63 protein-coding genes and 1 pseudogene (2 of these 64 running past the window's edge) are annotated in these 57,038 nt (G+C 51.3%); 57 read left to right on the top strand and 7 right to left on the bottom strand.

Features of this window, described 5'->3' with window-relative positions:
• Positions 1-327 carry the 3' end of a hypothetical protein gene (locus ABXT50_RS03485; protein ID WP_415274777.1) on the top strand. Its footprint begins 648 nt before the window's first position, so 327 of the gene's 975 nt are visible here — the last part of the coding sequence; the start codon falls outside the window, past its left edge; it ends in the stop codon at positions 325-327.
• 325 nt (positions 328-652) lie between these two features.
• On the opposite strand, the gene ABXT50_RS03480 is transcribed toward ABXT50_RS03485, so the two are convergent.
• A complete protein-coding gene (locus tag ABXT50_RS03480) occupies positions 653-862 on the bottom strand; it encodes a hypothetical protein (protein ID WP_415274776.1) in 210 nt (69 codons plus the stop codon).
• A 320-nt stretch (positions 863-1,182) separates the two neighbouring features.
• Between ABXT50_RS03480 and ABXT50_RS03475 the strand changes: the two genes are divergently transcribed.
• The gene (locus tag ABXT50_RS03475; protein WP_415274775.1) at positions 1,183-1,617 is read left to right on the top strand and encodes a hypothetical protein; all 435 of its coding nucleotides are present in this window, start codon (positions 1,183-1,185) and stop codon (positions 1,615-1,617) included.
• Positions 1,618-1,655: 38 nt separating this feature from the next.
• On the opposite strand, the gene ABXT50_RS03470 is transcribed toward ABXT50_RS03475, so the two are convergent.
• Entirely contained in the window at positions 1,656-1,904 is a 249-nt protein-coding gene (locus ABXT50_RS03470) for a YrhK family protein (RefSeq protein WP_415274774.1), read from the bottom strand.
• Positions 1,905-2,067: 163 nt separating this feature from the next.
• Between ABXT50_RS03470 and ABXT50_RS03465 the strand changes: the two genes are divergently transcribed.
• The 11 genes from ABXT50_RS03465 to ABXT50_RS03415 all read left to right on the top strand — a co-directional run bounded on the left by ABXT50_RS03465 (position 2,068) and on the right by ABXT50_RS03415 (position 10,781).
• The gene (locus tag ABXT50_RS03465; protein ID WP_415274773.1) at positions 2,068-2,331 is read left to right on the top strand and encodes a PGPGW domain-containing protein; all 264 of its coding nucleotides are present in this window, start codon (positions 2,068-2,070) and stop codon (positions 2,329-2,331) included.
• Between the two features lie 71 nt (positions 2,332-2,402).
• Complete coding sequence (locus ABXT50_RS03460) at positions 2,403-3,338, top strand: VOC family protein (RefSeq protein ID WP_415274772.1); 936 nt, start codon at positions 2,403-2,405, stop codon at positions 3,336-3,338.
• 4 nt (positions 3,339-3,342) lie between these two features.
• Positions 3,343-3,951 (top strand): alpha/beta hydrolase, encoded by a 609-nt coding sequence (locus ABXT50_RS03455; RefSeq protein ID WP_415274771.1) that lies wholly within the window; start codon positions 3,343-3,345, stop codon positions 3,949-3,951.
• 327 nt (positions 3,952-4,278) lie between these two features.
• A complete protein-coding gene (locus ABXT50_RS03450; RefSeq protein WP_415274770.1) occupies positions 4,279-5,034 on the top strand; it encodes an ABC transporter ATP-binding protein in 756 nt (251 codons plus the stop codon).
• Between the two features lie 19 nt (positions 5,035-5,053).
• Entirely contained in the window at positions 5,054-6,037 is a 984-nt protein-coding gene (locus tag ABXT50_RS03445; protein ID WP_415274769.1) for an aliphatic sulfonate ABC transporter substrate-binding protein, read from the top strand.
• A 1-nt stretch (position 6,038) separates the two neighbouring features.
• A complete protein-coding gene (locus ABXT50_RS03440) occupies positions 6,039-6,590 on the top strand; it encodes an ABC transporter permease (RefSeq protein ID WP_415274768.1) in 552 nt (183 codons plus the stop codon).
• A gap of 44 nt (positions 6,591-6,634) precedes the next feature.
• On the top strand, positions 6,635-6,844 hold the full coding sequence (locus tag ABXT50_RS03435) for an ABC transporter permease subunit (protein WP_415274767.1): 210 nt from the start codon (positions 6,635-6,637) through the stop codon (positions 6,842-6,844).
• 27 nt (positions 6,845-6,871) lie between these two features.
• Positions 6,872-8,167 (top strand): O-acetylhomoserine aminocarboxypropyltransferase/cysteine synthase family protein, encoded by a 1,296-nt coding sequence (locus ABXT50_RS03430; RefSeq protein WP_415274766.1) that lies wholly within the window; start codon positions 6,872-6,874, stop codon positions 8,165-8,167.
• A complete protein-coding gene (locus tag ABXT50_RS03425) occupies positions 8,164-8,640 on the top strand; it encodes a CoA-binding protein (protein ID WP_415274765.1) in 477 nt (158 codons plus the stop codon). Before ABXT50_RS03430 ends, ABXT50_RS03425 begins: the two co-directional genes overlap by 4 nt.
• Complete coding sequence (locus tag ABXT50_RS03420; RefSeq protein WP_415274764.1) at positions 8,640-10,457, top strand: thioredoxin-like domain-containing protein; 1,818 nt, start codon at positions 8,640-8,642, stop codon at positions 10,455-10,457. Before ABXT50_RS03425 ends, ABXT50_RS03420 begins: the two co-directional genes overlap by 1 nt.
• A gap of 186 nt (positions 10,458-10,643) precedes the next feature.
• A complete protein-coding gene (locus ABXT50_RS03415; protein WP_415274763.1) occupies positions 10,644-10,781 on the top strand; it encodes a hypothetical protein in 138 nt (45 codons plus the stop codon).
• Positions 10,782-10,837: 56 nt separating this feature from the next.
• Here the strand turns inward: ABXT50_RS03415 and ABXT50_RS03410 are convergent, their stop codons facing one another.
• Genes ABXT50_RS03410 through ABXT50_RS03400 form a run of 3 tightly spaced genes read right to left on the bottom strand, consistent with a single transcriptional unit; the run spans position 10,838 to position 13,173 of the window.
• Positions 10,838-11,125: a putative quinol monooxygenase gene (locus ABXT50_RS03410; protein ID WP_415274762.1), complete on the bottom strand. Its 288-nt coding sequence runs from the start codon at positions 11,123-11,125 to the stop codon at positions 10,838-10,840.
• A 26-nt stretch (positions 11,126-11,151) separates the two neighbouring features.
• Positions 11,152-12,618 carry a malate dehydrogenase (quinone) gene (gene mqo / locus ABXT50_RS03405; RefSeq protein ID WP_415274761.1) on the bottom strand — a complete coding sequence of 489 codons (1,467 nt, stop codon included), beginning with the start codon at positions 12,616-12,618 and terminating at the stop codon, positions 11,152-11,154.
• Positions 12,619-12,636: 18 nt separating this feature from the next.
• A complete protein-coding gene (locus ABXT50_RS03400; RefSeq protein ID WP_415274760.1) occupies positions 12,637-13,173 on the bottom strand; it encodes a VIT1/CCC1 transporter family protein in 537 nt (178 codons plus the stop codon).
• A gap of 86 nt (positions 13,174-13,259) precedes the next feature.
• Here ABXT50_RS03400 and thrS point away from each other — a divergent pair, with 86 nt between their 5' ends.
• The 12 genes from thrS to ABXT50_RS03340 are packed head-to-tail and all read left to right on the top strand — an operon-like array spanning position 13,260 to position 25,313.
• The gene (thrS, locus tag ABXT50_RS03395; RefSeq protein ID WP_415274759.1) at positions 13,260-15,245 is read left to right on the top strand and encodes a threonine--tRNA ligase; all 1,986 of its coding nucleotides are present in this window, start codon (positions 13,260-13,262) and stop codon (positions 15,243-15,245) included.
• Positions 15,245-15,778 (top strand): HIT family protein, encoded by a 534-nt coding sequence (locus ABXT50_RS03390; RefSeq protein ID WP_415274758.1) that lies wholly within the window; start codon positions 15,245-15,247, stop codon positions 15,776-15,778. Before thrS ends, ABXT50_RS03390 begins: the two co-directional genes overlap by 1 nt.
• Before the next feature lie 9 nt (positions 15,779-15,787).
• Positions 15,788-16,681 carry a pyridoxal 5'-phosphate synthase lyase subunit PdxS gene (gene pdxS, locus ABXT50_RS03385; protein ID WP_415274757.1) on the top strand — a complete coding sequence of 298 codons (894 nt, stop codon included), beginning with the start codon at positions 15,788-15,790 and terminating at the stop codon, positions 16,679-16,681.
• Positions 16,682-17,254, top strand: a complete 573-nt coding sequence (pdxT, locus tag ABXT50_RS03380) for a pyridoxal 5'-phosphate synthase glutaminase subunit PdxT (RefSeq protein WP_415274756.1) — start codon at positions 16,682-16,684, stop codon at positions 17,252-17,254.
• 15 nt (positions 17,255-17,269) lie between these two features.
• Positions 17,270-18,025, top strand: coding sequence for a YebC/PmpR family DNA-binding transcriptional regulator (locus ABXT50_RS03375; protein ID WP_415274755.1), 756 nt, complete (start codon positions 17,270-17,272; stop codon positions 18,023-18,025).
• Positions 18,025-18,552, top strand: coding sequence for a crossover junction endodeoxyribonuclease RuvC (ruvC, locus tag ABXT50_RS03370; RefSeq protein WP_415274754.1), 528 nt, complete (start codon positions 18,025-18,027; stop codon positions 18,550-18,552). Before ABXT50_RS03375 ends, ruvC begins: the two co-directional genes overlap by 1 nt.
• Positions 18,553-18,556: 4 nt before the next feature.
• Positions 18,557-19,123: a Holliday junction branch migration protein RuvA gene (gene ruvA / locus ABXT50_RS03365; protein ID WP_415274753.1), complete on the top strand. Its 567-nt coding sequence runs from the start codon at positions 18,557-18,559 to the stop codon at positions 19,121-19,123.
• On the top strand, positions 19,120-20,091 hold the full coding sequence (ruvB, locus tag ABXT50_RS03360) for a Holliday junction branch migration DNA helicase RuvB (RefSeq protein WP_415274752.1): 972 nt from the start codon (positions 19,120-19,122) through the stop codon (positions 20,089-20,091). Before ruvA ends, ruvB begins: the two co-directional genes overlap by 4 nt.
• A 56-nt stretch (positions 20,092-20,147) precedes the next feature.
• The gene (yajC, locus tag ABXT50_RS03355) at positions 20,148-20,402 is read left to right on the top strand and encodes a preprotein translocase subunit YajC (protein ID WP_415274751.1); all 255 of its coding nucleotides are present in this window, start codon (positions 20,148-20,150) and stop codon (positions 20,400-20,402) included.
• 2 nt (positions 20,403-20,404) lie between these two features.
• On the top strand, positions 20,405-22,090 hold the full coding sequence (gene secD / locus ABXT50_RS03350; RefSeq protein WP_415274750.1) for a protein translocase subunit SecD: 1,686 nt from the start codon (positions 20,405-20,407) through the stop codon (positions 22,088-22,090).
• Positions 22,083-23,057 (top strand): protein translocase subunit SecF, encoded by a 975-nt coding sequence (gene secF, locus ABXT50_RS03345; protein ID WP_415274749.1) that lies wholly within the window; start codon positions 22,083-22,085, stop codon positions 23,055-23,057. Before secD ends, secF begins: the two co-directional genes overlap by 8 nt.
• A 30-nt stretch (positions 23,058-23,087) precedes the next feature.
• The gene (locus tag ABXT50_RS03340; protein WP_415274748.1) at positions 23,088-25,313 is read left to right on the top strand and encodes a RelA/SpoT family protein; all 2,226 of its coding nucleotides are present in this window, start codon (positions 23,088-23,090) and stop codon (positions 25,311-25,313) included.
• 2 nt (positions 25,314-25,315) lie between these two features.
• Here ABXT50_RS03340 and ABXT50_RS03335 read toward each other — a convergent pair whose 3' ends face one another.
• Positions 25,316-26,530, bottom strand: coding sequence for a DUF349 domain-containing protein (locus ABXT50_RS03335; RefSeq protein WP_415274747.1), 1,215 nt, complete (start codon positions 26,528-26,530; stop codon positions 25,316-25,318).
• Between the two features lie 23 nt (positions 26,531-26,553).
• Entirely contained in the window at positions 26,554-27,318 is a 765-nt protein-coding gene (locus tag ABXT50_RS03330; protein ID WP_415274746.1) for a peptidylprolyl isomerase, read from the bottom strand.
• 52 nt (positions 27,319-27,370) lie between these two features.
• Here ABXT50_RS03330 and ABXT50_RS03325 point away from each other — a divergent pair, with 52 nt between their 5' ends.
• The 32 genes and pseudogenes from ABXT50_RS03325 to hisF all read left to right on the top strand — a co-directional run.
• The gene (locus ABXT50_RS03325; RefSeq protein ID WP_415274745.1) at positions 27,371-28,606 is read left to right on the top strand and encodes a replication-associated recombination protein A; all 1,236 of its coding nucleotides are present in this window, start codon (positions 27,371-27,373) and stop codon (positions 28,604-28,606) included.
• Between the two features lie 110 nt (positions 28,607-28,716).
• Positions 28,717-29,346: a 30S ribosomal protein S4 gene (gene rpsD, locus ABXT50_RS03320; RefSeq protein WP_040325194.1), complete on the top strand. Its 630-nt coding sequence runs from the start codon at positions 28,717-28,719 to the stop codon at positions 29,344-29,346.
• Positions 29,347-29,354: 8 nt separating this feature from the next.
• Positions 29,355-29,702 (top strand): DUF948 domain-containing protein, encoded by a 348-nt coding sequence (locus ABXT50_RS03315; RefSeq protein ID WP_415274744.1) that lies wholly within the window; start codon positions 29,355-29,357, stop codon positions 29,700-29,702.
• 2 nt (positions 29,703-29,704) lie between these two features.
• Positions 29,705-29,899: a hypothetical protein gene (locus ABXT50_RS03310; RefSeq protein WP_415274743.1), complete on the top strand. Its 195-nt coding sequence runs from the start codon at positions 29,705-29,707 to the stop codon at positions 29,897-29,899.
• Positions 29,900-29,902: 3 nt separating this feature from the next.
• Positions 29,903-32,536, top strand: coding sequence for an alanine--tRNA ligase (alaS, locus tag ABXT50_RS03305; RefSeq protein ID WP_415274742.1), 2,634 nt, complete (start codon positions 29,903-29,905; stop codon positions 32,534-32,536).
• Positions 32,536-32,973 (top strand): Holliday junction resolvase RuvX, encoded by a 438-nt coding sequence (gene ruvX, locus ABXT50_RS03300; protein ID WP_415274741.1) that lies wholly within the window; start codon positions 32,536-32,538, stop codon positions 32,971-32,973. The genes alaS and ruvX overlap by 1 nt, the downstream gene beginning before the upstream one ends.
• The gene (gene mltG / locus ABXT50_RS03295) at positions 32,966-34,039 is read left to right on the top strand and encodes an endolytic transglycosylase MltG (protein WP_415274740.1); all 1,074 of its coding nucleotides are present in this window, start codon (positions 32,966-32,968) and stop codon (positions 34,037-34,039) included. The genes ruvX and mltG overlap by 8 nt, the downstream gene beginning before the upstream one ends.
• Positions 34,032-34,799 carry a shikimate dehydrogenase family protein gene (locus tag ABXT50_RS03290; protein ID WP_415274739.1) on the top strand — a complete coding sequence of 256 codons (768 nt, stop codon included), beginning with the start codon at positions 34,032-34,034 and terminating at the stop codon, positions 34,797-34,799. Before mltG ends, ABXT50_RS03290 begins: the two co-directional genes overlap by 8 nt.
• A 4-nt stretch (positions 34,800-34,803) precedes the next feature.
• On the top strand, positions 34,804-36,000 hold the full coding sequence (aroC, locus tag ABXT50_RS03285; RefSeq protein ID WP_415274738.1) for a chorismate synthase: 1,197 nt from the start codon (positions 34,804-34,806) through the stop codon (positions 35,998-36,000).
• Positions 36,001-36,029: 29 nt separating this feature from the next.
• Positions 36,030-36,497 carry a shikimate kinase gene (locus tag ABXT50_RS03280; protein WP_415274737.1) on the top strand — a complete coding sequence of 156 codons (468 nt, stop codon included), beginning with the start codon at positions 36,030-36,032 and terminating at the stop codon, positions 36,495-36,497.
• Positions 36,490-37,524 carry a 3-dehydroquinate synthase gene (aroB, locus tag ABXT50_RS03275; protein ID WP_415274736.1) on the top strand — a complete coding sequence of 345 codons (1,035 nt, stop codon included), beginning with the start codon at positions 36,490-36,492 and terminating at the stop codon, positions 37,522-37,524. Before ABXT50_RS03280 ends, aroB begins: the two co-directional genes overlap by 8 nt.
• A gap of 10 nt (positions 37,525-37,534) precedes the next feature.
• Positions 37,535-37,971: pseudogene (gene aroQ, locus ABXT50_RS03270) on the top strand (type II 3-dehydroquinate dehydratase).
• 27 nt (positions 37,972-37,998) lie between these two features.
• Positions 37,999-38,562 carry an elongation factor P gene (gene efp, locus ABXT50_RS03265; protein ID WP_415274735.1) on the top strand — a complete coding sequence of 188 codons (564 nt, stop codon included), beginning with the start codon at positions 37,999-38,001 and terminating at the stop codon, positions 38,560-38,562.
• The gene (nusB, locus tag ABXT50_RS03260; protein WP_415274734.1) at positions 38,563-38,982 is read left to right on the top strand and encodes a transcription antitermination factor NusB; all 420 of its coding nucleotides are present in this window, start codon (positions 38,563-38,565) and stop codon (positions 38,980-38,982) included.
• Between the two features lie 64 nt (positions 38,983-39,046).
• Positions 39,047-39,577, top strand: coding sequence for a bifunctional pyr operon transcriptional regulator/uracil phosphoribosyltransferase PyrR (gene pyrR / locus ABXT50_RS03255; protein ID WP_415274733.1), 531 nt, complete (start codon positions 39,047-39,049; stop codon positions 39,575-39,577).
• On the top strand, positions 39,574-40,509 hold the full coding sequence (locus tag ABXT50_RS03250; RefSeq protein WP_415274732.1) for an aspartate carbamoyltransferase catalytic subunit: 936 nt from the start codon (positions 39,574-39,576) through the stop codon (positions 40,507-40,509). The genes pyrR and ABXT50_RS03250 overlap by 4 nt, the downstream gene beginning before the upstream one ends.
• Positions 40,506-41,777 (top strand): dihydroorotase, encoded by a 1,272-nt coding sequence (locus tag ABXT50_RS03245; protein ID WP_415274731.1) that lies wholly within the window; start codon positions 40,506-40,508, stop codon positions 41,775-41,777. The genes ABXT50_RS03250 and ABXT50_RS03245 overlap by 4 nt, the downstream gene beginning before the upstream one ends.
• Positions 41,774-42,262 (top strand): hypothetical protein, encoded by a 489-nt coding sequence (locus ABXT50_RS03240; RefSeq protein WP_415274730.1) that lies wholly within the window; start codon positions 41,774-41,776, stop codon positions 42,260-42,262. The genes ABXT50_RS03245 and ABXT50_RS03240 overlap by 4 nt, the downstream gene beginning before the upstream one ends.
• Positions 42,255-43,370, top strand: a complete 1,116-nt coding sequence (carA, locus tag ABXT50_RS03235; RefSeq protein ID WP_415274729.1) for a glutamine-hydrolyzing carbamoyl-phosphate synthase small subunit — start codon at positions 42,255-42,257, stop codon at positions 43,368-43,370. The genes ABXT50_RS03240 and carA overlap by 8 nt, the downstream gene beginning before the upstream one ends.
• A complete protein-coding gene (carB, locus tag ABXT50_RS03230; RefSeq protein WP_415274728.1) occupies positions 43,370-46,663 on the top strand; it encodes a carbamoyl-phosphate synthase large subunit in 3,294 nt (1,097 codons plus the stop codon). The genes carA and carB overlap by 1 nt, the downstream gene beginning before the upstream one ends.
• The gene (gene pyrF / locus ABXT50_RS03225; protein WP_415274727.1) at positions 46,656-47,462 is read left to right on the top strand and encodes an orotidine-5'-phosphate decarboxylase; all 807 of its coding nucleotides are present in this window, start codon (positions 46,656-46,658) and stop codon (positions 47,460-47,462) included. The genes carB and pyrF overlap by 8 nt, the downstream gene beginning before the upstream one ends.
• Positions 47,459-48,013, top strand: coding sequence for a guanylate kinase (gene gmk / locus ABXT50_RS03220; protein WP_415274726.1), 555 nt, complete (start codon positions 47,459-47,461; stop codon positions 48,011-48,013). The genes pyrF and gmk overlap by 4 nt, the downstream gene beginning before the upstream one ends.
• Positions 48,014-48,015: 2 nt before the next feature.
• A complete protein-coding gene (gene rpoZ / locus ABXT50_RS03215; protein ID WP_415274725.1) occupies positions 48,016-48,282 on the top strand; it encodes a DNA-directed RNA polymerase subunit omega in 267 nt (88 codons plus the stop codon).
• Positions 48,283-48,289: 7 nt separating this feature from the next.
• Positions 48,290-49,435, top strand: coding sequence for a bifunctional phosphopantothenoylcysteine decarboxylase/phosphopantothenate--cysteine ligase CoaBC (gene coaBC, locus ABXT50_RS03210; protein WP_415274724.1), 1,146 nt, complete (start codon positions 48,290-48,292; stop codon positions 49,433-49,435).
• Positions 49,436-49,448: 13 nt separating this feature from the next.
• Complete coding sequence (gene metK / locus ABXT50_RS03205; protein WP_415274723.1) at positions 49,449-50,630, top strand: methionine adenosyltransferase; 1,182 nt, start codon at positions 49,449-49,451, stop codon at positions 50,628-50,630.
• On the top strand, positions 50,631-52,469 hold the full coding sequence (locus ABXT50_RS03200) for a hypothetical protein (RefSeq protein WP_415274722.1): 1,839 nt from the start codon (positions 50,631-50,633) through the stop codon (positions 52,467-52,469).
• 11 nt (positions 52,470-52,480) lie between these two features.
• Entirely contained in the window at positions 52,481-53,389 is a 909-nt protein-coding gene (locus ABXT50_RS03195; RefSeq protein WP_415274721.1) for a methionyl-tRNA formyltransferase, read from the top strand.
• Complete coding sequence (locus ABXT50_RS03190; RefSeq protein ID WP_415274720.1) at positions 53,382-54,704, top strand: transcription antitermination factor NusB; 1,323 nt, start codon at positions 53,382-53,384, stop codon at positions 54,702-54,704. The genes ABXT50_RS03195 and ABXT50_RS03190 overlap by 8 nt, the downstream gene beginning before the upstream one ends.
• Positions 54,705-54,706: 2 nt before the next feature.
• Positions 54,707-55,369 carry a ribulose-phosphate 3-epimerase gene (gene rpe / locus ABXT50_RS03185; protein ID WP_415274719.1) on the top strand — a complete coding sequence of 221 codons (663 nt, stop codon included), beginning with the start codon at positions 54,707-54,709 and terminating at the stop codon, positions 55,367-55,369.
• A 19-nt stretch (positions 55,370-55,388) separates the two neighbouring features.
• Positions 55,389-55,652, top strand: coding sequence for a phosphoribosyl-ATP diphosphatase (gene hisE, locus ABXT50_RS03180; protein ID WP_415274718.1), 264 nt, complete (start codon positions 55,389-55,391; stop codon positions 55,650-55,652).
• Entirely contained in the window at positions 55,652-56,494 is an 843-nt protein-coding gene (hisG, locus tag ABXT50_RS03175) for an ATP phosphoribosyltransferase (RefSeq protein WP_415274717.1), read from the top strand. The genes hisE and hisG overlap by 1 nt, the downstream gene beginning before the upstream one ends.
• A protein-coding gene (hisF, locus tag ABXT50_RS03170; protein ID WP_415274800.1) for an imidazole glycerol phosphate synthase subunit HisF crosses the window boundary here: on the top strand, positions 56,491-57,038 show its 5' portion. The gene runs 211 nt beyond the window's last position; 548 of the gene's 759 nt are visible here — the first part of the coding sequence; the start codon lies at positions 56,491-56,493; its stop codon lies beyond the right edge, outside the window. Before hisG ends, hisF begins: the two co-directional genes overlap by 4 nt.

Here is a 57,038-nt window from a genome sequence, read left to right as displayed (position 1 = left end):
TCCATTGAAATCAAAAGTTGGACGGTAAACCAAAGAACATTGGCCGTGTTCGAAGACAGGGTTGCTACTCTAACCAGGATGCAAAGAAGCCAAGTCAGGGCTGCAGTAACTTCAAACCCGAGTGCCAAGAAGTTCATCTGCACGGGAATTCGCTACTACGACCAACCCACGAGTCTCAACATTATTTTGCGCAAACGCGCTAAGGCTGCCTGTGAGCTTGCGAAAGAGCTCAACCCGGCACTCTCTACCTGGTTTCAAAACAAGCGGACATGGGCGCCGAGCTACGTTGGCAAGGTGTTACTGACCATCAAGAGTCCTGCCAGCTAGTGACGGCCGCCTATCAGCGGTTCATTGACGGAGAGTGACTGCTAGCAGAGACTGTGCTTACTAGGCAGTGCTGGGATCAAGACATAGCAGTAACTAAATCAATTACCGACTCATTGGATCTGCTTGTGATTGATGACCGTCGGTTTAGAAAATCAGCAAAATTGCGGGACGCGCTTCAAGAGGGGATTCAAGTAACTCTTCTCAGTCATTTTATTGAGTCAAACCCTGAGATAGCTAAGAGCCTGAAGACTAAGAGGTCTTCAGGCTGGTTGAGCTTCCTGCCCTAGCCTCCAAGCGGTCATAAAATATCGGGTGGGACTGGGTGTTAGATACTGAAATCAGGCGGTGGTTGGGCTGGTTCGCTCGGCGGCGGGTCGAACTGGTTATTGTCCGTTGCCCCAACGGCTAACTCGTAGGCCATCACAGCAGCTCTATACGCGTTTGTTGCAATTTGGTGAGCCTCGGCTGCTCTTGTGTACGCCAGCGCCATTAGCTCATAGGTGTCAGCTAATTTATTTTCCATGTCTTCTGTCATCGATTCCTCCCCTAAATGCGTACCCGCGAAATGTTGACTTACTTCACACTATGCCTTCTTTTGTAAGTTGGCAAAGACCTCTTAAGAGATTTCTTAGCCCTGCCTGGCGATGAACTTGACTGGTCCTGTGAGGCTCTCCGACTTATAGGCTCGTGGACTCAAGGAAGAGTAAGCATTACCGGTGCTGTGGCTAAAGAGCCCTCACTAGGCAGTAGTTCTATGACCTCTCAGGCGACTGAGAATACCTTGAGTTTTTCTGTCTCTCCGTTTAATCCGAGCTATTCTTAGCATCTAGTTCGACAGCAGCTTGAGGAGTTTTCTTGACACGTAAGGTCGTTGTCGTAGTTCTGGCTGGGTTGGTCGTGTTTGGTGCTACTGGATGCAGCGCCCTTGAGGAAGTGCAGACTCGGGTTTCTATGGCGGGTACCTGTGCCAGTGCCGTGGGGATCATGACAGAGATGGGCGAGGTCGGTCAGCTAATCACTTCTAAACCTGAGGAAGCCGGCACCTATGCCGATCGCTTGGGTGAGCTTTCCGCCAACCTTGTGGCCCTAAGCTCTGGTGACTTTGAACTAGATACTGCGCTAAGCGATGTTTCTAGTGGCGTTGATATCATCGTAGAAAGCTTGCGTAACCCGAGAAGGGAATCGCTAGCGGCCATGCCGGAACAGATAGAGCAAACTAAACTCGATTTCATCCAAGTGGCCAACGTGTGCCAGGGGCTGTTGCGCCAAGAGAGAAGCCCCGGAGCTTGATCTCAAGGGTCTGAAGCTCTCAAGTTTTTTGAAAAGGTTTAATCTGCGGTAATAGCGGACTCTTTTTCGCGGCGCTCGTAGAGCCGACCCAAAGCGGTGCCGAGTGTACCTATTAGCATGCAGAACGAGCCTAGGACGAACATCCATATCCCGAACGTGTAGAACCGGTCGAACTCTTTGAAAAATAGAACGGAACCCACGACGAAGAGCACGTTTCCAGTGATGCCAACGATGGTATGGATGTGCCCATACTCTCCTACGAGGGTGCGTACATTTACGAGGCTCATTCGGTGCTCCATTCCTTGCGGTGCAGCAAGACTGTTTGCGCTGCACGTAAAACCAACCTACCAAACCGTGTTTGGAGTGCCTTTTACTCCAAGGTTGCTGAAAAAGCAGCATTATGGCCGTGTGGCCTGAAATAATGAGGTTGTGAATACGGATAGATTTTAAATGGACAAGCTAAAAAAGTTGTTAGCAAACCTGCCCCACCCTGTTCGATGGGCCCTGATCATGTTGATCGGTTTCGCGCTATTGATTCTCGGGCTGGTGATGTTGGTCACCCCGGGACCCGGACTGCTCTTCATCTTCTTTGGGCTTTCAATTTTGGCACTGGAAATCAAGTGGGCAAGGGAGTTAAACCAGCAGGGAGTGCAGGGGCTTGAGAAAATAGCAGCTCGCCTAAAAAAAGTCTTTGGGCGCAAACCTAAGAGTTAGAACGCCTTCTTAGCCTCGGGGAATTTCTACGTATCCGGGATGCTTTCCCCCCGTATGGATTGGAGATTCAAATGAGCGTAACCCCACACGGCATTCACCACGTAACGGCTATTGCAGGAGACCCACAGCGAAACGTCGATTTTTATACGAAGGTCTTCGGACTAAGGCTCGTAAAACAAACCGTAAATTTCGACGCGCCTCACATTTGGCATCTTTATTACGGGGATGAGCACGGCTCTCCAGCCTCAATTTTGACATTCTTCCCATGGCCTGGAGTATCCAAGGGTCGTGAAGGCTCGGGACTCACCACGGCCACCTCGTTCTCAGTGCCAGCGACATCGCTTAGTTTTTGGAGCAAGCACTTGGCCGGGCTCAAGATCGATTGGTCATGGGGCAAGGACTCATCTGGCCATGATTTAATCGAAGTGCGTGATTACGACGGCATGCGCCTGCAACTTGTTGGAACTGTGGGTGACACCAGAAGTGGATGGGACGGGGTGGCAAACATTCCAGCCGAACATGCTGTCCGCGGACTTCACTCCGTTGAGCTATCACAGATCCAGATCGATCCAACCGCAGGCATGCTTCAGAACCTTCTGGGCATGAGCCTTTCATCGGAGTCGTCCGGCAAGGCTAACTTCCAGATGGCCGAAGGGGCCTCCGGAACCAAGGTAGAAGTTCTCGGCGGAGTGGGCCACCGCGGTCTCCAAGCCGGTGGCACGGTTCACCACGTGGCGTTTAGGGCTCCTGATCTAACGACCATGGAGCTATGGCAGCAGGAGCTAATGAACCGCGGAGTAGCCGTCACTGAAATCAAGGACAGGCAGTACTTCAAAAGCATTTACTTTAGGGAGCCAGGGGGAGTGCTGTTTGAAATTGCAACGGATGATCCTGGCTTTGAGACTGATGAGCCGCTTCTGGAGCTTGGTAAGAAGCTAAAGCTCCCACCATGGTTGGAGCCGTCAAGAGATCAAATCCAGCAGTCCCTAACCGAGATCAACGTCTAGAAACATGACAAATAACGATATTGCAAGACCACATGTCTTCCAGAAAGGGAGTTCTTCTCGAACTTTGCTCCTTCTCCACGGCACAGGTGCTGACGAGCATGATCTTCTAGGACTAGCTAGAGCGCTTGATCCGGAAGCATCTGTCTTGTCGCCGAGGGGCATGCACTTAGAGTCCGGAATGAATCGCTTCTTCGAGCGCTATCCCGATGGCAGCTTCAACGAAGTTTCCATAGACCAGGGTGTCGCAGAACTGGCTGAGTTCCTTGAAGCCGCAATTTTCGAGTATGAGATTGATCGGACGAACATCTTTGGCACTGGTTTCAGTAACGGGGCGAACACGGCTGCAGCCTTGATGATCAAGCATCCGGCATTACTATCTGGAGCAGCTCTGTTTGGGTCGACCAAGCCATACCGTGAGGTTGAGAAAGTAGACCTCAAGGGAAAGCATGTTTGGCTGGCAAATGGTGATCAGGACCCTTACGCGCCAGTGCAAGTGAGCGAAGCTTGGGTTGAGCAACTACAAAGTTTTGGTGCCGAGGTCAAGTGGTTGCGCCATCCGGGAGGCCATCAAATCTCTCAATCGCACGTGGCTGAGATTGCGAACGCGCTCTAAATCTGCGTCGCGGAGAGCAGGTGAGCGGTTCTAAGCCGCTAGGCTCGCCTGCATCATCTCGTTTCCCAAATCGCAATTTATTCAATACCTTTCGCATGGCAAAACCCCAAGCGAAATTATTTGTAACAATCCCTCACGAGCAACAACTTTCGCGTAACTTCTTATCTATCAGTTGTTTTACACACGAAAGGGAGGCACTGGAATGACAATCATCCACGCCCCTTTCATGCTGAATCGAATGCGATAGGCACCAATAGTCTTCGCCGCCTTGCGATGGTGACTTTGGTGTCATGACCTAAAAACTCACCTAATTTTTAAGGCCGTCATTTGTCAATCACACTAAACCTCGGGGCATCGGTAAAAATAATCGATGTCCAAAAACACTTTGGTCGCTCTAGATCTCGAGTGGATGTCTTACGAGACATCAACTTAGAAATCAAACAGGGCGAGTTCGTCGCTCTGCTGGGCCCTTCTGGCTGCGGAAAATCAACACTATTGAGACTCATTTCGGGTCTTGATACGCCAAGTCTCGGCTCTGTCACGATCGACGAAACTGTCGTTTCTGGCGTGGACTCTCGATGTGGGGTTGTTTTTCAAGAGCCACGACTACTGCCGTGGCTTAGCCTGCGGGACAACGTGGAACTGGGCGCAAACTTAAATCCAGAAAAAGTTGATGTTGACGCACTTCTGGCAAGAGTTGGACTGGCTGGCTTTGAAAAGAGCTTGCCGCGCGAAGTTTCCGGGGGAATGGCGCAGCGTGCGTCATTAGCCCGTGGTTTGGCAGTGAATCCTAAGGTGCTTCTGCTTGATGAGCCATTCGCAGCATTAGATGCTTTGACTCGGCTCACCATGCAAGACCTACTACTGGAAGTTACCCGAGAATCAAAAACGACGGTGATTTTTGTTACCCACGACATCGACGAGGCTCTGCACTTGGCAGATCGCGTTGTGGTCTTGGCTCAGCGTGGCAATGGCATTGATGAAATTGTCCGCATTGGGGTTGAAAAACCTCGCGATCGCTCCCACGTAGATCTAGTTCCTTTCAGGAACGAACTATTTTCCAAATTTGGAATCCACCACTAGAAAAAGGAATCACTAAGAAATGAAATCAAAAATTATCGGAACACTGGCTGCCTCTTTGGTTGCCTTATTGGCTCTATCTGGATGCTCCTCTTCCAATACCACTGAGGAGACCAGGCTCAGGTTGGACTTTGCTTATTGGAACCCGCTGAGTCTTGTCATCAAGGATCAGGGCTGGCTCGAAGCTGAATTGGCCGATCAAGGCATTGAAGTTGAATGGATTCAGTCGCTTGGCTCATCAACAGCTCTCGAAAATCTAAACGCTGAAGCGATAGACATTGGGTCTTCTGCCGGTAGCGCAGTGTTTGCTGCACGTGCAAATGGAGCCCTAATAAATACGGTTGGAGTTTTCTCACAGCCGAACTGGGGAACGATTGTTGTCCCAGCAAATAGCCCAATACAGTCTGTGGCTGACCTGGCAGGGAAGACTATCGCTGCGGCAAGTGGTACTGATCCGTACTTCTTCTTACTTCAGGCTTTGGCGAGAGAGGGCCTATCTTCAGCAGATGTTGAGATCGTGAACCTAATCCACGCTGACGGGCAGAAAGCACTTGAGAACGGCGATGTTGATGCTTGGGCCGGCTTGGACCCATTGACGGCGACGAGTCAAAGGACGACCGGCTCAGTAATTCTGGTCAACGAGCCGAGTTTCAACACCTGGGGAGTGCTTAACACAACCGAGAAGTTCTTGAAGGCTAAGCCGGAATTGGTTGAGTTGGTTCTGGTGCAGTATGAAAGGGCAAGAGCTTGGATTTTGGACAATCCTGACGCCGCAGTTGATATTTTGGCCCGCGACGCAGGCTTGAATCTTGAGGATGCGACCAGGGTTTTGAATGAGCGAACAAACATCGCGGTTTCGTTGATTCCAGGCGAGGCTCAATTGGCCGTTTTCCGGACAATTCTTCCGGTCCTGGTTGCTGAAGACAAGGTCAAGAGCCAAGAGGCCGCCGAGTTGGCACTTCTGGAACTAATAGAGGACAGCATCGCACGCAAGGTAGCCGGCTAAATTGACAGAGTTCAAATCTGACCAGCAGGCCACAAGCAAGCAGCGATTGCTGAAGCGTCTAGCCAGTGTGCGGGCAGCTCTCCTGGGGTTGTTGTTACCAGGAGGAGTTTTAGCACTTTGGTTTTATCTCTCAAGCAATGGCAGCTTTTCGGCTACTCAGCTGCCCCCACCCGGCGAAGTGCTTGCGGCTGCTACGAGTCTGATCGGCAAGGGTACCCTCTGGGAACACTTGCTGATCAGCTTGCAGAGAGTGGGCCTAGGTTTTCTAATAGGCGCGATACTTGGAATCACTCTTGGCTCGCTGGTTGGTTTGAACAAATGGATAGCACAGCTACTAATGCCAACAATTGGTGCGCTTCGAGCAATTCCATCATTAGCGTGGGTCCCTTTGCTGCTGATATGGATGGGTATTTATGAGGAGCCAAAGGTAACGTTGATAGCGATTGGGGCATTTTTCCCAGTTTTCACAACCGTCGCTGCCGGACTTGCTGCTGTTGATCGAAATCTAATAGAGGTTGGTCGGGCCTACGGGCTTAAGGGGTCTCTCTCGTAAGAAAAGTCCTTCTCCCAGCCTCAGCGCCTACCATTTTTTCCGGTATGAGATTGGGGCTTGCCCAAGCGTGGCTGTTTCTGGTCGCAGCAGAATTGATCGCTAGCTCTAAGGGCCTCGGATTTTTATTATTGGATAGTCAAAACACCGCAAGAACGGACATTTTATTCATGACAATTGTGATTCTTGCAATCTTGGGTAAGTCCTCCGATGGTCTAATAGCAGTCGTAGAAAAAAGAGTTTTGCACTGGGTCTAATCCCGCTAAAAAAGGAAAGGTCAAACGTTGACTGATAAAGAGTTCGGATTCAAAACCCGGTCGCTGCATGCTGGTGCGGTTCCTGATGCCGCACATGGCGCTAGAGCCGTTCCAATTTATCAAACCACCTCATTCGTATTTGAAGACACTAAGGACGCCGCAAATCTATTTGCGCTAGAGAAGTATGGGAACGTTTATTCGCGCATTGGTAACCCAACAGTTGCTGCTTTCGAGGAGAGAATCGCGTCCCTGGAGGGCGGAATTGGAGCGGTTGCCACGGCTAGTGGCCAGTCGGCGGAATTCATTACCTTTGCAGCTCTTTGCGGATCTGGCGACCACATAGTTTCTTCGTCCAGACTCTACGGGGGAACAGTTACTCAGATGACCGTCACCTTGAAGCGATTTGGAATTGAAACCACCTTTGTTGACTCCAGCAATGTCGAAGACTTTGAGGCTGCAATTACCGATAACACAAAGCTGATATTCGTCGAAATGATTGCAAATCCGTCGACGGCTATCGCCGACGTGAAGGCGCTGTCAGACCTTGCTCATAAGCACGGAATCCCGCTTGTGGTCGATTCGACAACAGCCACGCCCTACATTGTGCGACCAATAGAACATGGGGCTGACCTGGTTATTCATTCGGCCACCAAATTTTTGGGTGGCCATGGAACTACCCTTGGTGGGGTTGTGGTGGACGCAGGCACATTCAATTGGGACAACGGTAAATTCCCAACAATGACCGAACCGGTTGATGCTTACGGCGGCCTCCAGTGGTGGGGGAACTTTGGCGAGTACGGCTTTCTGACAAAGCTTAGAAGCGAACAGCTCCGGGACATCGGCCCTTCGCTGTCACCATTTTCTGCCTTCCAGTTATTGCAGGGAGTGGAGACACTTTCTCAAAGAATGCGTGACCATCTTGAAAACGCTAAAGCGGTCGCGCAGTGGCTCGATAGTGACCGGCGTGTTAGCTGGATTTCCTACGCCGGATTGAAATCCCACCCAGACTTCAAGCTGGCCCAAAAGTATGCACCCGCAGGGCCGGGAGCCGTCTTCTCTTTTGGTGTTGAGGGAGGAAGAAAAGCGGGGGAGAAGCTAATAAACAGCGTGCAGCTGTTTTCCCACCTTGCGAACATCGGGGATGCCAAGTCTTTGATCATTCACCCGGCCTCCACGCTCTATCGTCAACTTGGAACGCAACAGCTGGCTGCGGCCGGTGTGCCTGAGGATTTGATAAGAATAAGCGTTGGCATAGAGGACATCGAAGACATCCTCTGGGATCTCGACCAAGCAATTACGAAGGCGACGGGACAATCCAGATGAGTTGGGTTGAGCCCAATGCAGTCAAGCGTCTGGAGATCATTCAAGAGGCTAAAACTGTTGCAATTGTAGGGGTATCGTCAAACAGAGCCAGATCAAGCTACTTCGTTGCGAGTTACCTCAAGGGCGGAGGGTATTACAAGGTGTACTTCGTAAATCCCATGATTGATCAGCTATTCGGCGATCAGGTTTACGCGTCGTTGGCTGATCTTCCAGAGGTCCCAGACATTGTTGATGTGTTTCGAAAATCCTCTGAAACTCCGGCAGTTCTTGATGAAGCAATTGCCCTAGGCGTGAAAACCATCTGGCTGCAATTGGGTGTTAGTAATGATGAAGTGGCAAGCAGAGGGACTGCAGCTGGTCTAAATGTCGTCATGAATAAATGTCTCAAGATTGAACATGCCAGGTTCCATGGAGGGCTTCACTTAGCCGGCTTCAATACCGGTGTTATTAGCTCGAGGAGAGCGGCTCTCTAATGTCCAAAGAATTGATTGGAGACACCTGGTTTGGGACCGACCGCAAACTTAGCGTTGGCGATTTTAAGGGGCGATATTTACTTCTAGATTTTTGGACTCTTTGTTGCGCCAATTGTCACCATGTTTTAGCCGAACTTAGGCCGCTTGAAGAAAAGTTCAGCGAGGTCCTCACCGTGGTTGGAATTCACTCTCCGAAGTTTGAACACGAGAAAGATCCCGAGGCAGTTCGAGCTGCAATAAGCCGCCACGGGATTGATCACCTGGTGCTAAACGATCCCAACATGTCAACCTGGGAAGCCTTCGCAGTGCGGGCCTGGCCGACCTTGGTGCTTATTGATCCTGCTGGTGAAATAATCGGAACTTTCTCTGGTGAAGGGCATGGTCATGCCATAGATGCTCTGATTAGTTCAACTACTCAGACATACCAGGATTCAGGTCTTCTAATACCCGGGCAATTCGAGGTCTCATTTGAGGATTACGAGCCTGGAGTGTTCAATCAACCCGGGAAGCTTTCCGTGATTCCTGAAGGCTATAGAAGCTACTTTCAGGGCGCGGATTTGCTGGTTTCAAATTCTGGCTCACACAATTTACACGCGGTTAGCTCTGAGGCTTTGTCAGAGCCCGTGATGACAATCGGCAGCTCTTCTCGGGGCAGTGCAGATGGGGATTTTGCTCAGGCCGAATTTTCAGAGCCATACGGCACGGTGTTTTTGGAGCCGGAACTCGCTGAGACACTTGGCTACGAGTTGATCGTCGCCGACACAGCGAATCACCTAATCAGAGCCGTTTCACTAAGGTCTCAGCGCGTCTCAACCATTGCGGGGACGACTCTTCAGTGGATGCAAAATGACGAAACCTCTGGGGCTGCCCTTGAGATCAATCTTTCAACTCCATGGGACATAACTGTCTCGGAGGGTCTTTTGCTTATCGCGATGGCGGGGGAGCACAGAATTTGGACACTTGACCTTCAAGGGGGAACTGTTCAAGTTCTAGCCGGCACCACCAATGAAGGGTTGCAAGATGGGCCCTTCGAAACTGCTTGGTTTGCTCAAAGCTCCGGACTGCTGGCCTCCAAAACCACGAATGGATTGGTGTGGGTTATTGACGCCGAAACTTCCTCACTTAGGAAGCTCCAAGACGGCGTGGTGACGACTCTAGTTGGCAAGGGTTTGTTCGAGTTTGGACATTTAGACGGTAACGCAGGTGAGGCACTCCTGCAGCATCCGCTGGGCCTTACAGAACTGCCGAACGGTCAAGTTGTTATCGCCGATTCTTACAACGCCTCCTTGAGGGTTTTTGACCCGGCAACAAATAAGGTGGCGACCCTCGCAAGAGACCTGTCCGAACCCAGCGACGTGGTCATGCTCGACGGAGATCTATATATCGCTGAGGCAAGTGGGAATCGCATATCGAAGCTACCGATAGCAGCTGCGCAGCTTGTTGTTGGGGAGAGTTTTATAACTGCTCGTCCTGCGAGTAATCTGAAGCCTGGATTAGTAGATCTAGAAGTGGTGTTCGTTCCTCCTCCTGGGCAGAAGATTGATCTTCGATACGGTCCCGCCACATATCTAGATGTTTCTTCAACACCTCCGGAGCTTCTGCTGTCAGGCGCTGGATCCGACAGTGAGCTGACAAGAATTATCGAAATAAACCCTGAGGTTCAAGATGGAGTTATTCATGTCGCCGCAAAGGGTGCGTCATGTGATTCAAATTCTGAGCACGCTGCTTGCCACATTCATCAGCAAGATTGGGGTATCCCGGTCAAAATCACAGAAGCCGGAGAGGGTATTTTGAGATTAAGCCTCAGCGGAAACTAGGTCGCGAGCGAATTATTTTTTTCGTCCCGATACTAATGATCGGAAGAACCGTGTAAAGGATTACCTCCGAGCAGCTCCCGAAGTCGGAACCTGTCCCACAAAGAACGCCTTTAACCTGCCGCTAAGGCTGAGATGCAGAGCAAAAGTAACTAAACTCTATTAGGACGAAGAGAAAAGGACGATCTGATGGAAAGCCACGACTTGGTACTAGTGCTCAACGAGGTAACGGTCCTGATGACACTTGCAGCCGCAGGCATCATTGCGCTGTTGGGCATGTTCGCGCATCTTTCGTTCTCCTCCATCTTTGGAAAAGACGTTAATTAGTCGTATAGGTATTTCTTACGGTCCGAATCTCCAAGCCTTTTCGGTTCTGCACGTGGCTATTTCGCAGCGTACATTTCCTGAATCAAAAATGGCTCTGAAAGTTTTCCATCGATAAATTCTAGGATTCTTGCGACGGTGGGCGCGTTGTTGTGGATTTCCCAGAGCTCTCTGGATTCCCATGCTTCGATGAACATCAGCTTTCCTGAGACTTCCTCGTAGAGATCATAGAAGAGACAACCAAGCTCGAGCCTCACATCCTTCGCGACATCAAGCAGAAGCTCTTTGACTTCGATCAGGTTCTGAGCATTGGGCGCGAAAGTGGCTACAACAGTGCATGTCTTCATGTTGAGATGCTACAGGAGCTATCTACTTAGGCTGTTAGATTAAGCGACTTCGCTGTTTGCTTCATTGTCTTTTTTGCAAGCTCTGCATTCTCATTTAGGTCTTTGCCAAAGGTGGGTATTAGCTCTTTAATGGCTTTTGACCAGGTTGGGAAGTCATCCGGCGCCATCCGCTGAAGCACGTCTAGCATTACGCTCACGCTGACTGAAGCTCCTGGGCTTGCCCCTAGAAGTCCGGCAATGGTCCCATCCTTGCTGGATATAACTTCAGTTCCAAACTGAAGCGTGCCACCGCGGCCATTTGGCTTGATGACTTGAGCTCTTTGGCCGGCTTCGTAGTAGGACCAGTTTTTTGGAGAAGCATTTGGCACAAACACTCGCAGAGCTTCGAACTTACTTTTCTTTGTCTTGGTTACTTCCATAAGCAAGTACTTCATGAGGTCTAAGTTTCTGAGGGCAACTGAAAGATAAGAGGTGATGTTCTTTATCCTGATCGACAGAGGAAGATCAAGCACCGAACCGTTTTTCAAAAACTTGGGGTTAATTCCGGCAAATGGCCCGAAGAGCAAACTGGTTTTGCCATCTACAACTCTTGTGTCGAGGTGAGGCACGGACATTGGGGGAGCCCCGACGTCGGCTTGAGAATAGACCTTTGCTTGATGGCTCGCGACTATTTCGGGATCATCGGTTCTCAGGAAGTGACCGCTAACCGGGAAGGTTCCGTAGCCATCTATTTCTGGAATTCCGGATTTTTGAAGGATCTTCAACGCATATCCTCCGGCACCAACGAATACTTTATTTGCGTGGACAATACGACCTGGGGAGCCTCCGAACCATAGCTGCCACTTTTTATTTTCAAACTGGTGTACCGATTTGACTTCGGTGTTCGTTTCGAGTCGCATACCGTTTTTGACTAGCCAATTGATCATCTGCTTGGTCATAGATCCGTAGTTAACATCTGTGCCTTGATTTGTAAATGTCGCAGCAACTTTTTCGTCGCCTCTGCCGTCCATCATCAAGGGAATCCACTCTGCGAGTTCTTTGACATCCTCTGAGAACTTCATGCCCGTAAATAGCGGCTGAGCATCCAGCGACTTTTGCCGTCTTCTTAAGTAGTCAACATCTGAGTCGCCGCGAACAAAGGTCACGTGGGGGACGGAGCGTATGAAAGTCTTTGGGTCATCGAGTGCACCCAGTCCTACGAGGCTTGACCAGAATTGCCTGGAGACTTGAAATTGCTCGTTGATGGCTACTGCTTTGGCAGGATCTGGAAGAGACCCATCGGTCGAGTCGGGCATGTAGTTCAGTTCACATAATGCCGCGTGCCCGGTACCAGCATTATTCCACGGGTTCGAGCTTTCCTCTGCAACTTCGCCCAACCGCTCATACATGACAATAGAGATAGTCGGGTCAAGCTTCTTTAGAAGCACACCTAGGGTTGCGGACATAATTCCGCCACCAATTAGGGCAAAGTCGTATTTCTCAATCTCACTCACACTTAGAGGCTAATCGGTCTAAAGGACTGTTACGCCCAAAAGTGCACCAATTGCATAGGAAATTCCCATTGTCAGGGTGCTAATCGCGACGTTTCTGGCAACAGATTTCAGTACTGGCGTGCTTCCAGCCCACGCCGCCCACCATCCAGTGAGGGCTAATGCTAGAGCCACACTTGCAAAAGTTGCCTGAATGCTAATTGCTTGCCACGGACCGGTGATAGCGAGAAACGGCAGCGCAGCCCCGGATATAAATGCCAGAAGTGATGACCAGGCGGCAGACCAAGGCCTCGCGTTTATGCTGCCTTTTTTTCGGCCGTGCGCAATTTCAGTGTCGCGCTGAGCGCTCACGCTTATAAACTCTCCGCCGCCCATTGAGATTGCGCCTGCGACAATCGCCGCGGCTCCAGCAAGAAATATAACCTCATAACTGGCTCCTGCGGCTGCTACTCCAACCACGATGCCTGCGACCGAAACAATGCCATCATTTGCACCGAGAACCGCCGCCCTCAGCCAATTCAGCTTGCGCTCAAGATCACGTTCTTTGTTTTCGCTCATAAGCCAATTTTGCAGTGTTGCTTACGGCATTACTAGCAAGGCATACCTAACTCGGTCAGTAGACTTTGTCGTGTAAAGGAGTACAAGTGAATATTTTGTTAGCAGGGAAGACTCACCAAGTAAGTGAGGGAGCCACCGGTTTTGATCTTTTCGAACTGCGTGAGGTCATTGCGATGCACGTGAATGGCGAGGCTAGGGATCTTTCTCATGTCGTAGCCGCCGAAGATCAAGTCGAGGGCATACTTATTGACTCTCCAGCGGGTCTGGAGATTCTTAGGCACTCCACGGCTCACGTCATGGCTCAAGCCGTGCAGGAGCTATTTCCGAGCGCAAAGCTTGGCATCGGGCCGTATATCACCGACGGGTTTTATTTCGATTTTGATGTTGAGGAACCTTTCGTTCCTGACGACCTAAAACGGGTAGAAAAACGCATGAAGGAACTAGTGGGCAAATCTCAGCGATTTACTCGCGTTGAAGTTTCTGACGAAGAGGCCAAGAGGCTTATGGCTGACGAGCCCTACAAGCTAGAACTAATCGGGCTGAAGTCCGAGGATGTTCAGGAGGGTTCGGTTGAGGTTTCATCCGGTGGGCTATCGGTGTATGAAAACACGAACCCAGACGGCAGCTTCGCATGGCGAGATCTTTGCAGAGGGCCTCACCTGCCAAACACGAGACAAATCGGCAAGAGCTTTTCTTTATCCAGGAGCGCGGCAGCCTACTGGCGAGGCAACGAAAACAATAAGCAACTCCAACGAATTTACGGCACCGCCTGGGCGACTAAAGAGGCGCTAACGGAACACCTAGACAGAATTGAACAGGCTGCGAAGCGCGACCACAGAAAACTTGGCGTGGAGCTTGACCTATTCAGTTTTCCCGAAGAAATCGGATCAGGGCTTGCGGTATTTCATCCAAAGGGTGGAATCATCCGAAAGGTCATGGAGGACTACTCACGTGCCAAGCACGAAGAGGCCGGGTATGAGTTTGTCTACACACCGCACATAACTAAGTCCAATCTCTTTGAACAAAGCGGACATTTAAACTGGTATTCGGATGGGATGTTCCCACCAATGAAGCTGGACTCCGAGGTCGGCGAAGACGGAGAGGTTCGCAAGCAGGGCGTTGATTATTACCTAAAGCCCATGAACTGCCCATTCCATATTCTGATTTTTAAGTCTCGTTCCAGAAGCTACCGAGAACTACCGCTTCGCATGTTCGAGTTTGGATCCGTTTATCGCTACGAGAAGTCCGGCGTTCTACATGGCCTCACGAGAGTTCGTGGCATGACGCAGGACGATGCGCACTTATTCGTCACCCAAGATCAATTGCAGCAGGAGCTAACCAGCGTTTTGAAGTTTGTGCTTGATCTTCTTCGCGATTACGGACTAAACGATTTCTACCTTGAGTTATCCACCAGAGAAGAAGGCAATCCAAAGTTTGTCGGTGAAGATGCCATTTGGGAATCCGCAACGAAAACGCTGGAGCAGGTGGCAAATGACTCCGGTTTGGAGCTAGTTGCAGATCCCGGCGGCGCAGCTTTTTATGGGCCAAAGATATCTGTTCAGGCAAGAGACGCTATCGGTCGCACCTGGCAAATGAGCACAATTCAGCTGGACTTTAATCTGCCAGATCGATTCAATTTGGAATACGTTGGCTCAGATGGTGCGAGGCATCAGCCGATCATGATTCACAGGGCCTTATTTGGATCCATCGAGCGATTCTTTGGGGTTCTAACTGAGCACTACGCTGGTCACTTTCCACCATGGCTAGCACCAGTTCAAGCGGTGTGTATACCCGTTGCAGACGAATTCGCAGATTATCTAGACATCTTCGCCAGTTCGCTGAAGAAGGAGGGAGTGCGCATAAACGTCGATCACTCTGACAGCCGGATGCAAAAAAAGATACGAGACCACACCCTTGATAGGGTTCCGTTCATAATCCTTGCTGGAGCCAGAGATGTTGAAGCTGGAACTTTGGCTTTTAGGTTCCGAGACGGGAATCAGCGCAATGACATTCCGCTTGAGGAAGCCAGGCAACTCATTCGAGATGCCATCGGCAACAAGGAACAGGTCTAATGAGCGAATACCTAGACAACATGACTGGGATGCAGGACGGCTTTGAAAGGCTGTGGACTCCACATCGCTTGGTTTACATTGAGGACCTGCAGAAGCCCCCAACCGATGACTGCGTTTTTTGCGATGCGCCAAATAAGTCAGACGAAGACGGACTGATAGTTAAGCGCGGAGTCACCGCGTATGTTCTTTTGAACCTGTTCCCTTATAACGCAGGGCACTTGCTCGTCTGCCCATATAGGCACGTCGCAACCTATGACAAGGCCACCCTTGAGGAGACCGCCGAGATCGCACTTTTGACCCAACAGGCGATGGCGACGATTGAAGCGACCTCGAGGGCTCACGGTTTTAATATCGGCATGAATCAAGGTCAAGTTGCTGGCGCCGGCATCGCAGAACACCTTCATCAACATATAGTTCCTCGTTGGCGGAATGATTCCAACTTTTTTCCGATTATTGCTCAGACCAAAGCAATTCCAAAACTTCTCGGTGAAGTTAGGGAAACAATTGCTACCAACTGGATAGACGGAGTTTAGGATTAGATCATGACAAATAACACGACAGAATCAACGCCTTTAGTTAAATCTGGATTAGCGGAAATGCTAAAGGGTGGCGTCATTATGGACGTTGTCAACGCGGAACAGGCAATCATTGCTCAGGATGCCGGAGCAGTAGCCGTGATGGCTCTAGAGCGTGTACCAGCAGACATCCGCGCTCAGGGTGGCGTAGCCCGCATGAGCGATCCAGACCTGCTCGACGGTATCAGGGCAGCTGTGTCGATTCCCGTCATGGCCAAGGTTCGCATCGGTCACTTCGTTGAGGCACAGGTTCTTCAGTCCCTCAAAGTTGACTTCATCGACGAATCAGAGGTCTTGAGCCCGGCTGATTACGTAAATCACATTGATAAGTGGAACTTTGACATCCCATTTGTTTGTGGTGCTACTAACTTGGGCGAGGCGCTTCGTCGCATCACCGAGGGTGCAGCCATGATCAGGTCCAAGGGCGAAGCCGGGACCGGCGACGTGTCGGAAGCCACCAAGCACATCAGGACCATTCTTGGCGAAATCCGAGCTCTATCATCCAGAAGCGATGACGAACTATTCGTCGCCGCCAAAGAACTTCAGGCCCCATACGCCCTTGTCAGGCAAGTAGCTAGAGAAGGAAAGCTGCCAGTAGTCCTGTTCGTAGCCGGAGGAGTTGCTACTCCTGCAGACGCGGCCATGATGATGCAGATGGGTGCAGACGGTGTGTTCGTTGGATCCGGAGTATTCAAGTCTGGTAACCCAGTGGCTCGTGCTGCGGCAATTGTCAAGGCAACCACTTTTTACAACGACGCGGACGTGATCGCAAATGCTTCCCGCGGTCTTGGTGAAGCGATGGTCGGCATAAACGTGAGTGACCTGCCAGCACCTCACCGACTTTCGGAGCGTGGCTGGTAATTGCGAATAGGCGTTCTCGCTCTTCAGGGCGATAGCCGAGAGCACCTTCTACTCCTAGAACAACTAGGAGTAGAAGGTCTCGCAGTTAGAACAGACAGCGATTTATCAAAAGTCAATGCGTTGATAATCCCTGGGGGAGAGTCAACGACCATATCGAAGCTTCTTGTTAATTTTGATCTAATGCCGCAGGTTCGAGACTTCGCCAAATCAAAGCCAGTGCTCGGCACTTGCGCCGGGCTGATTCTAATTTCTGATGAAGTAATCGGAGCTCTTCCAGATCAGCAGCTAATAACCGGGCTTCCAGTCAAGACAGAACGTAATGCTTATGGCGGTCAGCTGAATTCGTTTGAAGCCTCAGTGTCATTCGCGGATGGCACCACGGAAAACGTCGCCTTCATTAGAGCCCCGAGGATTCTCGATGCCGGTAACTGCGAGATTTTGGCAACACATAACCAGGAGCCAGTTGCCGTAAAGTTCCAGAATCTAATTGGCGCAAGCTTCCACCCGGAGCTGACTGGAGCCACGTATTTGCATAAGTTGTTCATTTTGCTCGTCGAAGAGCATCAAAGCTAGTAATTTAGAGGAATTATGTCAGGTCACTCTAAATGGGCAACAACAAAGCATAAAAAAGCAGCCAACGACTCCAAGAGAGCAAAGCTGTTTGCGAAACTTATTAAAAACATAGAGGTCGCTGCGCGCCTAGGCGGCTCTGACCTTGAAGGAAACCCGACGCTCTACGAGGCCATTTATAAAGCCAAGAAGCTTTCCTTGCCCGGCGACAACATTGATCGGGCTGTCAAACGTGGCGCGGGCGAATTAGGCGATGGCGTTGAATATCACAACATTATTTACGAGGGCTATGGACCAGCTGGGGTAGCTGTAATGATTGAATGCCTCACTGATAACAAAAACCGCGCTGCCGCCGAGGTCAGGCTAGCGGTCGGTAAAAATTCCGGAAACATGGCCGACCCTGGTTCGGTTAGCTACCAATTTGCACGCAAGGGTGTTATTTCGGTTCCAAGCTCCTACAGCGAGGATGAAATTCTTGAAGCCACCATTGAGCACGGCGTCGAAGACCTACAGCTAATAGGCGACAATTTTTTGCTCACCTGCGACCCAAGCAAGATGACGGAAACCAGAACTGCCCTCCAGCAGTCAACTATCGATTACGAATCGGCTGACGTGGAATTTGTTTCCTCTTTGAAGGTCGAAGTGGATGCCGCCAGTGCCAAGAAAGTCATTGATCTCATAGAAGCGCTAGAGGAGCTGGACGATGTCCAAGAGGTATACACAAACATGGAGATTTCAGAAGCCATAATGGCCGAGCTAGAAGCCATGAGCTAGTGGAGCTAATTCTCGGAGTCGACCCTGGGCTCACGCGCTGTGGATACGGCCTCATAACCGGCAATAAGGCGATCGATTATGGTCACTTCACCTCCTCACCAACCCAGGATCCGCGGGATCGTGTCGGCTCAATAGCCGAGTCTTTGAACCAGATTATTTCTGTCCACAAGCCAGTCCTCATCGCCATAGAGCGAGTCTTCGCTCAGGCTAACCTCAGAAGTGTGATGGGGGTCGCCCAGATCTCGGGCGCACTTATGGCCTTGGCCTTTAAGCACGACATACCGCTTGAGTTCTTTACGCCAAGCGAGGTCAAGCTCGCGGTTACTGGCAGCGGAAGAGCCGACAAAGTGCAGGTGTCAGAAATGGTTAAGCGCACGCTCAACTTGCAAGAAACCCCCAAACCGGCCGACGTCGCCGACGCCCTGGCGGTGGCGATTTGCGCATCTAAAAGAGCGCAGGGGCTGGGCACGAATGCCCAACAGAAGTGGGTCGCAGCCGCCAAGAGTGCCAACCGCAGATTAGGTTAGCAACGTGATATCGAGCTTGCAGGGAACCATCAGCCACTTGGGCTCAGATCGTCTTACCTTGGTTGTGTCCGGAGTCGGTTTTTCGATACAGGTAACCAGTCGTCACTCAGCCAAACTTGCCCTCGGCCAAGAGATCTTGATCCAAACAAAACTCGTCGTCAGAGAGGATGACCTGTCTTTATTTGGCTTTCAAACAAACCAAGAGGCCGAATTATTTGACTTGCTCTGCGGGGTAAATGGGATTGGGCCCAAACTAGCAATGACCACGCTGTCTGGGCTAACCGGCGAGCTATTAGTGAATGCCATCAATTCCCAGGACGAAAATGCCTTCCGGGCGATACCGGGAATTGGGCCAAAGACTGCAAAACTTGTTTTGATTACCCTGAGCGGCAAGGTTGGTCTTTCCTCCAGCGTCAGAGTTAATGAGAACGTGCTGCAGGCGATGCTTCAACTGGGTGGAGACGAACTCGCATCCAGAAAGCTTCTATCAAGCCTCGACCAGTCACTATCCGAATCCGCGTTACTCAAGCAGGCACTAGCTGAACTTGGCCGTTCTAAGTTGATCTCATGATGGATTCCGCACCAGAGGAGCGGGCGCTAGAAGCAGCCTTGAGGCCCAAAGTTCTAAGAGAGTTCGTAGGCCAAGACAAGGTTGTCAGTCAGATTTCTCTAGTGATCAAGGCGGCAAAGCTTGGGGGGAGGACCGCCGATCATATTTTGTTGGCAGGTCCTCCTGGCCTCGGAAAAACCACGCTTGCCATGATCGTTGCCCACGAAGCAGAGCGAACACTCAAGCTAACGAGCGGCCCAGCAATTCAGTCCTCGGGGGATCTGGCATCAATACTCTCCGCTCTAGAGGCTGGCGACGTACTGTTTATCGACGAAATCCACCGAATGTCCAGAAGTGCCGAAGAGATGCTGTACCTCGCAATGGAGGATTTTCGAGTTGACGTGATGGTTGGCAAGGGCCCGGGAGCTGCGTCAATTTCTCTTGACATCGAGCCGTTTACACTCATTGGCGCAACTACTAGAAGCGGAATGCTACCCACTCCACTTCGAGACCGTTTCGGTTTCACGGCTTTCCTCGAGTATTACGAGGCTCACGAAATTGCACGAGTGCTAGAAGCTTCATCGCTAAAACTTGGCATCAACCTTGAGGCCGAGGCGCTTGATTTACTGAGCACCCGGTCCAGGGGCACGCCTCGCATAGCAAATCGCCTACTTAGGCGAGTGCGAGATTTCGCCAGTGTCAATGAACACAGTGTTATTGACTACGGGATTGCCTTGGATGCCATGGCGCTTTTTGAGGTTGACAAATTAGGCCTAGATCGAGTGGATCGAACTCTTTTGACGATGTTGGCTACTAAATTTAGCGCCAAGCCGGTTGGCCTTTCAACCCTTGCTGTCGCGCTAGGCGAAGAGCCCGAGACCATCGAAGCGGTGATCGAACCCTTCTTGATTAGAGCCGGTTTATTGCAACGAACACCGCGCGGCAGAGAGATAACAAGTCACGGTTTAACGCATTTAGGGATTCAGTAGAGCAGGTTTTTCATCTAAGCCCTATAATTTCGGGGTACCAATCGGTTAGGAATACCTTGGATTTAATACTATTAGCGGTCCTTGCCGCCATGATTCTGTTGCTGGTAAATCAGAACAGAAAACGTAAGCGTGACGCAGCGAACTTGGTTCAGACTCTCCAAGTGGGCTCCAACGTCATCCTTCATGCAGGCATCAAAGGCACGGTTATCGCCATAGGCGAAGATGACCTAGAGATTGAGACCACGCCAGGCACGAAACTCAAAGTGCTGAAGCAGGCAGTGCGAGCAATCCAGACCTCTGAGGAGAACTAGCTTTGGCCGAGAATACCACTACGAGAACCTCGAGACGAAAGCTCTCATGGCTCACAGGCATTGCAGTCTTTTTCGTTGGGCTTATGATTTGGGGCGTAGCTACGGTTCAACCTGGAGCGGCCTTCGCCCCCGAGTTGGGTCTTGACCTTCAGGGCGGTACGCAAATTATTCTGACTCCAACGATTGCCGAGGGTGATGAGGCGAGTTCCGAGCAGCTAACCCAAGCCGTCACGATTATTCGACAGAGAATCGACGGATCCGGTGTTGGAGAAGCACAGGTTTCAATTCAAGGGAATCAAAACATTGTTGTTGCAATCCCCGGAACTCCAGATCCGACGACTCTTCAGCTGATTAAGGCCAGTGCGCTGCTCGAGTTCAGGCCCGTCATTGTTCAGGGTGTTTCTACACCTGCAGCCGAGGGCGCATTGCCAGTGGACCTAGAAACTTTCAGTGACACAACCTCTACTACGCCAGTCAATGCCAGCGACACTGCCTGGATAACTGAACGGCTTCAGGCGCAATTTGAAAACCTAGACTGCACTTCGCCCTTTAGGGCCCCCGGACAAGTGGATGATCCGACTGTGGGACTTGTGACTTGCGACGAATCGTCGCTGTACAAGTACATTCTTGGTCCCGTGGAAGTACAGGGCGCTAACATTTCCGACGCTAGTGCCGGAACAGTTACCACCCAAACTGGTGCAAGCACTAACACTTGGGCAGTCAACTTGGAGTTCAATGGAACGGGCACCGACGCCTTTGGTTTGGTGACTTCGAGGCTGTTCGGGCTTCAGAGCCCAGCGAATCAATTTGCGATCACTCTGGACGGCTTGGTGATTACAGCTCCATCGACGAATGCGGTTATCACCAACGGTCAAGCACAGATAACGGGATCATTCACTCAAGAATCCGCAACTGTACTGGCTGATCAACTGAAGTATGGTGCCCTCCCCATTGGCTTTGAAGTTCAGTCACAGGAGAACATTTCCGCGACTCTTGGTTCGGAGTCTCTGCGTTCAGGACTGCTAGCAGGACTCATCGGTCTTATCTTTGTGATTATCTACATGGCCTTCCAGTACAGAGGTCTAGCAACTGTAGTTCTCGGTTCTTTGATCGTGGCAGCGCTATTGGTCTATCTAGCAATTGCGTTCCTGTCTTGGAGGCAGGGCTACAGGCTCTCACTTGCCGGGGTAGCTGGTCTGATCGTAGCTATTGGTATCACTGCTGACTCGTTCATTGTCTACTTTGAAAGAATTAGGGATGAGCTTCGAGACGGTCGGAATCTTGAAAGTGCCGTTGAAGCCGGTTGGAAGCGAGCAATTCGTACCATTCTTATCTCGGATGCCGTTAGCTTCACTGCAGCGGTAGTTCTTTACCTGCTAACAAGCTCTTCGGTAAGAGGCTTCGCCTTTACTCTGGGCCTCACCACTTTGATCGACCTCTTGGTAGTGACCATGTTTACACATCCACTCGTGCAGCTATTGGCTAGAAACAAGTTCTTCGCCTCGGGTCACCGTTTCTCCGGATTCGACCTTTCGGCTAGAGAGGTTTCCTATAAGGGCCGCGGTGAATTTAGGGTGGCCAAGTCGCTAGCCGGAGGCAAGGCCGAAAAGTCTTCAAAGGAAGCACAAAAACGACAGACAATTGCTGAGCGAAAAGCTTTGGCGGGTCAGGGAGATCAAGATGAGTAGGGCAAGAGATTTCGGAAACCAGCTTTACTCCGGTGAGCGAAGCTTTAATTTTGTAGCCCGAAGGAAAACCTGGTACATCATCGGAGCTGTGGCCGTCATTTTGGCACTGTTGTTGCCTATCGCGCGTGGCGGGTTCAACTTTGGAATTGAGTTCCGTGGGGGTTCTGAATTTAGGCTCACGAACTCTCAAGAGTTACCCCACCAGCTTGCGGTAGATGTAATATCCGAAATCTCCCCGGGTTCTCAAGTCAACGTAACTGACGTTGGGCTTGCCGACATTCGTATTCAGACCGAGCAGCTCGTCGACGTAGAGTCAGAGCGAGCTCGTGTGGCTCTCGCCGCGGCATACGGTATAGAGGATGCCGCTGTAGCATCCAGCTTCATTGGCCCCAACTGGGGCGCAGATGTTACCAATCAAGCCCTGATGGGGCTTGTCGTATTCCTAATACTGGTGTCTCTTTTGATAGCCGTTTACTTCAGAAGCTGGAAAATGTCGGTAGCTGCGGTCCTCGCTCTTGCCCACGACTTGATTCTTACTGCCGGAATTTATGCCGCTGTTGGTTTTGAGGTGACGCCAGCTGCGGTGATTGGATTCCTTACAATTTTGGCCTACTCGCTTTATGACACGGTCGTCGTGTTCGATAAGGTTCGCGAAAATACGCTAGAAGTTGAGTACTCAGAAACTCGTACATTTGGCGAGATGGTAAACCTCGCGGTTAACCAAACACTGATTCGATCGATCAATACATCGGTTGTCGCCGTCCTACCAGTGGCTTCAATCCTGTTTGTCGGGTCTTTGTTGCTGGGTGCCGGAACCCTTAGGGACATCGCCTTGGCGCTGTTTGTTGGAACTATTGTCGGAACCTACTCATCCATCTTCCTGGCGGCCCCGATTTATGCTCATCTGCGCGAATCTGAGCCGACTTTGAAGAAAGCTGCAGACAAAGTATTCGCAAGCCGCGCGTAGACTTGAGTCCATTCAAAAGAGGATGGAAACATGACAGATGCGAAGAGCAGTTCCCTTCGCTCACGTCTGCCTAAAATATTTACGAAGTCTTCGACTTCTTACGGCACCGACTTGGCTTCTCTCATTCGTGTAGTCAAATCAAACCACCCCAAAGCCGACCTGATTGTGATCGACAAGGCTTTCCAGTACGCCGAGAAGTACCACACCGGCCAGCTGAGAAAAAGTGGAGAAGAGTACATAACCCACCCGCTTGCGGTAGGCAGGATCCTCGCTGACCTTGGCTCTGGCCCGGCAACAATTGCTGCAGCGTTACTGCACGACACCGTAGAGGACACTGACTACTCCATAGAGGCCCTTGAGAAGGACTTTGGTCCCGAAGTGGCTCTATTGGTCGATGGAGTCACGAAACTGGACAAGGTCAAGTTCGGAGACAGCGCGCAGTCTGAAACCATGCGCAAGATGGTGGTCGCCATGAGCAAGGACGTGAGGGTTCTTGTCATCAAGCTCGCGGACCGACTTCACAATGCAAGAACTTGGGGTTTCGTTAGTCCCGAGTCGGCACGGAAGAAGGCCCAGGAAACACTGGAAATCTACGCGCCACTAGCTCACCGTTTGGGTATTTCAACGATGAAAGTTGAGCTCGAGGACATCAGCTTTAGCGTCCTCTACCCGAAGGTGTACGAAGAGATTGTCTCTCTGGTTGGTCAAAGAAACCCCCTGAGGTCCGACTACACGCAGAACGTAATAGACGAAATCTCCTTTGAACTGCGAAACGGCAAGGTTAAATCAAAGATAGATGGACGCCCTAAGCAGTACTACTCGATTTACCAGAAGATGGTGTTGCGCGGAAGGGAGTTCGACGACATCTACGACCTCGTGGGCGTGAGGGTTATAGTGGCAAGCGTAAAAGACTGCTATGCCGCCCTGGGTGCCATACACGCCCGCTGGTCGCCGTTACCGGGCAGGTTCAAGGACTACATTGCGATGCCGAAGTTCAATCTTTATCAGTCGCTGCACACGACAGTTGTCGGCCCAGACGGTAGGGCAGTGGAGATACAGATACGAACGCTGGAGATGCACCAGCGTGCCGAGTTTGGTGTCGCAGCCCACTGGAAGTACAAGGCTCAGTCAGGAAAGAGCGAAAAGGAGGTCGACTTCGCCTGGATGAAGCAACTCTCCGATTGGCAAGAGGAGACCGCTGATCCCGGCGAGTTCCTTGATAATTTGCGATTTGAAATTGGTGCCAAAGAGCTCTACGTCTTCACGCCAAAGGGGAAGGTCGTCGGGCTGGCAGCCGGATCGACGCCAGTGGACTTCGCGTATGCGGTTCACACAGAGGTAGGACATAAGACCATCGGCGCGAAGGTTAACAGTCGATTGGTGCCACTTGAGAGCAAACTGCAGGCCGGAGATTCCGTGGAGGTATTGACTTCGCGGTCAGAGTCCGCCGGACCGAGCAAGGATTGGTTGAACTTCGTGGCTTCTCCGGGGGCCCGCGCGAAGATAAAGCATTGGTTTGCGCAGGAGCGCAAGGAAATTGCTACGGAGGACGGAAAAGAGGCATTGGCTCGAGGGCTCAGGAGAAAAGGTCTTCCTGTTCAATCGCTTATGTCCTCTGATTCGCTTACAAAGCTCGCCGAAGAGCATGGCCTCGTCGGGGTTCCAGCCTTATTCAACGCGATAGGACAGGGTCAGCTAACTGTCAGCACCGTGATTGACCGACTTAAGCAACTTGAAGGCCTAGCGCCAGAGGCTATTACCGAGGAGCTGCCGATACAGGTTCCTAAGTCTCTGCGTCAAAGAAGAAACGAATCTCAGGGAGTGCTGGTCAAAGGGGACCCAGATGTCATGTCGAAGATGGCTAGATGCTGCACCCCGGTGCCTGGAGATGAAATTACCGGATTCATTACTCGCGGCGAGGGAGTTTCGGTGCACCGGATGGACTGTAAAAACGTTCAATCTCTTGCAAAAGAGAGACTTGTTGAAGTTTCCTGGGCCGATGAAGCCAGGGGAGTGTTCATGGTTCAGATTCAGATTGAGGCCCTGGATCGCTCCGGCCTGCTAAGTGATGTAACGCGAGTGTTGACCGAAAGTCATGTAAACATCCTCAACGCGTCGGTTTCAACCGGTAAGGACAGAGTAGCGATTAGCAAGTTTATTTTTGAGATGGCGGACCCATCACATCTGGATCACGTTCTAAACCAAGTCCGGAGAGTAGAAGCCGTTTACGACGTCTATCGGGTCAAAAGCAACTAAGGCTAATCAACAGCCTGAGATGCAGCTAGCAGCCAAGCCTTGCGGGCGGTTATCTGCTCTTCAATTTCCTTTTTCTTCTCAGGTTTAGCAAGCTCGAGGCTCTTCTCAAGCCCGGCAATCGCATCCTCGAGTTGCGAAACCAAGGAATTCGAGCGTGCTTTTGCAGCCGGATCGGATCGTCGCCATGCGTCAGCAGCAGCATCAGCAATCTTCTTCTCTGCTTTTCTTAGTGGATCTTCTATTTTCCTGACCTGGTCACGCGGGATGTGTCCGATTTTTTCCCAGCGCGCTTGGATATTGCCCAAAGTTTTCTTAGCTGACTCAAGGTCATCAAAGTTCAGCGCTTCAATCTCGAGGTTCAGAGCGCTCTTCTTTTCAAGGTTCGCCTTCTGACTTGTCTCAATCTCGGCATCCTCAGCTTTTTTGGCAGCAAAGATAGCGTCGCCCGCGGCACGGAACTCTTTCCACAGCGCCTCTTCTGCTTTCCCGGCCTTGCCGGCCAATTTCCATTGATTTTGGAGCTTTTTGTATTGGTCCGTTGCTCCAGCACCCTTGGCTAGTAGAGCCTTTGCACTTTCTACAAGGGATGTCTTCTCGGCTTTAGCTTCCTTAAACGCGCCATCCAAATTGGAGAAAAAGGCACGGCGTCCCTGTTCGAATTTAGCGCGGGCCTGGGAGAATCGCTTCCAAATCGGATCGGTCTTAGCCTTCGGAACCTTCGGGCCTTCCTTTTGAAGCTTTTGCCAACGCTCAAACAACTCGGTCATTTCGACGGCAGACTTTTTCCAATTGATGCCTCCGAGGTTGGCTACTAGGGCCTCTGCTCTGGTGGCGATTTCTTCTTTGGCAACCATTGCAAGCTGATTTGCTGCAGCTCGCTCTTCGTTGGCCTTGGCGCTGGTGGCATCAATTAGCCCAGTCACTGCCTCGACACGATCACGCAAGTTCTGAACATTTCCGACTGCCTTTGGCTCAACTAGCTCGGCCTTCAGGTGTTCACGAGTGGTTTTCAAGCTTTTGGCATCTGTGATTCCGGAGGCTAGTCGCTGCTCTAGGGTTCGGACTTGGGCCGCTAGGTCGTCAAATTTTCGCGTGAAATAGCTCAGCGCATCCTCTGCGGGGACATTTGGATATTGACCGACGATGCGCTCTTGGCCACCGTCTATCAAGTAGACGTTGTTAGCCTCATCTACGCGACCGAATTCACTGCTTGTCAAGGGTTGCTCCTACTGGTTTTGTCTTACTCTACCGAAACAGAACTTATCAATACTTCATCTAGCGGAGATGCGTCCGAGGAGCCATCAATTGTCCCGGCCTCTGCGATCGCCTTCACTCCATCCAGACCGCTCGTAATGGAGCCAAAGACGGTATAGCCGCCAACTGCATCAGAGGGGATGGTCGAATCTTGATAGACGATAAAAAACTGAGAACCCATGGAGCTATCGTCACCACCGCGACGAGCCATTGCCAATACGCCTTCGGTGTAGAGGTCGGCTTCGGGTGCATTTTCGATTGGTCCCCAGTTGTAGCCGGGGCCGCCGGTGCCATCGCCGCTTGGGTCGCCACATTGGAGCACGTAAATACCTGAAGTTACAAGTCGGTGACAGCTGACTCCTTCATAAAAGCCATTTTTGGAAAGTGAAATAAAGTTAGCTACTGCCTGTGGGGCAAGGTCTCCAGCAAGTTCGAACGACAGCTCTTGGCCATCTAGGTTTAGGGAACCGTTCCAGGCTCTTCCTTCGGCAAGACTTATATCCGGGACGCCGGTTGGATCGGCATCTTGGTCGGCAGCGGGAGTCTCAACCTGATCGGCTGTCGAAGCAACATCGGCTTCCTGGCCACCCGGTCCAAACGAAAAATAGGCAAGTTGGCCTGCGAATGCCAAGGCAACCGCTCCGGCCGCGACCGCGAAAAAGACTCGATTGTCCTTTTTGGACCTGACAGCTCTATTGCTGAGTAGGTCTTGCTTTGCCTGGTAATTCTCTAGCTTGCTGTTTGATTTCATAACTCACCCTTTTATCGCCTCCGTAATTCTAGGTGTTGCTTAGAGTTAGCGTGTGGTTGAAATTCCTCTTGCTGCCAGACTGAGACCAAATTCGCTTACTGAAGTGATAGGTCAGTCAAGGGCACTTATCGAAAATGGCCCGCTGGCAAGACTTATATCCGGCGACCAGTCCGGTAGCTGGCCGTCCGTCATTCTTTGGGGACCTCCCGGTAGTGGCAAGACCACAATTGCTCGTCTTATTGGAAATAATGAAGGCGCACATTTTCTAGAGCTCAGTGCAGTCAGTGCATCCGTTGCGCAGGTAAGAGAGCTAATAACCAAGGCCAAAGAGCTGAAGAATCTCTACGATCGCCCAACTGTTCTGTTCCTAGATGAGGTTCACCGATTCTCCAAATCTCAGCAGGATTCATTATTAAGCGCTGTCGAGTCCGGAATTATCACTCTGGTTGCTGCTACTACCGAAAACCCTTCATTTAGCGTTATCACGCCTCTAATTTCAAGGTCTGTGGTGGTGAAGCTTGATCCGTTGAATGACGCTGATGTTTTATCGATAATGAACCGTGCACTCGAATCAAAAAGCGGCCTACCGCATGCAAGCTTCGAAATCGATGCGCTTAGTTATTTAGCGAAGATCTCCAGTGGAGACGCCAGACGGGCTCTCACACTAATGGAAGCGGCCGCCAGTGGTTCAAGTAACTCAGTTAGCTTAGAGTCCGCCAAGTTGGCAGCACAGTCAACAATCGTCTATGACCAAGCAGGGGATCAGCACTACGACACCATCAGCGCATTCATCAAATCGGTTCGCGGCTCAGATGCTGACAGCGCACTGCACTATTTGGCAAGAATGATTGCGGGAGGTGAGGATCCGAAATTTATCGCGCGAAGATTATTGATTCTGGCCAGTGAGGATATTGGCCTGGCAGACCCTCACGCACTGGTGCTGGCCGAGGCAACCGCCGGAACGGTGGAACGCATTGGAATGCCTGAGGGAAGAATCCCCTTGGCGCAACTAACCATCTACCTAGCGCTCGCCCCGAAATCAAACCGTGCCTACCAGGCTATAAACAATGCAATGGCGGCCGTTGAAGCGGCCAACACTAAGCCGGTCCCAGCAGCACTAAGGTCGACCGGAGCCGTGGGCTACAAGTACCCGCATGATGACCCCAGGGGAGTTCTCCCACAAACATATCGCGATGGCGATGAAATCTTTTATCACCCTTCTGAGCATGGGTTTGAAGCAGAATTGGCTAAACGAGTGGAAATGATTAGAAAAATCCTCCCGAGATAGTGACACTTTCCCGTTCGCTCTGGTAGTATTTCTGGGTTATCTGGATTCAGCGGCTGTAATTCGGACACTACGAAATATCCAATTTAAAGTTTGATTTGAAAGGTACCTTTTTGTCAAAGGCAACTAGATCCCGCAGCAAGACCCGTCTATCGCGTGCCCTGGGCATCGCGCTGACGCCAAAAGCTGCAAAGTACATGGAAAAGCGACCTTATGGTCCAGGTCAGCACGGTCGCACGAAGCGCAAGACTGACTCTGACTACTCAGTTCGTCTCCGCGAGAAGCAGCGCTTACGTGCTCAGTACGGAATCCGCGAGGCTCAGCTTCGCAACACATTCAAGGAAGCCAAGCGCACTGCTGGCCTGACCGGTGAGAACCTGGTTGAGCTGCTAGAGATGCGACTTGATGCCCTAGTTCTCCGTTCAGGTATGGCCCGAACGATTGCTCAGTCACGCCAAATGGTGGTTCACCGTCACATCCTTGTGGATGGCGAACGAGTTGACCGTCCGTCCTTCCGCGTGAAGCCTGGACAGATGATTCACGTTCATGACAAGTCAGAGCGAACCGAGCCTTTCCAGGTAGCGGCCGCCGGAGGTAACTCCGATGTCCTGGCTAAGACTCCTGAGTATTTGGCAGTTGACCTCGACAAGCTCCAGGTGACTCTACTTCGTCGCCCGAAGCGCGAAGAGGTTCCTGTAACGTGTGAAGTTCAGCTTGTAGTTGAGTTCTACGCAGCTAGGTAGTTAGAGACATGACAGGCGGCGAAATAGCAATTGTGATTTTGGCCGCCAGCGCCGGACTGTTGGTTATTCTGTTGGGATTCCCTCTAGTCAAGCTCGGCAAGCTGCTAGATCAAACGGCTGCGACGGTAACCACCTTCAACGCTGAATTTGAGCCCATTCTTGTCGAGGCCAAGACCACCTTGGCCGAAGCGAATAAACAGCTCAAGCGCGTGGACAACATCACAAGAGATGTAGAGCAAGTAACGACGAACATCAGCTCATTAATTGCAGTCTTTACAGCTTCGGTCGGGGGACCGCTGACAAAGTTATTCGGCGTCGTTCAAGGCGTGGCTAAAGTGTTCGGCAAACGGAGGTAGTTATGTCAAAACTAGGTTGGTTCTTAGCAGGCGTTGGAATGGGTTTACTCGCGTTGCAGCAGCTTCGGGATAACCCGAAGGCACAGGGCGCCGTGGATGAAATACGAATAGCCGCAAAAGATTTCTCGGATTCGATCGCAGCAGGTTACCAAGAGCGCGAAGCTGAGCTCAGAACTTCAGCTAAAACTAAGAAGTAGCAAATGAAGACTGCCGAAATAAGGCGTCGGTGGCTGTCCTACTTCGAGAGCAAAGGGCACACGATTGTCCCCAGTGCGCCCCTTATAAGCCAAGACCCGACTCTAATGTTTGTGGTCGCCGGAATGGTGCCTTTTATCCCTTACATGTCCGGGGTCATGCCATCTCCGTTTACGCGGGCTACCTCGGTTCAAAAGTGCGTCAGAACACTTGACATCGATGAGGTGGGGAAGACAACCCGCCACGGTACTTTCTTCCAGATGAACGGAAACTTTAGTTTCGGTGATTACTTCAAAAAAGAAGCTATTAGTTATGCCTGGGAATTATTGACTTCGTCAGTCGAGACCGGCGGATATGGATTCGAACCAGAGAAACTCTGGGTAACAGTCTATGAAGACGACGAAGAATCGATTCAGTTGTGGTTGGACCACACCAATGTACCAATGGAGCGAATTCAGAAGCGCGGAATGGCGGATAACTATTGGTCAACCGGTCAGAGGGGACCCGCGGGGCCATGCTCGGAAATATATTTTGATCGAGGACCTGATTACGGGGTTGAGGGTGGTCCGGCTGCGGACGAAGATCGATACATTGAAATCTGGAATCTAGTCTTTATGCAGTATGAGCGAGCGGACGGCGGCACCAAGGACCACTTCGAAATCATAGGTGACCTACCAGCAAGGAACATCGACACTGGAATGGGACTGGAGCGGGTCGCATTCTTGCTCCAGCAAGTCGAGAACATATACGAAATTGATCAGATTCGTCCACTCATAGATCTAGCAAGTCAATTAAGTGGAAAGAAGTACGGAGCCCTCGAAATTGATGATGTTCGGATGCGGGTCATCGCTGACCACATTCGCTCTTCTCTAATGCTGATGTCCGATGGGGTGAGCGCCTCTAACGAAGGACGCGGATACGTTCTTCGGAGGCTGTTGCGGCGGTCAATTAGAGCCCTGAGGCTTCTTGGTGTAACTGAGAGCAGTTTCGAGAAGCTGTTTACGGTTAGCAAGGATGCCATGGTTGAGGCATACCCAGAACTAGAAGAAAATTTCCCACGAATTCTTAGAAGTGCCCTCTCAGAGGAGACGGGATTCGCCAGAACCTTAGAAACCGGGACATTAGTTCTCGAGCAGGCGATTGCTGAAGCAACTGGAATCCTGTCCGGCGCCACAGCGTTTGAATTGCACGACACCTACGGGTTTCCAATTGATCTAACCGTCGAAATTGCGGCCGAATCCGGACTCGAAGTAAATCGAGAAGGTTTTGCTGAGCTCATGGATCAACAGAAACAGCGGGCCAAGCAGGACGCCAAAGACAAGAAAATGGGCGGAGGGTCACTCCAGGTTTATAGCGAAGTTCGCTCCTATGGAGAGACTCAATTTACCGGCTACGACTCTTTAGAGGGCTCCTCGACAATTATTGGTCTCATCAGAGACGGCGTATCGGTCAAAACCTTGAGCCAAGGGCAAATCGGGGAAGTATTTTTGAACTCGACGTCCCTGTATGGAGAGTCAGGCGGACAGGCAGCCGACGCCGGGATCATAACTGGAGACGGCTTTACACTCGAGGTTTTAGATGTTCAAAAACCAGTCAAGGGTCTATTCGCCCACAAGGTAAAGGTCTCTTTCGGTGAGGTCGCAGTAAATTCGGCGGCGACCACGATTGTCGATGCGGATTGGCGTCTCGGGGCTTGCCAGTCGCACAGTGCCACTCATGTTGTCCACGCAGCAATCAGACAAGTGCTGGGACCTCAGGCTTTGCAATCGGGGTCTTTCAACCGCCCGGGTTACATGAGGTTGGACTTCGCATGGGGCGAAGGCCTAAGCGAAGCCACCAAAAGCGAAATCGAAGAGGTTACAAACCTCGCCATAAGATCGGATTTGTCGGTCACCGCGCAATTCATGACAGTAGGGGCGGCCAAAGAGTTCGGCGCAATAGCCTTATTTGGGGAAACGTATGACGAACAGGTAAGGGTTGTTCAAGTCGGTGGCCCATGGTCAAGAGAACTCTGTGGTGGCACACACGTCGGAAGGACTGCTCAAATTGGCTTGGTGAGCGTCCTGTCAGAGGCGTCTGTAGGTTCCGGCTCGAGAAGGATAGAAGCGCTCGTTGGCATGGACGCACTAACTTCACTTCAGGCCGAACGGGATCTAGTTAGAAGACTGGCACTTCAGTTGAAAGCTCCGGCCAGTGAGGTCGAGGCTCGAGTCGCTGAGTCGCTGGCGGAACTAAAAGTTTCGAACAAGGCAGTCTCGGACATGGAAATGGCAAAGCTTCAGACTCAAATACCCACCCTGGCTGAAGCTGCGACTGAAGTAAACGGAATTGATCTTCTCGCGCTAGAGGTCGACATCCCAGATTCAGATCAGCTTCGTACTCTTGCAATGGGCCTAAAATCTCACCTCGGCGCGGCCTCTATCGTAATTTTAGGCAGCAAAGCCAGCGGCTCGGCCGTGGTGATTGTTGTTGCGGGCGCAGCTTCAGTGACAAAGGGCTATAAGGCTGGGGAACTAGTTTCGGTGGCCTCCAAAGTACTAGGCGGTGGCGGTGGCGGAAAGCCTGAGCTTGCTCAGGGCGGCGGTACTAACGTTGAAAAGCTTTCTCAGGCAATCGCGGCGGCAGCCGCAATGGTGTGATGAGAAAGATTGCCGTAGATGTTGGGCTGGCTCGCATCGGAGTTGCTATTTCGGTTGACTCGCTTGCAATTCCGCATTCCGTCATTAGTCAAGGCCAAACCGCAATTGCAGAGCTTGTGGATATTTACAACGAGAAGAATGCCGAGTGCATCTACGTCGGCCTCCCTCTTTCTCTTCGAGGCGGCCATACAGCCAGCACCAGAATGGCGATTGATTTCGCCGAACTCATTGCCCTACAGGGGATTCCAGTCAGGCTCATTGACGAAAGACTCACCTCAAAAACAGCCCAGCAATCTCTTCGACAAGCCGGCAAGAATGCAAAACAGCAAAAGGCAATAATTGATGCCTCAGCTGCTTGTCTTATATTGGAGTTCGCGCTTGCTTCGGAGAAACACGGGGAGCTAGCCGGAAGAGGATTGGACAATTTGGATGACTGATGGTTTGGAGCCGATGCCACCAAAGAGGAGTTCGAAGCGTTCCTGGCTCGCTGCGATTATTTCGATTGTCGTAGTCGGGACGATAGTCGGCGGCGGTTTATTTGTCGCAAGCTCAAATGTTCAAGACTTTCTGTCTCGTTTCCAAGTAGAAGATTATGACGAGCAAGCTGGGCCCAGCACGGTGCTAATAATTTCGCCGGGGGATACTGGCGAGGACGTCGCCAAAAAAATGGTCGAGGCAGATATCATCAAGAGTTTCGATGCAATCTATCGGGACATGCTCAACGTCGATTTGGTAATCTTCCCGGGCAGCTATGAGTTTCCTACAAAACTATCGGGTTCGGCCGCTTTAGAGCTTTTGATGTCTGGAGCTAATCGACTTAACGTTACAACGACCATCCCCGAGGGTCTCGGCGTGGCCCAGATTCTTCCTAGGTTGTCCGAGGACTTGGGTCTTACTATCGCGGAGCTCGAACAAGGAATTAAAGATCAGCTTTCCCGGATCCCGGCTGATGCACCTAGCATCGAGGGTTTTCTGTTTCCAGCAACTTACAGCTTTGACCCAAATCCAGACGCGGGCGAAGTGATAAAGGCAATGGTTGACCGCATGGAACAAGAGCTTTTGAAATACGAGATTCCACTGGCCGAGTCACTGCCTACGCTCACTTTGGCCTCAATGGTCGCAAGCGAAGGTAGGTTCGAGGAGGACCTATTCAAGATCTCCCGGGTCTTTCTAAACCGGCTTGACATAGGCATGGCGCTTCAGTCCGATCAAACCGTGAAATACCGATATAAAGGAAATCTCGAGTCGTTCCAGGAAGGACTCAAGGATACCGAATCACTGTTCAATACATTCAGTAACCCCGGATTACCAATTGGGCCGATAACTAATCCAGGAGGTTTGGCTATTGAGGCTGCGCTTCGACCCGCTGAGGGTGCTTGGCTTTACTTTGTAGCGATAAACCTTGATACCGGGGAAACAGTTTTTTCTGAAACATTACGTGAGCACGAAATTGCCGCTGAGGTTTACAGGCAGTGGCTGCGGGATAGCCCCGATTATGACTAATCACTACGCGGTCCTTGGCTCACCGATTTCTCACTCTAAGTCACCGTTGATACACAGCACCATCTTCAATCATCTAAACACCGATGCCGACTACACGTCTCATGACGTAATTGACTTGGCAGGCTTTTTGGAGAGCAACCGAGTGCTTTCTGGCCTCAGCGTAACCATGCCGCTAAAGGATCAGGCCTTTGCGATTGCTAATGACCTCGATTTTTGGGCTCAGCGCACAGAGTCAGTCAATACTCTGAAAAAAACGGAATCTGGATGGGCCGGTTACAACACCGATGTGTTCGGACTGCGCCAGGCCACCAGTCACTTGACCTTTCAATCAGTTGCAGTGCTTGGAACTGGGGCAACCGCCAGGTCAGCCCTAGCGGCATTCCAGGGCTCGACCTTGATGCTCTGGGGTCGTGACCAAGATTCAGTAAGTGAGCTTTCAGGCAGATTCGATGCACAAAATAAGGACCTTGAGACCGCTCTGTCAGCGGACCTAGTTGTTAGCACTATCCCGGGTCAAGCACTAGCTGGACTCACTCCCAAGGACGCCGGGTACCCGGGTACGCTATGCAGTGCCGATTACGGAATCGATGCCCATCAAGCTGGCGCGTCATTCAAGAATCTCCTATCCGGTCTGGAAATGCTCATCTGGCAGGCAGTTGGCCAGCAGAGGATTTTTACCGGACTCGGCCCAAATGCGCCGCTACGAGACGAAGAACTTTTGATAGAAGCCATCAAGCAAGCGCTAGACATGGCAAAATAGAGAGATGATTAGATGGATAACTGCCGGTGAATCACACGGCCCGGAACTAATTGGGGTCATTGAGGGCCTCCCTGCTGGAGTGCCAATTCTGGACGAGGACCTTCAACAGGCTCTTGCCAGAAGAAGGCTCGGTTATGGCCGAGGAGCAAGAATGAAATTCGAACAGGATCTCATCTCGCTATCTAGCGGAATCAGGTTTGGCCTTTCTCAGGGTGGACCAATAGCAATTCGGATAGCAAATACCGAGTGGCCAAAGTGGGAAACAGTAATGAGCGCAGCACCAGTGGACCCTGAGCAGCTAAGTGGAGGCCGTGCTGCGCCCCTAACACGTCCTCGTCCTGGTCACGCAGACTTCACGGGCATGCAAAAGTATGGCTTCGATGAGGCCAGGCCGGTTCTTGAAAGAGCCAGCGCCCGGGAAACCGCAACTCGCGTGGCACTGGGAGCCATAGCTCAAAAGTTTTTATCGGAACTGGGCATTGAGCTAGTCACTCATACCATTGCTATCGGCTCGGCGATTTCCAAAGCTGAGTCTCTTCCTAGTCCAAAGGATCTGGCTTATCTAGATGCCGACCCAGTCAGGTGCTTCGACAAAGCGGACTCAGACGCAATGGTCGCCGAAATTGATGATTGTCATTCCACGGGGGACACAGTTGGCGGGGTTTGTGAAACTCTTGTTTATGGTTGCCCTCCAGGACTTGGTAGCTATGTTCACTCGGATCGACGATTAGATTCTCAGTTAGCTGCGGTTGTGATGGGCATACAAGCCATGAAATCCGTAGAAATCGGCGACGGAATCGAAACCACGAGACGTCGGGGAAGCGTCGCGCACGATGAAATCGTGAATAGCGATGAGGGCGTTCAGCGCCTAACCGATCGAGCCGGAGGTATCGAGGGCGGCATGACCAACGGCGAGATAGTGCGCGTTAGAGCCGGCATGAAGCCTATAAGCACTGTTCCAAGGGCGCTCCAGACAATCGACACTGGCACAGGTGAATCAACCACTGCCCACCACCAGCGCAGCGATGTTTGTGCCGTTCCGGCATCTGGAGTAGTTGTAGAGGCCATGGTGGCACTTGTTATAGCAAATGCCGTACTGGAAAAGTTTGGTGGGGATTCAGTCAAAGAGGTTCTCCGCAACATGAACTCTTACCTCGAAAGCATTCCAGAGGCGTTGCAATCGAGGATTGTCAGACAATAGTGATGGGCTCAATCGTGTTAGTAGGCCCCATGGGCGCTGGTAAGACGACGCTTGGCAAGCGACTTGCAAAAATTCTAGATTTACCCTTTGTGGACACTGACAAGATGGTCACTTCCGACCATGGCTCAATCAAGAATCTCTTCGCAATGAAGGGAGAGGCTCATTTTCGAGATCTTGAATCAGCGGCCCTGGTTAGAGCGCTTAATAATCAAGGCGTCGTAGCTACTGGAGGCGGAATAGTCTTGTCTCAAGAAAACAGAGCGCTGCTTAGCCAAAATGCGACAATTTTTCTAGACACGAACATGGAGTTTGTTCTTCGTTCGCTAAATGTCACCAAACGGCCCTTGCTGAAAGATAACCCGGAAATGTGGGAACAGATTTATCAGGACAGGCTCGAGCTTTATAAGGAAGTCTCAGTCGCTACCGTAAACACCGCAAACACTTCAGTTGGTGCCATCATGAAAAACTTAGAGTCGGAGGTCAGAAAATATGTCTAACATCTTGATTGGAAGAGCTTTATTGAATGAGATTCCTAGTACTCTCAGCGGAGTTAAAAAAGTCTTGATCGTCTACCCACAGCCTCTCGCGACAACCGCAGAAGCGTTGTCGGAAAACCTCAAGGATTCCGGGTTTGAGGTTCTTCTCGCTGAGGTCCCCGCCGCTGAGGACGCGAAGCGCGTAGAGGTGGCAGCATTTTGCTGGCAGATTATGGGGAAGTCAGATTTCAACCGGAACGACGCCGTAATTGGTCTTGGTGGCGGTTCGACTACCGATCTAGCCGGTTTTGTTGCCGCAACTTGGCTAAGGGGAATTCGGTCAGTACTAATTCCCACTACTTTGCTGGGCATGGTCGATGCAGCAATTGGCGGGAAAACCGGAATTAATACAACAGAAGGGAAGAACCTAGTCGGAGCTTTCCACTCACCTCACAGCGTTGTAATAGATCTTGACACCCTGCATTCCTTGGCTAGAAATGAGCTCTTGGCTGGAATGGCAGAGGTGGTGAAATACGGACTCATTGCTGACCCATGGATACTAGAGACCTTGGAGCATGACCCCGCTGCTACGGATCCTTCCTCGAGCGTGTTCGAAGAGCTGATTAGACGCTCGGTGGCAATCAAAGAAGGTGTTACCTCTAGAGACTTCAATGAAAGCGGAGAACGCGAGTTTCTCAACTATGGGCACACTCTGGGCCATGCAATTGAGCATGCCGAAAGATATAAGTGGCGACATGGGGCAGCAATCTCCATTGGCATGGTTTTCGCCGCCGAGCTATCAATGCTTTCGGGTAAGTTATCGGAGGCCGATGTCATTAGGCACCGCAGCGTTTTTGAGGCACTTGGTCTTCCAACTTCCTACCGGGCAGATCGATGGCCACAGCTTTTGGACACCATGCAAAAGGACAAGAAGGCTAGAGCTGGGTCCCTGAGGTTTGTAGTGCTCGACAAAATTGGAAAGCCCTCAATGCTAAATGCCCCCACGCCCGAACTTGTCTTCACAGCTTTTCAAGCAATAGTTGAATAGGGTTTAGGTCATGTCGGTAATTTATGTTCTAAACGGACCAAATTTGAATCTGCTGGGCTCCCGGGAGCCCGAAGTGTACGGAACTTTTACACTCGACGACCTTGAGGTTTCCTTGCAAAAGTGGGCGCAATCCCAGGATCAGACGATCAAAGTTCTCCAAACCAACAGCGAAGAGACGCTCATTGGCTGGATTCATGCGGCGATCTTAGAAAATCATCAGTAGTGCTCAACCCGGCCGCATTTACCCATTACAGCTACGCGCTTAGAGACGCCTGTGCCGCGCTTACTGGAGCCGGTCTCTTACTTATCGAGGTTCACATCACTAATCCCCACACCCGCGAAACCTTTAGGCATAACAGCGTTATTTCAGGGGTGGCTTCGGGTGTCATTGCGGGGTTTGGTGTCGATAGCTACCTACTGGCTTTAGAACAACTAACCCGCCGCTAGAATTTGCAAGGCGCTAAGGAGAAAACAATGGCCAGCTCAAACGACTTAAAAAACGGCATGGTTCTGAAAATTGAAGGTCAGCTGTGGGCTGTCATTGAGTTTCAGCACGTAAAGCCCGGCAAGGGGCCCGCATTTGTTCGGACGAAGCTCCGAAGCGTTATCTCAGGAAAGGTCGTTGATAAGACTTTCAACGCGGGCGCAAAGATTGAAACCGCAAACGTTGACAGACGCGACATGCAATACCTGTATAACGATGGTTCTGGCTATGTCTTCATGGACGCCTCTGATTTTGATCAGTTGTCAGTACCAGCTGAGGTAGTTGGCGACGTCGCTAACTTCCTGCTGGAAAACCAGAACGCCACGGTAGCCCTTCATGAAGGATCGGCACTTTACGTAGAGCTTCCACCCTCGGTGGTACTAGAAATTACCTACACGGAGCCTGGCTTGCAGGGCGACCGATCGACCGGCGGCTCGAAGCCGGCGACTTTGGAAACGGGATACCAAATCCAAGTACCTTTGTTTATTGAAAACAACACCAGGGTCAAGGTCGACACCAGAACCGGTGATTACCTAGGACGCGTGAACGACTAGTTGAGTTCTCGAAGCAAGTCTCGTAAGCGAGCACTTGATGCACTGTATGCCTCTGAAATTAGAAACGGTGACGCCACGGAGCTATTGCAGGACACGGCCGCAGGCGTAGCTGACAGGCAGAATCAGGCGGCGATTTTTGACTATGCCGAGGCAATTGTGATCGGTGTAACGAGAAACTTAGCCCAGATTGACAACGACCTACGACAGATTTCTGACGGATGGTCGCTAGAAAGAATGCCAAACATCGATCGATCTATCTTGCGCCTCGGGGCATGGGAGATTCTTTTCAACGAGGATGTTCCCAACGAGGTCGCAATCGCGGAAGCTGTCACTCTAGCTAGTGAATACTCGACAGACGATTCACCAAAATTTGTAAATGGAGTACTGGCTCGACTTGCAAAGGGTACGCAGGCTCTTTGAGGCTGTTATGATCTAGAAAAGTTGTCCTTTAAAATCGTCCTGCGAGGCGAAGAAGGAGTAGAAATTGTCAAACCGCGTAGTCCTAGACGGACCGGACATTCTCAGAGCGCTGAGGCGTATCTCCCACGAAATCCTAGAGGCCAATGAGGGCCCAGAAAATCTGGTGATTTTAGGTATTCCAACTCGGGGCGTCGAGTTAGCGAAGCGCATTGTAGAAATTCTCGAGGCCATCGAACCAAATCAAATCATAGAGTTCGGGATTCTGGACATAACCATGTATCGGGACGATTTAGTAAATGCCGAACGCGAGATTCTAGAAACCAGTCTGCCAATTTCAGGCATTGACAACAAAGTCGTGGTGTTAGTCGATGACGTGCTATTTTCGGGCCGAACCGTTAGGGCGGCACTCGATGCTTTGACTGGCTATGGCAGACCTAAGCAGGTAAAGCTAGCGGTCCTTGTTGATCGAGGACATCGAGAATTGCCAATACGGCCGGATTTTGTTGGCAAAAATCTTCCCACATCCGTTGCGGAACGAGTTTCGGTTCAACTGCTAGGCAGTGACGGTATCGATCAGGTTGTGATCTCTGGATGAAGCATCTAATTTCGGCTCGGGATCTCACGAAGGATTCAGCCGTTGCCCTCCTCGACAGTGCCCAACAGCTAAGTCAAGTAAACCAGAGAACAGTCAAGAGCTTGCCTGCACTCCGAGGCAAGACAGTAGTGAATTTGTTCTATGAAAACTCAACTAGAACCAGAATTAGCTTTGAAATTGCTGCGAAGAGACTGAGCGCCGATGTAATCAACTTCGACGCGCAGGCCTCGAGCACATCAAAGGGCGAATCGCTGAAAGACACTGCGCAGACCTTAGAAGCCCTCGGTGCCGCCGCCATAATCATAAGACACCCGATGTCGGGCGCGGCCCATGCGCTTGCCAATAGGGGTTGGGTTTCGGCGAGCATTATTAATGCTGGAGATGGAAGGCATGAACACCCCACTCAGGCCCTGCTGGACGCGCTGACAATCAGGCAGTTGAAGTTCTCGGGCAGCGACCTTACCGGCGTCAAGGTTTTAATTGTTGGAGACTTGGAACACTCCAGAGTCGCCAGAAGCAACATACTTTTGCTTTCACTCTTGGGGGCAGCGGTCAGCGTCGCTGGTCCCGCTGAGCTTGTTCCAGAGGGAATCGCGGCTATGGGCGCAACGGTATACAAAAGCTTTGATGAAGCTCTGGCAGAACAACCAGACGTGGTGATGATGCTAAGAGTGCAACTGGAACGCATGCAAGAAAACGAGGCCTTTACCACCAGGGATTACATCAAGAATTGGTCGCTGGACCAGACACGCTTGACACAGCTCGGCAAAGAAACTGTAATTATGCATCCCGGCCCAATGAACCGTGGCCTCGAGATATCGAATCAAGCTGCTAACGATCCGCGATCTGCAGTGCTGAGGCAAGTTGAAAATGGCTTGGCAGTAAGGATGGCGGTACTGCATCGAGTTTTGTCCGGAGAGTTGACAAATTGATCATTCTAAAAAACCTGACCCTGTCCGATGGCTCCATTCAGGACATAAGGATAGATGCGGGCCAAATAGTTGAGATTGGTCGGATTGCAGACTCCGGAACAGACTGTACGGATCTGATTGGTTTAGCCGGCTTTGTCGACCCACACACGCACCTTAGAGAACCCGGCTTCGAGGCTAGCGAAACGGTTTTGTCCGGTTCTAAAGCTGCAGCTGCCGGTGGCTATACCGCTATCTGCGCCATGGCAAACACAGAGCCTGTTGCAGATAATTCGACGGTAATTGAGCGGGTGTACGACTTAGGAATAGAGGCTGGACTTTGCTTCGTGCAGCCCATCGGAGCTGTTACCAAGGGTCTCAAAGGCCTCGAACTTGCGAACATTCAAGACATGTCTAGGTCGCGAGCAAAGGTGGCCATGTTCAGCGACGACGGCATGTGCGTCCACGACGAAAACCTAATGAGACAGGCCCTGCTCGAAGTGAAGAAGTTTGGCGGTGTGGTTGCTCAGCACGCACAGGAACCAAGCCTGACCATCGGAGCGCAAATGAACCAAGGCGCAGTTGCAACCGAACTAGGTCTAACTGGTTGGCCAGCAATCGCGGAGGAGCAAATAATCGCGAGGGATGCACAGCTAGCCCAGGAAACTGGGTCGAGGCTACATATTTGCCACCTGACCACCGGAGGGGGAGTCGAGGTGGTCAGATGGGCAAAAGCCAAGGGGATTCAAATAACCGCAGAAGTCACTCCACATCATCTTTTACTGACCGAGAATCTGGTCCGGACCTACGATCCGGTTTATAAAGTGAACCCTCCACTAAGAACTACCGATGACAACAGGGCACTGTTGGCGGGGCTTGTGGACGGGACAATAGACATGTTAGGTACCGACCATGCTCCCCACTCAGGCGAAAAGAAGGACTGTGAGTGGGAGAACGCAGCATTTGGAATGATCGGCCTGGAATCGGCCGCGAGTATCCTGCACCAAGTTCTTATTCAATCTGGAGCAGGTGACTGGACACTCTTCGAGAACATCATCAGCAAGAGTCCAGCCAAATTAACTGGACTCAATAATCACGGTTCCATCGAAGTGGGCGCACAGGCGAACATCACAGTGTTCAATCCTCATGAAAGAATAGGGGTGGCCGAAATGAACCAGTCCAAGTCAAGCAACAACCCGTACTTGGGGCTCGAATTCATTGGACGAGTGCAGCACACCATTTACCAAGGCCAATTCACGATGATCGATCAATCAGTTAGGGACCAGAAATGACGCGAGAACTTATCGGAGGACTTGCCCTTCTAATCGTCCCGACAATCGCCATTCTTATTCTCATTAGAATTCGATCCAAGCGACGGTCTCAAGAGAAAACTCTGTTTGACTTGCCCGCATTTTCTGCCGAAAATGACTTGGGAGAGGTGTTGTATGTGAGCACCGTGTTTTCATCTGATCTACTTGCAAAAGTGTGGGCCCAAGGCCTTGGTAATAGAGGAAACGCAAGACTCTGGCTTGGAAAGAGTGGAATTGGGCTTTCCCGAAATGGCGAAGTGGATTTCACGATTCCAACCTCCTCAATCGAGTCACTAAAAGAAGTAAACGCAACGATAGATAGAGGCGTCGAGGCTAGGGGTCTAATTAGTATTTCCTGGAGCCACAACGACGTTGGTCTTGTCACGAACCTTCGATTCCGCGACAAACAGAGACATAACGAGATAAAAAAAGCTTTGATTGAGACATTGGGAGTTAGTTTTGCATAAAGCGCATTTGGTACTGGAAGACGGATCAATATTCGATGGCGAACGCTATGGGGTAGCGGGCGTAAGTGTTGGAGAACTAGTCTTCGCAACTGGAATGACCGGTTACCAGGAGACACTTACCGACCCTTCTTATGCTGGGCAGATCGTTATGCAAACATTTCCACACATTGGGATTGTCGGAACCAATGTCACAGATGCCGAGTCCAACAAAATTTGGGTTGCCGGCTACATTGTTCGGGAACCATCACGCATAGCTAGTAACCATCGCTCCGAAAAGACCCTAGATCAGGACCTAATAGAAAACAACATTGTTGGTATTTCGAACGTCGACACTCGAGCGATAACCCTCCATGTTCGCAGTCTTGGCGCGATGCGAGCCGGCATTTTCTCCAGTGAGCAAGACATGTCTACAGACGAAATGCTCGCTCTAGTGCGTGCCGCCCCAGAGATGAAAGGCCAGAGCCTCTCTGGTCAAGTCTCAACTCCAACCAGTTACTTGATCCCTAGCCAGGGCAAAACTGTCGGCAAAGTAGCCGTGCTTGATTTAGGAATAAAGAAGTCGACCCTAGAGCACCTAGCAATGCGAGGCCTGGAAATTGAGGTGTTTCCGGCCGACATTAGCGCGGCTGAGATTTTGGCGTCATCACCAGATGGGTTCTTTTTCTCCAATGGCCCCGGTGACCCTGAGGCAAGCGGCGATCAGGTCTCAATGCTGCGCGAACTGCTGGGCACAAACAAACCGTTTTTTGGAATATGCTTCGGAAATCAATTACTTGGACGGGCCTTGGGTTTCGACACATACAAGCTCAAATTTGGCCACCGCGGCATAAATCAACCGGTAATCAACAAAGAGACTGGACGAGTCGAAGTAACGGCACACAACCACGGCTTTGCAGTCAAACTGGAATCCGATAGCGCCGAGTCACCGCTTGGGTTCGGACAAGTGAAAGTTTCACATCGTGGCCTCAATGATCAGGTTGTAGAGGGCCTTGAATGCGTCGATATTCCGGCGTTCTCTGTCCAGTATCACCCTGAAGCAGCAGCTGGACCACACGACAGCCATTATTTGTTCGACAAGTTTCTAGACGCAATCAAGGAGTCCAAGTAATGCCAAAGCGACAAGATATTAAGTCTGTTCTGGTGATCGGATCAGGCCCAATCGTGATCGGGCAAGCCTGTGAGTTTGACTATTCAGGAACTCAAGCCTGCAGAGTGCTTCAAGAAGAAGGCATTCGCGTGATACTGGTGAATTCCAACCCAGCCACCATCATGACCGACCCTGACTTTGCTGATGCAACTTACATCGAGCCAATAACTCCAGAGGTAATTGAGGCGATTATCGAAAAGGAGCGTCCGGACGCAATACTTCCGACGCTTGGCGGCCAGACAGCCCTGAATGCTGCGATGGCTCTGTTCGAACGTGGTTCGCTCGAGAAGTACGGGGTTGAACTTATTGGGGCAAACGTGGCGGCGATTAGAGCTGGGGAAGATCGAGTCGAATTCAAGCAAGTTGTTTTGAACGCTGGCGCAGACGTAGCGAATTCCGCAGTTGCTCACAACATGGAGGAGGTGCTTGCGATAGCAAGCGACATCGGCTATCCAATGGTTGTAAGGCCTTCCTTCACAATGGGGGGATTGGGTTCAGGTTTTGCCTACGACGAAAAAGATCTCATACGAATTGCGGGGGCTGGCCTTCAGGCGTCTCCCACCACCGAAGTTCTCATCGAGGAATCGATAACCGGTTGGAAGGAGTATGAGCTGGAGCTCATGCGTGATAAAAACGACAACAGCGTTGTGGTTTGTTCAATTGAGAATTTTGACCCGGTTGGAGTACACACCGGTGACTCCATAACCGTAGCTCCGGCGATGACATTGACCGACAGGGAGTACCAAAATCTTCGTGATATCGCGATTCGCATCATTCGAGATGTTGGCGTCGATACTGGCGGCTGCAACATCCAATTCGCGGTGGATCCAAAGGACGGCCGCGTAATTGTCATTGAGATGAACCCAAGGGTAAGCCGGTCCTCTGCGCTTGCTTCAAAGGCGACCGGGTTCCCCATTGCGAAAATTGCGGCAAAGTTGGCGATTGGCTATACCCTCGACGAGATTCCAAACGACATCACTATGGTCACGCCCGCATCCTTCGAGCCAAGCCTTGATTACATAGTGGTAAAAGTACCGCGCTTCGCATTTGAGAAGTTTCCGGCAGCTGACCCGACTCTTACGACGACCATGAAGAGTGTTGGCGAAGCAATGGCAATAGGGCGTACGTTCTCGCAAGCGCTTCAAAAGGCACTACGGTCCCTAGAAAAGCGCGGGAGTTCATTTCACTTCCCCACAGTGAGTCAAGACCCAGCCGACCTACTGGTGGCGATGACTACTCCGACCGAGAGTCGAATTGGGCAAGTCCAGCAAGCCTTGTGGTTTGGTGCCAGTGCCGACGAAGTCTTTGAGGCAACCAAAATTGATCCGTGGTTTATTGACCAGATCGTTCTGATAAACGAAACGGCAAGGTGGTTCTTAGGTCTTGAGGCCATAGACACGGATTCACTCAAGCGGGCAAAGCAACATGGCTTTTCTGACCTCCAATTGGCGGAGATGAGAAACATACCGGAGCAGGATCTACGAAACCTTAGGCACAGTTTCGGACTTCGACCTGTATTCAAGACTGTGGATACCTGCGCGGGTGAATTCCCAGCGCAAACTCCATATCACTACAGCTCCTACGAGCAGTTCACCGAAGTAGTCCCGTCCAACAAGAAAAAAGTAATCATTCTTGGAAGCGGCCCTAATCGTATCGGCCAGGGCATTGAGTTTGATTACAGCTGCGTCCACGCAACCTTCGCACTTCGCGACATAGGTATCGAAACGGTAATGATTAATTGCAACCCAGAAACGGTCTCTACCGACTACGACACCGCGGACAGGCTCTATTTTGAGCCCCTGACACTTGAAGACGTTCTCGAAGTAATACACGCCGAATCTCAAACTGGAGAGCTCCTCGGGGTATTGGTTCAACTCGGAGGTCAAACTGCACTAAGTCTTGCCAATGGCCTTGCCGCCGAGGGGATACCGATTCTAGGTACCACTCCGGAAAACATTGACCGAGCCGAGGAGCGAGGGCAGTTCCAAAGCATTCTTAATGCTGCCGGATTATTGGCACCAGCGAACGGAATGGCTACAAACCTCGAGGAGGCAACCGCCGTAGTTGAAAGCATAGGATTCCCAGTTTTGGTGCGACCTAGCTTTGTCCTTGGGGGTCGAGGTATGGAAATTGTGTACGACCAAAACTCCCTTGATGGTTACTTTGACCGCATCGCTGAGCATGCGCTGGTTGATACAACGCACCCACTTTTAGTTGATCGTTTTTTGGAAGACGCTATAGAGATAGACATCGATGCCATTTTCGATGGCGAAGAATTGTTTATCGGCGGCGTGATGGAGCACATCGAGGAAGCCGGAATTCATTCGGGCGACTCCAGCTGCACGCTGCCTCCGATTACTCTCAGCCGCAGCCAAATCGATCGAGTCGCTACTGCTACTGAGAAAATTGCCAGAGGCTTGAGTGTTATCGGTCTATTGAACATTCAATTCGCAATGGCTTCAGATGTTCTTTACGTTCTCGAGGCGAACCCGAGAGCCAGTCGAACCGTACCTTTCGTATCAAAGGCTCTGGGAATAACCCTTGCCAAGGCGGCGGCCAGAGTAATGGTGGGAGCGAAAATCTCTGAGCTGGTGGCCGAAGGCGGTCTCCCACTTAGGGACGGTCGACACCTGCCCCCCGGAACACCGATTTCTGTAAAGGAAGCAGTGCTTCCGTTCAAAAGGTTTGCGACCCGCGATGGCAGATTTGTAGATTCACTACTGGGCCCAGAAATGAGATCCACCGGCGAGGTCATGGGCATCGACAAGGATTTTCCAACCGCATTTGCTAAGGCACAAGCCGGATCAGGTTCCGCATTGCCAACCGAGGGAACTGTATTTATTTCTGTGGCCGACCGCGATAAGCCGCAGTCACTTTTGCCAGTAAGGCGCCTTGCTCAGCTCGGTTTCCGAATCTTGGCTACGCAAGGAACTCAAGCCATGCTGGAAAGGCATGGAATCAGGTCGGAGGCTGTTATCAAACACTCTCAGGCCGGGGAGCACCAGGAGTCTATTGTGGACATGATTACCGCCGGCAAGGTCGATGTCGTGGTTAACACGCCCTCTGGTGCAGACGCCAGAATCGACGGCTACGAAATCCGCGCAGCAACGACAGCCGCCGACAAGCCTATATTCACAACTGTTGCTCAACTAAGCGCAGCAATCGGATCCTTCGAGGTTGTGAGAGAGGGACGGTTTAGCGTTAAGCCACTTCAGGAATATGCACTCGAACGAATAGAGCTGACCGGTGAATAATTTCGCAAGCACGCTTGAAAACAAGATTGCCCAGTTCGGAAGCCTGTGCGTTGGGATAGACCCCAGCGAAACAGAACTGAACAACTGGGGACTTGAGGATACGGCCCATGGCGCAAAGGAGTATTCGCTTAGGTGCATAGACGCTGCTGATGGTCGAGTCGGAATAATCAAACCGCAGGTTGCTTTTTTCGAGCGATTTGGATCCAGTGGGTTTATTGCACTTGAAGAAGTACTACAGGCAGCACGGGACCTTGACCTTTTTGTCATAGCGGATGCCAAAAGATCAGATATTGGTTCAACGATGCTTGGTTACTCTCAAGCGTGGTTTGGCGACGACTCCCCGCTGCGGGTAAACGCACTGACAGTTAGCCCATATCTTGGCCCCGACTCAACAGTCGAGATGCTTGAGCACGCAAGGGACGTCGCCGGAGGGATCTTTCTGCTTGCTGCAACCTCTAACAAAGAAGCCGGTCAACTACAGCGGGCTCTTATAGATGGTCAAACTGTCGCGGCGAGAGTACTCGCTCAGGCTCAGGCAAACGGCTTGGGGGATTGCGGAGTGGTAATAGGGGCGACGCAAGACTTTGACCTATTCGGCCTGGGCGCTGTCACCGAGACTGACATCGGAGTGCCAATACTTGCACCTGGATTTGGAGCGCAGGGAGCTGAACTCTCGGAACTGAAAAAGCTATTCGGTGAGAGCTCTCATCGAGTGATACCTAATCTTTCTCGTGCACTCACTGGCGCCGGCCCCAACGCTATGGCCGGTCTAATAGACAAAGCGAGGTTAGAACTGTGAGCCTGATTGTTCTTGCCGGCCCTGCAGGCGTCGGAAAAGGGACCCTTGTCCGTTGGCTACTTGCCAACGCGGAGGGCTATTCACTTTCAGTGTCAGCGACGACCAGATCGGCCAGACCGAATGAGGTGGATGGGGTCCACTATCACTTTGTAGACAAGGCCAAGTTCGAAAAGCTAATCGCCGATGACCAATTCTTGGAATGGGCAACAGTGCATGGAGATAACTATTACGGCACACTGCTAGATGAGCTAACTCGTGCGGATGCCGAGGGCCTCCATTTGCTTCTTGAAATCGACCTCCAAGGGGCGAGACAGGTGATGAAGTCAAAGCCAACAGCCATCACTATATTTGTTCAACCGCCTAGCTTCGAGGTACTCGAATCTAGGCTTCGGGACAGAGCAACCGAGACAGAATCACAAATACAAACTAGACTTAGCAATGCAAGAGCTGAGATTGAATCAGCCGAAGAGTTTGATTATGAAGTAATCAATGATGACTTGGCCCAAACGGGTAAAGACATACTGAAAATCGTTAGTGAGTCAGAGGGGTAAAAATGTTGAACGAAAACCTAGAAAACCTAAAGGGTATTGTCTACCCACCCATAGATTCAGTGCTGGGCAGGGCCGACTCAAACTACGAGCTTGTCATTTTTGCATCAAAGCGTGCGCGTCAGATAAACGAGTATTACAGCGCCCTCCACGAAGGCAGCCTGTTCAATTACGTTGGGCCGCTAGTCGACTCAAGCATTGATGACAAGCCACTGAGCATTGCCATGAAGGAAATTCACCTCGGCAAGCTTGAGAAGACTCCAAATAAGTAGGTAGCGAATGCGTATTCTGCTTGGCATAACCGGTGGAATCGCCGCGTATAAGGCAGCGAATCTTATTCGTGCATTTACTGAACAGGGCCACACTGTTCAGGCACTTCCGACTCAAAACGCACTGCGTTTTATCGGAAAGGCCACGCTTGAGGCCCTTTCTGGAACCGCAATAGACAATGACATGTATCAGGATGTCCACGAGGTTAGACACGTCGAGCTCGGTGCTAATGCCGATCTCATAGTTGTAGCTCCGGCGACCGCTAACTTTCTAGCCAAGCTGGCCAATGGCATTGCTGATGACCTTCTCATGAATGCGATTCTGGCTTCCACCTCAGCAATTTATGTTTGCCCGGCGATGCACACGGAGATGTGGCAGAATCCGGCCACTCAAGCCAATGTTGCTACCCTGAGGGCTCGTGGCATAAGCGTTATGAAACCAGCGTCCGGCCGGCTTACTGGTTCAGACACCGGACCGGGAAGGCTTCCCGAAACCGCAGACATTGTCAATTTTGTTATGGGTCAAAAGCCGCTTAGCGGCATGACCGTGACAGTGACCGCCGGGGGTACCAGAGAGCCAATTGACCAGGTGCGTTTCATTGGTAACTCATCCTCTGGACGCATGGGGATTGAAATAGCGACCGCGTACCGAGACCAAGGAGCCTTGGTTCTATTAATCGCTTGCAACATTGAGATTCCAATGCCATTGGGCGTTGAAGTGATAAGAGCATCTACTGTGGCCGAGTTGGATCAGGCCATGGATAACCCATGTGACATCATGGTGATGGCAGCCGCCGTTTCAGATTTTCGAATCGATAAACCGTTCAAGGGCAAGCTCCCACGTGGTGAAGCACGAACAATCGATCTGATACCCACCAGCGACCTGATCGCCAATTTTGCGGCTAATCACACGGACACTTTCTGCATAGCCTTCGCTCTAGTAGAAGATGGTGCCGATGTGGAGGCAGTTTCACTAGAGAAGCTGTCCGCAAAGGGAGTATCCGCCGTTGCAGGAAACAGCATTGGTTCACTGGGCTCAGAATCAAGCGAGATAACACTGGTCACGAAGCTGGGCACTCTAAAACGGTCCGGCACCAAGATAGAACTAGGCAAGTGGCTAGTAGAAGCCATTTATAAGATCATGTCCAAGGTCTAAGTAGAATTATAGAATGACGCTACGCACATTTACTTCAGAGTCCGTTACCGAAGGACATCCCGACAAGATATGTGATCAAATTTCTGACACTATTTTGGATGCTCTACTTGAGCAGGACCCGGACGCCAGAGTGGCCGTGGAGACGCTGGTTACTACCGGCCTTGTTCAGGTCGCTGGCGAAGTCACGACCATCGGCTACGTTGAAATACCGCACTTGGTGCGGGAAAAACTGCTGGAGATCGGCTACAACTCTTCCGCCATCGGATTTGACGGGGCTTCTTGTGGAGTTTCAGTGTCAATTGGCGCCCAGTCCCCGGACATAGCCCAGGGCGTGAATACATCCCTAGAATCCCGTTCCGGTAATAACTTCGACGAAATAGGTGCGGGCGATCAGGGCATGATGTTTGGATATGCTTCTAACGAGACAGCCAACTTCATGCCGGCACCCATAAACATCGCTCACCGACTAACCGAGCGATTGTCACAGGTTCGCAGGGAGCTTGACACTTCCATGCTTCGACCCGACGGCAAAGCTCAGGTTTCAATTAGCTACGAGGGCAACAAACCTGTGGCAGTGAAGACCGTTGTGCTTTCGACACAACACCATCCAGATGTTCAGCAAGATGACCTTGCCAATCTTGTGCTGGACCGAGTGATTCGCCCGGTCCTTTTAGACTCCGGCCTCGACACCAGCGACACGAGCTTCATCATCAACCCAACCGGCAGATTTGTTATTGGTGGCCCGCAGGCAGACGCCGGGCTCACCGGTAGAAAAATTATTGTCGACACCTATGGCGGCAGTGCCAGACATGGCGGTGGCGCTTTCAGTGGTAAGGATCCGTCAAAGGTTGATCGTTCTGCAGCCTATGCAATGAGGTGGGTTGCGAAGAATTTGGTTGCGGCAGGCCTCGCGGAACGTGCGGAAATCCAGGTGGCATACGCGATAGGCGTTGCAACCCCCGTTGCTCTTCACGTGGAGACTTTTGGAACTGAAAACGTGGATGTAGAGGCAATAGAAAAAGCAATTCGGCAGGTGTTTGACCTAAGGCCAGCGGCGATAATTTCGGAGCTGAACCTGAAGCGTCCGATATATGCCAAGACGGCCAGCTACGGTCATTTTGGCCGTGAACTACCTGAATTTACTTGGGAAAACTTAGACCGAGTCCAAGCCCTCAAAGACGCAGCAGGAAGCTAGATGTCCCGCTTTGCTTCAGTATTGGCAAAGTCCCCTCTAATTCAGCTTGACCGGGCCTTCGATTACCTGATTCCCGAAGCCCTGCAAAATGAAATTGCTATCGGACAGGAAGTGGTTTTTCCACTTGGGAGATCAAAAAAAAGTCAGGTTGGCTATGTCTCGGCGCTTTCCGATTCCAGTGACTATGCGACCGCAGCAATAACGAGTATTCAGGATGCTTCCGAGGTGCTTTCCAGTCGGCTCATTGATTTTCTTAGGGCAGTCGCAGATCGTCAATGCGTGGCGCTAGGGGAACTTATTGCTCTTGCCGTGCCCGATTACATGTCAACTGTCCAAAGGCTCCCGGCGATTGAGCCAAGAGTCCTAAAGGTGGACATTTTGGTTCCTAAGCTAGACGCAGCCCTTGGTGCGCGAGCGACAGTCCTAACTTCGGCAAGGCAACTTGAGGTGGCAGGGTCACTTGTGCCGGACTGGGCACTGTTGCTTTTGGCTAACGCTATTGGTGTCCATTCCAGGGGTATGTCTTGTATTATCGTGGTGCCAGAAAGGGCAGATATCGACATCGTCGTCGACCTCGCTCACAAGCTCGGAATTGATGATCAGTTCGTTTTTCTAAAACCGAGTCAGAAAAAATCTTCCCGTTATCAGCTCTTCCACCAAATCAAAGAATCTCGTCAAATAATCGTCGTGGGCACCAGATCCTCGATCTTTGCTCCCGTGCAGAACTTGGGCCTAATCGCTGTTCACGATGACTCCGATGACAGTCTGAGAGACCAAGGTTCCCCATTTACAAACACAAGGGACCTGGCACTAATTCGCGCAAAAGGTGACGTGGAGCTGTTATTCACGGCTCCATACCGGTCCGTCGAGCTTCAAAGATTAGTTGCAATCGGCTACTTATCCGATCATAAAGTCATCGAGGCACCGCTTCGAATCTCCTATTCAGAACCAGGCCTCCGGATGGATGAGTCGGGGTTCAAAATCGTTCGTGAAAACTTGGATCGTGGGCCAGTGCTTGTCTTGCTTCCTCGCAAGGGCGACTCAGCCTCGGTCTACTGCGCAGGTTGTGGCGACAAGCTGACTTGCTCCTGCGGAGGCCATTTTTGGCAGCCCGACGCAGCTAACACTCAATGCAGACTCTGCAACAAGCACTTTGTTTCTTGTATTAGCTGTGGTTCGAGAAACCAGAAAAAGGGACGGACAGGTAGCAGCAGGACCGTTGCTGAGCTTGGCAAAACTTTCCCTAACACTGCAATATCTGAGGCCACTGGAGACAAGAAACCGACCGGGCTAAAAACGAAGAATCAAATAGTCGTTGCAACTCCAGGCTCAGCACCAAGGGTCCCCAAGGGATATTCCGCTGTTTTAATTCTTGACAGCGATGTCTGGCTCAGTCGGCAAACCCTTAATGCACAGCAGATGGCCATAAGAGACTGGATGGAAGCACTTGAGCTCATGTCCCCGACGGGAAGGGCCGCCTTTGCCGGTCTGCCCTCCGATCTTGGCAACGCTCTGTCGCTTGGTCAGTTGATACCGATGGCTAAGACAGCGCTTGAGGAAGCCCGAGAGCTTGGACTTCCCCCGGCGATGCGGATCTGTTCACTGCAAGCTCTGCCCGAAACTCTAGAAGTTGCTGTTTCGGCCGCTAAGTCAAAAGGGGCTGTAGCTCTTTGGGTAGATGAAAAAGCCGGAAGCGCGCTCATAAAGTTTTCCTATAATCAGGGTCCGGCAATAGCCAAGGAGCTTCGGGTGGTAGCAATTGGAGCAGCAGCACGAACTCAGGGTGTCAACAAGAGAAGGGGCTTGCGGGTGGTGATGGATGACCCGCAAGCGCTGTAGGTTACCTACTTATGAGACTCATTTTTGCCGGAACCCCTGAAGTGGCATCGCGCGCTCTAGAGCTTATTGCCGGCGAGCACAAGGTGGAATTGGTCCTTACCCGACCCGACGCCCCAGTTGGTCGCAAGCGAATAGTTACTCCATCTCCGGTAACTCTCAAGGCTGAACAGTTGGGTCTAAAGGTACACAAGACCAACAAAATTGACGACGAAGCCCTGAAAATTATTCGGCTAAGCGGCGCCGAGAAAGCGGTCGTTGTCGCTTATGGAGCAATGATTCCCCAGGCGGCACTGTCGGAACTTCCGTGGTGGAACTTGCATTTCTCGCTTCTGCCCGAATGGCGAGGGGCGACTCCTCTGCAGCATTCAATGATTCATGACACTGGTATTGGGATAAGCGTTTTTGAGCTCGACTCGGGCCTAGATACAGGAGCACTTATCTCTCAGGCACCACTGTCATTCTCCGCAAACGAAACTGCTGGACAAGCATTGATTAGGTTTACAGAAGAAGGCGGAGACCTTCTAATCCGGGCGCTGAGCGAAAACCCGGCGCCGAGGATCCAAGAGGGTGAACCCTCGGCGGCGCCAAAGATCACCCGACTGGACGCCAAGCTTGACTTCAGTAAGTCCGCTGAAGATTTGACCAGATTTATACGGGCCACGAATCCGGAACCAACGGCGTGGGCAAACCAAAACGGTGAACCGGTTAGAATCCTCTTCGCGTCTCCCAACAACTCTGGCTCTGACTCAGTTACAGCGCGTGGGGTCGGCGAAATATACAAGAGCGAAAACAACGAAATCAATGTGCAATGCGGCAGCGCTAGCTCACTGAAGCTCGAGCTTGTGCAACCTGCCGGAAAGCGTGAAACAGCGGCAACCGACTGGTGGAATGGCCTTAAGGGGATTGCAAAATTTGACTAACGCGCGCCAGATAGCCCTTGAGCTACTCAACCGAGTAAGAGCATCGGAGAGCTACATTAACCTGCTGCTACCCAAGGAGCTTGCTAAGCATGAAATCTCGGATGCCGACAGAGGTTTGGTTCAGGAGCTCAGCTACGGAGTTCTTCGATGGCAGCTTCAGTACGACGCCATCATCGATCATTTGACACCCGGAAAGACCTTGTCCCCGGGCCTAAGAGCGGCAATTCAGCTTGGTCTGCATCAGCTTTTCAGAATGCGAATTCCCACCCATGCGGCCATAAACGAGACAGTGGATCTTGTAAAGCATTTCGAAGCTAGTGCCGCAGGGCTTTGTAACGCAGTTCTTCGAAATGCCGAACGAGCCGGACACGACAATCTTCTGGCAATACTCATCGAAGGCCAAGAGGACCTCGCGCGGCTGAGTATCGAATTCTCGCATCCGAAGTGGATTATTTCTGGCATGAAATCGGCCCTTGAACTTGATGGGAGAACCTCAGATCTGGCCGAACTCCTATCGGCAAACAACCAAACCCCGGTCGTCAACCTAATCGCGATTACAAGCTCTGCATCCGCTGAGCTTGAGGCGCTTGGGCTCCAGCGAGGCTCTGCATCTCCGAATGGCTTTCTCTGCATCGGAAACCCACTTGAATATCTGTCGATTCCTGGGGTGAGGGTGCAGGACCAGGGTTCTCAGCTTGTAGCACTGGCACTTAGCAAGGTTGCCGATAAGACCGGAACTTGGCTGGACATGTGCTCTGGTCCGGGAGGCAAGGCCGCAGTGCTAGAGCATGCCGTCTCGGGATCTGGAAATCTTGTTTGCTACGAACCACATGTAAAACGATCCAAACTCGTCTCCTCAGCACTCGCAGATCCAGAAAGCACTCCGGTACTTGTCAAGAGAGGGCAAGACGCCCCCGAAAGTTCCTTCGCGGCGATCTTGCTAGATGCCCCCTGTGCCGGACTTGGGTCCCTTCGCAGGAAGCCCGAATCTAGATGGACAAAAAAGCCCGAGCAACTACCATCGCTTACCAAATTGCAGGCCGAGCTAATTGACGCCGCGGTGTTAGCGCTGGAACCAGGTGGCATTCTGATGTACGCAACCTGCTCACCACTGGTAGTCGAGACAAATGCCCAAATTAGAGCCGCACTAGATCGCCACGCCAATATTTCGCTAGTCGACCTAGTACCAGTAATGCAAGAATTAGCTCCAGGTCTAGAGTTGAACACTTCTAGGAAAACCGTCCAGTTGTGGCCGCATCGACATGGAACTGACGCCATGTTTATGGCACTCTTGAAAAAAAACGAAGGGAACTAGAAATGCAAATAAATCCTTCAATACTCAGTGCCGACTTTGCGAACTTGGAGGCGGAGCTGATGTCAATCGCATCAGCTGATATGGCTCACGTTGACGTTATGGACAATCATTTCGTCCCAAATTTGACCCTGGGAACCGCGATTGTCGAAAGACTTGCCAAAGTTTCTCCCATTCCTCTGGATGTTCACCTGATGATTGAACACCCGGACAAGTGGGCAATTGGTTATGCCCAGGCTGGTGCTTCTTCAGTCACGTTTCATCTAGAGGCAGCAACGGAACCGATTGATTTGGCGAGGAGGCTCAGAGCTGCTGGTGTGAAAGCCGCAGTTGCCATTAAGCCCGCCACCAAGGTTTCAGACATAGCCCACTTGATCCAAGAAGTAGACATGCTGTTGGTAATGACCGTTGAGCCTGGCTTTGGGGGGCAGCCAATTCTGGTTGAAACCCTTGAAAAGATTGCCCAAGCTCGACAACTGATTGAAGGCTCTGGCGCAAGGGTTGCACTTCAGGTCGACGGGGGAGTGACCGAGTCAAACATTGCTCAATTGGCGTCATTGGGGGCCGACTCATTTGTAGCGGGTTCTGCTATTTACAACAGCCCCGATAGGGCAAATCAAATACTTAGACTTCGAGGGTTAGCTCTGGCAGCTTCGAATCCGAAGTGATTCGCTGTAATCTAGGGGTATGAAATCCTTTGATTCCCTTTATGACGAGCTCGTAAACACAGCAAGTATGCCCGATAACAACTCTGATAGCAGCGAGTTATTAGCAAAGGGAGTCCACTCAATTGGCAAAAAGCTCGTCGAGGAAGCGGCGGAACTATGGATGGCTGCAGAACACGAGTCAGACGAACAGGTCGCACTAGAAGCCTCGCAACTTCTTTATTACATTCAACTTATTTTGATCTCTAGAAACGTGCCACTTTCGGCAGTCGAGCAGGTTCTCTAGTGTTGCGGGTAGCCATTCCAAACAAGGGCATCCTGTCTGAATCCGCTGTGGCCATGTTAAGAGAAGCTGGATACCAGACGAGACGAGACACGCAAGAGCTTCACCTGGTCGATGAAGTAAACGACATAGAATTTTTTTATCTGAGACCTCGGGATATAGCGACCTACGTGGGGTCGGGATCTCTGGATGTTGGCCTAACAGGGCTGGACCTCTTGATGGATTCGGAGTCCGAAGCCGAGGAAATTGCTGATTTGGGCTTTGGTGCGTCTACCTTCCGATTTGCGGCACCAATCGACTCTGGTTTCAATGATCCGAGTCAACTAGAAGGTAAAAGGCTTGCGACCGCATACCCAACCCTGATTGAAAATTACTTGGCGAAGCTAAACGTAAATTGTGACATCATCAAGCTCGACGGAGCGGTCGAATCGGCCGTAAAGCTTGGCGTTGCAGATGCCGTTGCCGACGTTGTCTCAACCGGTAACACGCTTAGAAAAGCCGGTCTCGCAATCTTTGGCCCTACGATCTTGACCTCTACGGCCAGGCTCATTAGTGCTCCGGGTAAAGCTAGTGACGCAAACGGGCTTTTGATGCGTTTAAAGGGCGTATTAGTGGCTAGGGAGTACGTAATCATTGATTACGACTGCCCCAAGAAAGTGCTCGAAGCGGCGACGAAGATAACCCCCGGGATCGAGTCGCCAACGATATCCCCGATGGCCGATTTGGACTGGGTTGCAGTTCGTTCCCTAGTTCCGGCTATACAGATGAATCAAATAATGGATGAGCTCTACGCCGCAGGAGCTAGGGCAATTTTGGTGTCCGCCATTCACGCAGCGAGAATATAGTGCCAGCAGTCAGAGTGATTCCTTGCCTAGATGTTGCAAGTGGACGAGTAGTGAAGGGTGTCAACTTCCAGAATCTTGTCGATAGCGGTGACCCAGTTGACCTAGCCCGCAATTACTACCTTCAGGGCTCAGACGAGCTAACGTTTTTAGACGTAACCGCTGCCAATGAAAATCGCTCAACAACTAGAGACATGGTCACCAGGTGCGCGGAGGAGATATTTATACCCCTCACGGTGGGCGGAGGCATTAGAAGCCTCGAGGACGTTTCGCTGCTTCTGGAGGCGGGAGCCGACAAGGTATCGATCGGTTCCGCAGGCATTTCCAGGCCGGAGCTACTAGCGGAAATCTCGGGCGAACACGGAAATCAAATTTTGGTAGTTTCTTTGGACATTAAACGTGGAGACACGGCGTCGGGATTCGTCGTCACCTCCCACGGTGGCCGACAGGAAACCGGTTTAGATGCGATGCAGTGGATAGAAAAGGTGCAAGCGCTAGGTGCCGGAGAACTGCTTATCAACAGCATTGATGCAGACGGGACCCGAGC

The sequence above is a fragment of the Aquiluna sp. Uisw_065 genome, from assembly GCF_047731275.1.
Taxonomy (GTDB): domain Bacteria; phylum Actinomycetota; class Actinomycetes; order Actinomycetales; family Microbacteriaceae; genus Aquiluna.
This window is presented reverse-complemented; position numbering and strand designations above follow the sequence as displayed.

What these genes read in the sequence shown, in the direction of transcription:
- ABXT50_RS03480 (WP_415274776.1), bottom strand. Translation starts at nt 862, where the DNA reads ATGACAGAAGACATGGAAAATAAATTAGCTGACACCTATGAGCTAATG.
- ABXT50_RS03470 (WP_415274774.1), bottom strand. Translation starts at nt 1,904, where the DNA reads ATGAGCCTCGTAAATGTACGCACCCTCGTAGGAGAGTATGGGCACATC.
- ABXT50_RS03465 (WP_415274773.1), top strand. Translation starts at nt 2,068, where the DNA reads ATGGACAAGCTAAAAAAGTTGTTAGCAAACCTGCCCCACCCTGTTCGA.
- ABXT50_RS03460 (WP_415274772.1), top strand. Translation starts at nt 2,403, where the DNA reads ATGAGCGTAACCCCACACGGCATTCACCACGTAACGGCTATTGCAGGA.
- ABXT50_RS03455 (WP_415274771.1), top strand. Translation starts at nt 3,343, where the DNA reads ATGACAAATAACGATATTGCAAGACCACATGTCTTCCAGAAAGGGAGT.
- ABXT50_RS03445 (WP_415274769.1), top strand. Translation starts at nt 5,054, where the DNA reads ATGAAATCAAAAATTATCGGAACACTGGCTGCCTCTTTGGTTGCCTTA.
- ABXT50_RS03435 (WP_415274767.1), top strand. Translation starts at nt 6,635, where the DNA reads ATGAGATTGGGGCTTGCCCAAGCGTGGCTGTTTCTGGTCGCAGCAGAA.
- ABXT50_RS03425 (WP_415274765.1), top strand. Translation starts at nt 8,164, where the DNA reads ATGAGTTGGGTTGAGCCCAATGCAGTCAAGCGTCTGGAGATCATTCAA.
- ABXT50_RS03420 (WP_415274764.1), top strand. Translation starts at nt 8,640, where the DNA reads ATGTCCAAAGAATTGATTGGAGACACCTGGTTTGGGACCGACCGCAAA.
- ABXT50_RS03415 (WP_415274763.1), top strand. Translation starts at nt 10,644, where the DNA reads ATGGAAAGCCACGACTTGGTACTAGTGCTCAACGAGGTAACGGTCCTG.
- ABXT50_RS03410 (WP_415274762.1), bottom strand. Translation starts at nt 11,125, where the DNA reads ATGAAGACATGCACTGTTGTAGCCACTTTCGCGCCCAATGCTCAGAAC.
- ABXT50_RS03400 (WP_415274760.1), bottom strand. Translation starts at nt 13,173, where the DNA reads ATGAGCGAAAACAAAGAACGTGATCTTGAGCGCAAGCTGAATTGGCTG.
- ABXT50_RS03390 (WP_415274758.1), top strand. Translation starts at nt 15,245, where the DNA reads ATGAGCGAATACCTAGACAACATGACTGGGATGCAGGACGGCTTTGAA.
- pdxS (WP_415274757.1), top strand. Translation starts at nt 15,788, where the DNA reads ATGACAAATAACACGACAGAATCAACGCCTTTAGTTAAATCTGGATTA.
- ABXT50_RS03375 (WP_415274755.1), top strand. Translation starts at nt 17,270, where the DNA reads ATGTCAGGTCACTCTAAATGGGCAACAACAAAGCATAAAAAAGCAGCC.
- ruvB (WP_415274752.1), top strand. Translation starts at nt 19,120, where the DNA reads ATGATGGATTCCGCACCAGAGGAGCGGGCGCTAGAAGCAGCCTTGAGG.
- secF (WP_415274749.1), top strand. Translation starts at nt 22,083, where the DNA reads ATGAGTAGGGCAAGAGATTTCGGAAACCAGCTTTACTCCGGTGAGCGA.
- ABXT50_RS03340 (WP_415274748.1), top strand. Translation starts at nt 23,088, where the DNA reads ATGACAGATGCGAAGAGCAGTTCCCTTCGCTCACGTCTGCCTAAAATA.
- ABXT50_RS03330 (WP_415274746.1), bottom strand. Translation starts at nt 27,318, where the DNA reads ATGAAATCAAACAGCAAGCTAGAGAATTACCAGGCAAAGCAAGACCTA.
- ABXT50_RS03315 (WP_415274744.1), top strand. Translation starts at nt 29,355, where the DNA reads ATGACAGGCGGCGAAATAGCAATTGTGATTTTGGCCGCCAGCGCCGGA.
- ABXT50_RS03310 (WP_415274743.1), top strand. Translation starts at nt 29,705, where the DNA reads ATGTCAAAACTAGGTTGGTTCTTAGCAGGCGTTGGAATGGGTTTACTC.
- alaS (WP_415274742.1), top strand. Translation starts at nt 29,903, where the DNA reads ATGAAGACTGCCGAAATAAGGCGTCGGTGGCTGTCCTACTTCGAGAGC.
- ruvX (WP_415274741.1), top strand. Translation starts at nt 32,536, where the DNA reads ATGAGAAAGATTGCCGTAGATGTTGGGCTGGCTCGCATCGGAGTTGCT.
- mltG (WP_415274740.1), top strand. Translation starts at nt 32,966, where the DNA reads ATGACTGATGGTTTGGAGCCGATGCCACCAAAGAGGAGTTCGAAGCGT.
- ABXT50_RS03290 (WP_415274739.1), top strand. Translation starts at nt 34,032, where the DNA reads ATGACTAATCACTACGCGGTCCTTGGCTCACCGATTTCTCACTCTAAG.
- aroC (WP_415274738.1), top strand. Translation starts at nt 34,804, where the DNA reads ATGATTAGATGGATAACTGCCGGTGAATCACACGGCCCGGAACTAATT.
- ABXT50_RS03280 (WP_415274737.1), top strand. Translation starts at nt 36,030, where the DNA reads ATGGGCGCTGGTAAGACGACGCTTGGCAAGCGACTTGCAAAAATTCTA.
- aroB (WP_415274736.1), top strand. Translation starts at nt 36,490, where the DNA reads ATGTCTAACATCTTGATTGGAAGAGCTTTATTGAATGAGATTCCTAGT.
- efp (WP_415274735.1), top strand. Translation starts at nt 37,999, where the DNA reads ATGGCCAGCTCAAACGACTTAAAAAACGGCATGGTTCTGAAAATTGAA.
- ABXT50_RS03250 (WP_415274732.1), top strand. Translation starts at nt 39,574, where the DNA reads ATGAAGCATCTAATTTCGGCTCGGGATCTCACGAAGGATTCAGCCGTT.
- ABXT50_RS03240 (WP_415274730.1), top strand. Translation starts at nt 41,774, where the DNA reads ATGACGCGAGAACTTATCGGAGGACTTGCCCTTCTAATCGTCCCGACA.
- carB (WP_415274728.1), top strand. Translation starts at nt 43,370, where the DNA reads ATGCCAAAGCGACAAGATATTAAGTCTGTTCTGGTGATCGGATCAGGC.
- rpoZ (WP_415274725.1), top strand. Translation starts at nt 48,016, where the DNA reads ATGTTGAACGAAAACCTAGAAAACCTAAAGGGTATTGTCTACCCACCC.
- coaBC (WP_415274724.1), top strand. Translation starts at nt 48,290, where the DNA reads ATGCGTATTCTGCTTGGCATAACCGGTGGAATCGCCGCGTATAAGGCA.
- metK (WP_415274723.1), top strand. Translation starts at nt 49,449, where the DNA reads ATGACGCTACGCACATTTACTTCAGAGTCCGTTACCGAAGGACATCCC.
- ABXT50_RS03200 (WP_415274722.1), top strand. Translation starts at nt 50,631, where the DNA reads ATGTCCCGCTTTGCTTCAGTATTGGCAAAGTCCCCTCTAATTCAGCTT.
- ABXT50_RS03195 (WP_415274721.1), top strand. Translation starts at nt 52,481, where the DNA reads ATGAGACTCATTTTTGCCGGAACCCCTGAAGTGGCATCGCGCGCTCTA.
- rpe (WP_415274719.1), top strand. Translation starts at nt 54,707, where the DNA reads ATGCAAATAAATCCTTCAATACTCAGTGCCGACTTTGCGAACTTGGAG.
- hisE (WP_415274718.1), top strand. Translation starts at nt 55,389, where the DNA reads ATGAAATCCTTTGATTCCCTTTATGACGAGCTCGTAAACACAGCAAGT.